The 57,671-nt window shown below is 43.1% G+C and carries 47 protein-coding genes and 5 tRNA genes (2 of these 52 running past the window's edge); 35 read left to right on the top strand and 17 right to left on the bottom strand.

What is annotated here, in order from left to right:
- The 3 genes from BVC89_RS21990 to BVC89_RS21980 all read right to left on the bottom strand — a co-directional run.
- Positions 1–2,753: the 5' portion of a Calx-beta domain-containing protein gene (locus BVC89_RS21990; RefSeq protein WP_086933263.1), read on the bottom strand. The gene continues 802 nt to the left of window position 1, outside the view; 2,753 of the gene's 3,555 nt are visible here — the first part of the coding sequence; the start codon lies at positions 2,751–2,753; its stop codon lies beyond the left edge, outside the window.
- Complete coding sequence (locus BVC89_RS21985) at positions 2,743–4,347, bottom strand: autotransporter outer membrane beta-barrel domain-containing protein (RefSeq protein WP_086933262.1); 1,605 nt, start codon at positions 4,345–4,347, stop codon at positions 2,743–2,745. The genes BVC89_RS21990 and BVC89_RS21985 overlap by 11 nt, the downstream gene beginning before the upstream one ends.
- An 820-nt stretch (positions 4,348–5,167) precedes the next feature.
- The gene (locus tag BVC89_RS21980) at positions 5,168–6,886 is read right to left on the bottom strand and encodes a bifunctional protein-serine/threonine kinase/phosphatase (protein ID WP_086933261.1); all 1,719 of its coding nucleotides are present in this window, start codon (positions 6,884–6,886) and stop codon (positions 5,168–5,170) included.
- Between the two features lie 62 nt (positions 6,887–6,948).
- Between BVC89_RS21980 and BVC89_RS21975 the strand changes: the two genes are divergently transcribed.
- Positions 6,949–7,284: a hypothetical protein gene (locus BVC89_RS21975; RefSeq protein WP_086933260.1), complete on the top strand. Its 336-nt coding sequence runs from the start codon at positions 6,949–6,951 to the stop codon at positions 7,282–7,284.
- 13 nt (positions 7,285–7,297) lie between these two features.
- Here BVC89_RS21975 and BVC89_RS21970 read toward each other — a convergent pair whose 3' ends face one another.
- A complete protein-coding gene (locus tag BVC89_RS21970) occupies positions 7,298–8,773 on the bottom strand; it encodes a NarK family nitrate/nitrite MFS transporter (protein ID WP_086933259.1) in 1,476 nt (491 codons plus the stop codon).
- 427 nt (positions 8,774–9,200) lie between these two features.
- Here BVC89_RS21970 and BVC89_RS21965 point away from each other — a divergent pair, with 427 nt between their 5' ends.
- Positions 9,201–9,947: a lipoprotein intramolecular transacylase Lit gene (locus BVC89_RS21965; protein WP_086933258.1), complete on the top strand. Its 747-nt coding sequence runs from the start codon at positions 9,201–9,203 to the stop codon at positions 9,945–9,947.
- A 105-nt stretch (positions 9,948–10,052) separates the two neighbouring features.
- Here BVC89_RS21965 and BVC89_RS21960 read toward each other — a convergent pair whose 3' ends face one another.
- The 5 genes from BVC89_RS21960 to purM all read right to left on the bottom strand — a co-directional run bounded on the left by BVC89_RS21960 (position 10,053) and on the right by purM (position 16,653).
- Positions 10,053–10,793 (bottom strand): glutathione peroxidase, encoded by a 741-nt coding sequence (locus BVC89_RS21960; RefSeq protein ID WP_086933257.1) that lies wholly within the window; start codon positions 10,791–10,793, stop codon positions 10,053–10,055.
- Between the two features lie 95 nt (positions 10,794–10,888).
- Positions 10,889–12,196, bottom strand: a complete 1,308-nt coding sequence (locus tag BVC89_RS21955) for an HD-GYP domain-containing protein (protein ID WP_086933256.1) — start codon at positions 12,194–12,196, stop codon at positions 10,889–10,891.
- 364 nt (positions 12,197–12,560) lie between these two features.
- Complete coding sequence (locus tag BVC89_RS21950) at positions 12,561–14,291, bottom strand: pentapeptide repeat-containing protein (protein WP_086933255.1); 1,731 nt, start codon at positions 14,289–14,291, stop codon at positions 12,561–12,563.
- A 609-nt stretch (positions 14,292–14,900) separates the two neighbouring features.
- Positions 14,901–15,572, bottom strand: a complete 672-nt coding sequence (gene purN, locus BVC89_RS21945) for a phosphoribosylglycinamide formyltransferase (protein ID WP_086933254.1) — start codon at positions 15,570–15,572, stop codon at positions 14,901–14,903.
- A gap of 13 nt (positions 15,573–15,585) precedes the next feature.
- Positions 15,586–16,653: a phosphoribosylformylglycinamidine cyclo-ligase gene (gene purM / locus BVC89_RS21940; protein WP_086933253.1), complete on the bottom strand. Its 1,068-nt coding sequence runs from the start codon at positions 16,651–16,653 to the stop codon at positions 15,586–15,588.
- 40 nt (positions 16,654–16,693) lie between these two features.
- On the opposite strand from purM, the gene BVC89_RS21935 reads away from it, so the two are divergent.
- The 3 genes from BVC89_RS21935 (at position 16,694) to hda (ending at position 18,883) form a co-directional block, all read left to right on the top strand.
- A complete protein-coding gene (locus tag BVC89_RS21935) occupies positions 16,694–16,870 on the top strand; it encodes a hypothetical protein (protein WP_158658067.1) in 177 nt (58 codons plus the stop codon).
- Between the two features lie 136 nt (positions 16,871–17,006).
- Positions 17,007–18,131 carry a DUF2066 domain-containing protein gene (locus BVC89_RS21930; RefSeq protein WP_086933251.1) on the top strand — a complete coding sequence of 375 codons (1,125 nt, stop codon included), beginning with the start codon at positions 17,007–17,009 and terminating at the stop codon, positions 18,129–18,131.
- 17 nt (positions 18,132–18,148) lie between these two features.
- A complete protein-coding gene (hda, locus tag BVC89_RS21925) occupies positions 18,149–18,883 on the top strand; it encodes a DnaA regulatory inactivator Hda (protein WP_086933250.1) in 735 nt (244 codons plus the stop codon).
- A gap of 122 nt (positions 18,884–19,005) precedes the next feature.
- Here hda and sppA read toward each other — a convergent pair whose 3' ends face one another.
- Genes sppA through arsC form a run of 4 tightly spaced genes read right to left on the bottom strand, consistent with a single transcriptional unit; the run spans position 19,006 to position 22,251 of the window.
- Positions 19,006–20,835, bottom strand: a complete 1,830-nt coding sequence (gene sppA, locus BVC89_RS21920) for a signal peptide peptidase SppA (protein WP_086933249.1) — start codon at positions 20,833–20,835, stop codon at positions 19,006–19,008.
- Positions 20,836–20,877: 42 nt separating this feature from the next.
- On the bottom strand, positions 20,878–21,273 hold the full coding sequence (locus tag BVC89_RS21915) for a DUF2069 domain-containing protein (protein ID WP_245929191.1): 396 nt from the start codon (positions 21,271–21,273) through the stop codon (positions 20,878–20,880).
- Positions 21,274–21,885 (bottom strand): NAD(P)H:quinone oxidoreductase, encoded by a 612-nt coding sequence (wrbA, locus tag BVC89_RS21910; protein WP_086933248.1) that lies wholly within the window; start codon positions 21,883–21,885, stop codon positions 21,274–21,276.
- A gap of 9 nt (positions 21,886–21,894) precedes the next feature.
- Positions 21,895–22,251, bottom strand: coding sequence for an arsenate reductase (glutaredoxin) (gene arsC / locus BVC89_RS21905; protein ID WP_086933247.1), 357 nt, complete (start codon positions 22,249–22,251; stop codon positions 21,895–21,897).
- A gap of 318 nt (positions 22,252–22,569) precedes the next feature.
- Between arsC and BVC89_RS21900 the strand changes: the two genes are divergently transcribed.
- The 6 genes from BVC89_RS21900 to BVC89_RS21875 all read left to right on the top strand — a co-directional run bounded on the left by BVC89_RS21900 (position 22,570) and on the right by BVC89_RS21875 (position 29,636).
- Complete coding sequence (locus BVC89_RS21900) at positions 22,570–23,253, top strand: PspA/IM30 family protein (RefSeq protein ID WP_086933246.1); 684 nt, start codon at positions 22,570–22,572, stop codon at positions 23,251–23,253.
- Entirely contained in the window at positions 23,240–24,553 is a 1,314-nt protein-coding gene (locus BVC89_RS21895; RefSeq protein ID WP_086933245.1) for a hypothetical protein, read from the top strand. Before BVC89_RS21900 ends, BVC89_RS21895 begins: the two co-directional genes overlap by 14 nt.
- An 88-nt stretch (positions 24,554–24,641) precedes the next feature.
- Positions 24,642–26,363 (top strand): DUF4153 domain-containing protein, encoded by a 1,722-nt coding sequence (locus BVC89_RS21890; protein WP_086933244.1) that lies wholly within the window; start codon positions 24,642–24,644, stop codon positions 26,361–26,363.
- A gap of 147 nt (positions 26,364–26,510) precedes the next feature.
- Positions 26,511–27,737 carry a YihY family inner membrane protein gene (locus tag BVC89_RS21885; RefSeq protein WP_086933243.1) on the top strand — a complete coding sequence of 409 codons (1,227 nt, stop codon included), beginning with the start codon at positions 26,511–26,513 and terminating at the stop codon, positions 27,735–27,737.
- Between the two features lie 168 nt (positions 27,738–27,905).
- On the top strand, positions 27,906–28,271 hold the full coding sequence (locus BVC89_RS21880; RefSeq protein WP_086933242.1) for a response regulator: 366 nt from the start codon (positions 27,906–27,908) through the stop codon (positions 28,269–28,271).
- Between the two features lie 117 nt (positions 28,272–28,388).
- Positions 28,389–29,636, top strand: a complete 1,248-nt coding sequence (locus BVC89_RS21875) for a valine--pyruvate transaminase (RefSeq protein ID WP_086933241.1) — start codon at positions 28,389–28,391, stop codon at positions 29,634–29,636.
- Positions 29,637–29,664: 28 nt separating this feature from the next.
- On the opposite strand, the gene BVC89_RS21870 is transcribed toward BVC89_RS21875, so the two are convergent.
- Together BVC89_RS21870 and BVC89_RS21865 are read right to left on the bottom strand one after the other, a co-directional pair.
- Complete coding sequence (locus tag BVC89_RS21870) at positions 29,665–30,279, bottom strand: lytic transglycosylase domain-containing protein (protein WP_245929189.1); 615 nt, start codon at positions 30,277–30,279, stop codon at positions 29,665–29,667.
- A gap of 3 nt (positions 30,280–30,282) precedes the next feature.
- Positions 30,283–31,998, bottom strand: a complete 1,716-nt coding sequence (locus BVC89_RS21865; RefSeq protein ID WP_086933240.1) for a proline--tRNA ligase — start codon at positions 31,996–31,998, stop codon at positions 30,283–30,285.
- A gap of 206 nt (positions 31,999–32,204) precedes the next feature.
- Here BVC89_RS21865 and BVC89_RS21860 point away from each other — a divergent pair, with 206 nt between their 5' ends.
- A complete protein-coding gene (locus tag BVC89_RS21860) occupies positions 32,205–32,675 on the top strand; it encodes an HIT domain-containing protein (protein WP_086933239.1) in 471 nt (156 codons plus the stop codon).
- Positions 32,676–32,800: 125 nt separating this feature from the next.
- Here BVC89_RS21860 and BVC89_RS21855 read toward each other — a convergent pair whose 3' ends face one another.
- Both BVC89_RS21855 and BVC89_RS21850 read right to left on the bottom strand, forming a co-directional pair.
- On the bottom strand, positions 32,801–33,688 hold the full coding sequence (locus BVC89_RS21855; protein ID WP_086933238.1) for a hypothetical protein: 888 nt from the start codon (positions 33,686–33,688) through the stop codon (positions 32,801–32,803).
- A 252-nt stretch (positions 33,689–33,940) separates the two neighbouring features.
- Positions 33,941–34,372 (bottom strand): HU family DNA-binding protein, encoded by a 432-nt coding sequence (locus tag BVC89_RS21850; protein WP_086933237.1) that lies wholly within the window; start codon positions 34,370–34,372, stop codon positions 33,941–33,943.
- A gap of 883 nt (positions 34,373–35,255) precedes the next feature.
- Between BVC89_RS21850 and BVC89_RS21845 the strand changes: the two genes are divergently transcribed.
- The 23 genes from BVC89_RS21845 to rpsG form a co-directional block, all read left to right on the top strand.
- Positions 35,256–35,573 carry an FmdB family zinc ribbon protein gene (locus BVC89_RS21845; protein ID WP_086933236.1) on the top strand — a complete coding sequence of 106 codons (318 nt, stop codon included), beginning with the start codon at positions 35,256–35,258 and terminating at the stop codon, positions 35,571–35,573.
- Positions 35,574–35,597: 24 nt separating this feature from the next.
- A complete protein-coding gene (gene aspS, locus BVC89_RS21840) occupies positions 35,598–37,388 on the top strand; it encodes an aspartate--tRNA ligase (protein WP_086933235.1) in 1,791 nt (596 codons plus the stop codon).
- 100 nt (positions 37,389–37,488) lie between these two features.
- Positions 37,489–38,235 carry a YebC/PmpR family DNA-binding transcriptional regulator gene (locus BVC89_RS21835; RefSeq protein ID WP_086933234.1) on the top strand — a complete coding sequence of 249 codons (747 nt, stop codon included), beginning with the start codon at positions 37,489–37,491 and terminating at the stop codon, positions 38,233–38,235.
- A gap of 277 nt (positions 38,236–38,512) precedes the next feature.
- Positions 38,513–39,628 carry an alanine racemase gene (gene alr, locus BVC89_RS21830; RefSeq protein WP_086933233.1) on the top strand — a complete coding sequence of 372 codons (1,116 nt, stop codon included), beginning with the start codon at positions 38,513–38,515 and terminating at the stop codon, positions 39,626–39,628.
- 7 nt (positions 39,629–39,635) lie between these two features.
- Positions 39,636–40,634, top strand: a complete 999-nt coding sequence (birA, locus tag BVC89_RS21825) for a bifunctional biotin--[acetyl-CoA-carboxylase] ligase/biotin operon repressor BirA (protein ID WP_245929187.1) — start codon at positions 39,636–39,638, stop codon at positions 40,632–40,634.
- A complete protein-coding gene (locus tag BVC89_RS21820) occupies positions 40,631–41,353 on the top strand; it encodes a type III pantothenate kinase (RefSeq protein ID WP_086933232.1) in 723 nt (240 codons plus the stop codon). Before birA ends, BVC89_RS21820 begins: the two co-directional genes overlap by 4 nt.
- Before the next feature lie 74 nt (positions 41,354–41,427).
- Positions 41,428–42,159: an SPOR domain-containing protein gene (locus BVC89_RS21815; RefSeq protein WP_086933231.1), complete on the top strand. Its 732-nt coding sequence runs from the start codon at positions 41,428–41,430 to the stop codon at positions 42,157–42,159.
- A gap of 59 nt (positions 42,160–42,218) precedes the next feature.
- A tRNA-Thr gene (locus tag BVC89_RS21810) sits at positions 42,219–42,294 on the top strand.
- A 126-nt stretch (positions 42,295–42,420) separates the two neighbouring features.
- Positions 42,421–42,504 (top strand) — tRNA-Tyr (locus BVC89_RS21805).
- Positions 42,505–42,729: 225 nt separating this feature from the next.
- Positions 42,730–42,803, top strand: a tRNA-Gly gene (locus tag BVC89_RS21800).
- Between the two features lie 13 nt (positions 42,804–42,816).
- A tRNA-Thr gene (locus tag BVC89_RS21795) sits at positions 42,817–42,892 on the top strand.
- A gap of 54 nt (positions 42,893–42,946) precedes the next feature.
- Entirely contained in the window at positions 42,947–44,170 is a 1,224-nt protein-coding gene (tuf, locus tag BVC89_RS21790; RefSeq protein WP_086933207.1) for an elongation factor Tu, read from the top strand.
- A 72-nt stretch (positions 44,171–44,242) separates the two neighbouring features.
- Positions 44,243–44,318, top strand: a tRNA-Trp gene (locus BVC89_RS21785).
- A gap of 38 nt (positions 44,319–44,356) precedes the next feature.
- Positions 44,357–44,728, top strand: a complete 372-nt coding sequence (gene secE / locus BVC89_RS21780) for a preprotein translocase subunit SecE (protein WP_086933230.1) — start codon at positions 44,357–44,359, stop codon at positions 44,726–44,728.
- 75 nt (positions 44,729–44,803) lie between these two features.
- Complete coding sequence (gene nusG / locus BVC89_RS21775; protein ID WP_086933229.1) at positions 44,804–45,337, top strand: transcription termination/antitermination protein NusG; 534 nt, start codon at positions 44,804–44,806, stop codon at positions 45,335–45,337.
- 164 nt (positions 45,338–45,501) lie between these two features.
- A complete protein-coding gene (gene rplK / locus BVC89_RS21770) occupies positions 45,502–45,933 on the top strand; it encodes a 50S ribosomal protein L11 (RefSeq protein ID WP_086933228.1) in 432 nt (143 codons plus the stop codon).
- Entirely contained in the window at positions 45,934–46,629 is a 696-nt protein-coding gene (gene rplA, locus BVC89_RS21765) for a 50S ribosomal protein L1 (protein WP_086933227.1), read from the top strand.
- Positions 46,630–46,928: 299 nt separating this feature from the next.
- Positions 46,929–47,459 (top strand): 50S ribosomal protein L10, encoded by a 531-nt coding sequence (gene rplJ, locus BVC89_RS21760; RefSeq protein WP_086933226.1) that lies wholly within the window; start codon positions 46,929–46,931, stop codon positions 47,457–47,459.
- A gap of 137 nt (positions 47,460–47,596) precedes the next feature.
- Positions 47,597–47,974 carry a 50S ribosomal protein L7/L12 gene (gene rplL / locus BVC89_RS21755; protein WP_086933225.1) on the top strand — a complete coding sequence of 126 codons (378 nt, stop codon included), beginning with the start codon at positions 47,597–47,599 and terminating at the stop codon, positions 47,972–47,974.
- Between the two features lie 246 nt (positions 47,975–48,220).
- Positions 48,221–52,306: a DNA-directed RNA polymerase subunit beta gene (gene rpoB / locus BVC89_RS21750; RefSeq protein ID WP_086933224.1), complete on the top strand. Its 4,086-nt coding sequence runs from the start codon at positions 48,221–48,223 to the stop codon at positions 52,304–52,306.
- 81 nt (positions 52,307–52,387) lie between these two features.
- Positions 52,388–56,605, top strand: coding sequence for a DNA-directed RNA polymerase subunit beta' (gene rpoC, locus BVC89_RS21745; RefSeq protein WP_086933223.1), 4,218 nt, complete (start codon positions 52,388–52,390; stop codon positions 56,603–56,605).
- 270 nt (positions 56,606–56,875) lie between these two features.
- Positions 56,876–57,247, top strand: coding sequence for a 30S ribosomal protein S12 (rpsL, locus tag BVC89_RS21740; protein ID WP_086933222.1), 372 nt, complete (start codon positions 56,876–56,878; stop codon positions 57,245–57,247).
- Positions 57,248–57,647: 400 nt separating this feature from the next.
- Positions 57,648–57,671: the 5' end (the start) of a 30S ribosomal protein S7 gene (gene rpsG, locus BVC89_RS21735; protein WP_086933221.1), read on the top strand. Its footprint extends 447 nt past the window's final position; the window shows 24 of its 471 coding nt (coding positions 1–24); it begins with the start codon at positions 57,648–57,650; its stop codon lies beyond the right edge, outside the window.

The raw sequence follows: 57,671 nt of genomic DNA, 5'->3' as shown, positions 1-57,671 counted from the left end.
ATACTGATACTATTCACATCTGGATGAAGATCCTCAATATTACCAGCCATAATATTGACTCCATTCAAGTTCATTTGTGTAAGTGTTGCAGGTATTTCACTCACATTACCGCTGATTTCGTTTTGTCCTGAAATAGACATTGACCTTAACGACGTTGGTATCGCGCTGATGTTGCCATTAATTGTGTTATTGCTCTGTAGATTGACAAGCTCGACTGCCGGTGGAAAATCTGCGGTTGTGCCGCTAATATCACCCGGTGTATTAAATATGTTAAGCGTTATTAGGTTGCGGGGCATATCTGCTAGGGCACCCGTCAAATTGCCGCTTATATTCAGGTTTAATGAAGTTAGATTACGCGGTAAGTCAAGCACATCACCCGTTAGCGTTGCGCCTCGGGAAAGGGCTAGTACTTCAAGATTTGGATGGTGTGATGTTAAGGTCGAAAAGCTCCCACGCACCTGATTGAGTGAACTATTGAAATTCAACTCACGTAAGTTGTTTGCTTGCGCGAGGGGGCCGCTATCAAATATATCTAGTACGAAAGGCATGGAAGAACCAAAGATACCTATTAACGAGCTTATCCCATCTGAAAAGCTAATGGTGATGTTGCCTGCGGCAGTGCTGGTGTAAGTGTGCCTTATAAAACCTGCAGCTCTGAGCTGGGCTAAATCCTGGTTAGTCGCATCTACTGTAGGGCTGCCATCGTTCCAGTCGATTCTGGCAATACCCGAGGACAGAGCAAGACCAATACCCACTGAAGGATTTGAAAGTGCGTTATATGGCAGGTCGATCGAGTCTGTAAAAACAATATCTTGTACCGTGATATCCAGATCAACAGAACTACTGCCGGCGACTCCCTGAGCTGTAATGGTGTAGGCTGCACTGGCTTGTATTTCCGTGGGGGTGCCACTGATAACACACGAAGCATCGTTGGCCGCAAAAGATATCGTCAAGCCTCTAGGTAGGCCCGAAGCGCGGCAATCTGTCAAGCTGCCACCACCTGTATTATTTAGTGTTAAAGGTGTGATAGGGGTATTAATGGTATACACCAGTGGCGCTGTTGGAGCTTCGAGTATTGGTGGAGCTTCGGCGACGGTGATAGTGACAGTACCTGTACTGTTGGCTAGGCTATTGGCGGCGTTGATTTGATATACCTCTGCAACTCCTGTTGCCAATGTGGGGGTTCCACTAATTTCACAGCTAAATGTATCTGTAGTTATAGCAACGGAGAGACCGGCGGGAAGGCCATTGGCCAATGCTGTGCAATTAGCGGGTGGACCGCCGTTGTTATCGAAGCGTAGAACAGGTATTGCCCTATTCACGACATAAGTAAAACTGCTCGTTGGGCTTACTAGGCGTGGTGCTATTTGCGGTATTTCTATGGTAATTGTTGCATCGACGCTGCCAGCAGCATTGGTGGCAGTAACGGTATGTTGAGTGGGGCTTTGTGGCACGGTTGGGGTGCCGCTGACTTCACAGGCGGAGCCGTCTGCTAAGGCGGTAACACTTAGCCCAGTAGGTAAACCAGAAGATGAACAACTATCAATGGGATCGCCATTATTCATTAGGGAAAGGGGAGTAATGGCGGTATTAAATTGATAAACAATGGCCGTGCTTATGCTGTCAATAGCCGGTGGACGTAGGCTCGAATTGACCCTTACTTCATAACTGGCGACACTGAGAGGGAAAATAGGATCTGCAGCCTTGGTTGCGGTAATTGTCGCTGTGCCTTCTCCTACCGCTGTGACGCTACCAGATTGGTCAACAGTGGCAATACTATCATCACTTGAGCTATAGCTTAAATCGCCCGTGCCTGGGGTGGTTTGTGGGTCGATAGGGTTACTAGAAGATTCACCTTCAGTTAACACCAATGGGCCTACATTTGTGAAAGCTATATTCTGTGTCATTGCCACAGAATCTGGGTTGTTAGTAATTAATACATTACCACTATTAGCAGAGGGACTTTGCTCTGATAGCACTGAAATATTGAGGCTGAAAAACTCATTGCCTTCCTCAACATTGGTATCATAAATTGTCACGTTTACCGTTTGCTCTACTTCCCCAGGAGCAAAAACTAACACGCCTTCAGTGGCCTGGTAGTCACTGCCCGCTTCTGCTGTGCCATCTCTTGTGGTGTAGTTAATTGAAGTTTCCATTGCCTGAGGCGCGTTTAAACGAACAGTAAATACTGCCTGCTGCGTAACTTCGTTAATCACGCCGCCGCTGACCCTGGCGAAGGCTGGAAAAGGGCTTACAAATACGGTTACCGTGGAGGCGTTAGTTCTACCCGCACTGTCTTGCACTGTTAATTGGAAGGTGAGCTGAGATTCGGTCTGAAAGTCAGGGACTATAATCGCACTTTCTAATTGATCTGGAGTTGGTATTTCTACCGCAGGTCCAGATAACTGTCGCCAATTACTGGCGACTATGGTGGCGCCCGCTTTAGCTGAGGCAGACCCCCTAAGCGCTACCACAACATTGGGGTCGGCAAATTGGCGGCCGCCGGCGGATACATCCGGTAGTTGCTGCAGTTCTTCTTCTGTTGCGGCATCTGAACCGGGCGCAGAAGGTGTAATATCGCCACCAGAGGTTATTCCGTCAACCACTGGTGAGGGAATATTGTCATCGCTGAAGCGAGATACATCATCACCGCCACCGCAGCCTGAAAGCAAAATACTACTGCAAAAAAGTGTGTAAATGAGCTTGGTTTTTACTCTTCCATAAGCAAGCTTAGTCATATGTTTATAGTTCATAGCGAATCCCTAACTGCAGTGAGGAGGCAGATAACTGGCTGTAACCAAGTGTTTCGGTATATTCAGCAAAACCAGAAAAGCCATGCTTAAATACGGCGGAAGCGCCCAGTGAAACTTGGAAAAACTCGGTATCGCCGCCATCGTTATTCAGAGTAAAGCCTCGGCTAACACTAGGGTCTGCTGCGAAGCGTGAGAAGACAGGGTCACGATCAGACTCCGCTTCGCTTAAAAATGTCACGTTAAGTGTAGGTACCCATACTCCCCAGCTTTGGTTGAGGGTGTAAGCGGCTTGTAGACCGGTTGACAATGTCAACTGGCTGATGTTTTGGTCGCCAATCTCCATTGCTAGTCCTCCGTTACCTTGCTCTCCAAAACCTTTGATCTCACTGTCCAAATAGTCGGCTCGTATAAAAGGTGTAAGTCTTAGGGCTTTTCGATTCCACTCCCAATCTGCACGGGTATTGAGAATTTTTTGGCGGCCATTGGTGTTGCTCGTGACAGCCTGGTCAACCATTAAATTGGAGGTGCCATAACGTATTAGGCGTCTAGAGTCGAAATCCATCCAGCTGTAACCCGCTTGCACATAGAAACTAAAACGTTGGTAGAAAAATGCACTAAAGGCAGTAAATGTGGTGAGGTCTGACTCTAATTTACCGCCGTCATTGCTGTAGTCTAATTCGCTGTCAGCGACACTTATAGTTGAGCCAACGAGTAAGGATTGATTAATAAAATAGTCTGCACCGAGTGTGGCACTGGTGGTGTCACTTTCGTAACCATTTTCAAGGTCGCTTCTCTCTCGTTCAGATTCTTCTGCTTGGAAGTTAGCGAAGATTCCTAGCTTTGACCAAATTGACGAAGTATCGGAACTGGCGCCAGCACCTCTAGGGTTTTGCTGAGCCCAAGCCCGACCGTTGAATACAATATGCGGTGTTTGACCACTTGATCGGTTGGCTGATTTAAATTGTTGTACCCGTTGAGCCACTGTACGTACTTGCGTACGGTTTGAATCCACAGCAGCACGCATTTGCGATAACGCTTCTTCCGGTGCAAGTTGGTTGAGTGCTTCAGCCAGCAATTCTGGGTTGTTGACTCTTAGAGTTTCTAGGATATTACATTGGTCTAACAACTGACGCTGGGAGGCACCCAGTGCAGCATCATTGAGCCCGCGTAATTGATCACAAATACCATTTAATGTGCCGGCTAAATTAGCGTCGTTGCCCCCCATATTTGTGGTTGGGAAGTTACTGTCTAACACGGTAATTGTTACTGTGCCGGTGCTGGTAAGTCCTTCAGTAGAATTGTCTCCTAATGTATAGGTAAAGGTGTCGTCACCGGAGAATCCTGCTGGTGCAGTGTAAAAAACACTGCCGTCACCGTTTAATACAACCGTACCATTGGCTGGTTGTGTCACCCCTTCTACATTGATGGCATCGCCATCGGCATCGAAATCGTTGGCAAGTATGTTGAGAGTAATACTGCTGTTGACTGGTATTCGTCGAGTATCGTCTACTGCGGTCGGTGCAACTGCAAACACCTGCGTGGATAGCAGAGCTAAAGCGAATCCTGAAATACGTTTAATATGAGAGAAAGTCATGTCCTAATGTACCTAAAATATAATAAGTCAACGTGCCAAAAGCACTCCTAAAACACAGAGGGGTAGATAATCTAAAATTGGGTATCAACGTTTGTGGGAGCAGGCCAACCTCATTTTTCCTTTAAATCATACGTTTTGCCGTGTTACGGGGGAATATGCTTCGCTCGCTTGCGGCAGTTTTCGTATGAATATATTTAAGAGGTTAAGACGTAATAAGACTGTGGCGTATTCCCTCACACGGTTTTTATTTTCGATATAATGTATCTACCCCAAGGCCAGCTGAGAAGATAACATACTGGCGTAGGGAATTGTACATTATGGAGAAAAAATGAATTTAGCAAATAGCTTACAACAAAGAGATTTGTGACCTGTCGCAGAGTTTTTTGTAAAAAACTGTAATCAACATAAATAGCCACTCACCTAATGATGGTATTTAAAAATTTTCTTGTATAGAGTAAATAGATAAACTGTTCATACATCTTAGCTGCAATATCTCAAGCATTAATCTTGTTTATCTGCAAACAGATATTTGGTTACTAAATAAAGTAACTTGTCATTACATATTCGTATATATACTGCACTTCAAGTGTTCTAATTAGTCATACAAAATAAGAAAAAAGTGCTAATTATCTAAGACTATTTTGTATTAGTAACTGATGAGATCGTATACGTTATTCTTTGTTGGTATGTTCTAGCCTCTAGTTTTTCAGACACCGTCTCTAGTTAGTAGTAAAAACCTAAGAACTTACAAAAATTAGCCATTGACATTTTTACAGGATCTTAATTAAAAGTTTTTGTATCCAATATATCGTATTGAATATTAAACGCCACTCACAAGTAAATAAATTGCAAGACCCCAGCCGAGGAGGGCAAAAATTTGCCATACTTTAAGTGGGTCTTTTTCAAGTAAAGGTGTTTCTTTAGCGGTAAGCCAATTTGGGTTGGGGCGTTTTAGATCTAATAGCCATTCTGACAATGAGCCATAACGAGAGGATGGTTGAATAGTTAACGCTTTTTCCATTGCCATATCTAACCAAACAGGAACGAGGGGGTTATAACGGCGTGCAGGAATATATTCTAGTCGCTGAAATGCTTTAATATCCATGGCCTTTTCATATTTTGATCCGTAAGGTAATTGTGTTGTCAGCATCTCGTAAAGAATTGCTGCCAATGAAAATTGATCTGATTTTTCATTAACTTTGCCACCGTAACGATATTCTGGAGCGGAATAGTCGAGTGTGCCTAATACCTTATCTCGCTGAAAGGGAGGCGCCATTTCCTGTAAACCGGCAACAAAGCAGGAGCCAAAGTCAATAATTACTGGACCATTAGTAGCTAGTACAATATTGTCAGGCTTGAGATCTTGATGGAGGGTATCTTTACGATGAAAAGAACGTACACCTTTTATCACCCCCTCAAGTAATTCGACAGCATCTTTAATATCAAGCGGTGCTCGCTCTTTTATGATTTGTGCCAAAGTAGGGCCGGCAATGTATTCGGTTAAATAATAGAGAAAGCGTCGTTCTTGTTTTGCCGGTACGACTTTAACGACGTGTGCGTTTTGTATTCGTGAACCAATCCAGGATTCCATAACAAATCTTTCAATATATGCTGGGTCATCTTCATAATTGATTGACGGTGTTTTCATAATGTAACGACGCTTGCTATCTACGTCTGTTACTAAATAGACTTGGCTTCGTTCTGACTCGTGAATAATTCTTTCGACACAATAACCATCGATTATTTGTTTTGGCTCAAGTATTGGGGCGAAAGGTAGTTTTGATAGAACATGCACAGTGTCACCTTTGGTGGGAGTGCCTAGTTGATTGATCGTGACAACTTGAATACTTATATTATCTTCTGATTTTAAATTCAGTGATTCATCAATCAGTGTTTGTGCAATATCTTGTGGTACTTTGTTTTCATTTATAATTTCTATTATGCGGTGACTACTAATGTAATCATGTATGCCATCGCTGGATAAAAGATATTGATCGCCGGGCTGAATTTCTTGGCTCAACATATCAATTTCTAACACAGGATCTGCACCTAAAGCACGGCTTAAATAGGTAGTTTTTTTGTCTATTTTTTGCGAGTGATCCCGAGTCAGTTGTTCTAAAACATTATCACGGTAGCGATATACTCGCGTATCACCTACGTGAAAAATAAAACACTTATCACCTTTAAATATGATGCAGGAGAAGGTTGTGAGGTAGCCTTCATCACGTACATTATTTTGACTTTGCGCCCATAAATAACGATTAAGGGATTGGATAACTTGAACTGCCGATTGCTGGGTACGCCAAGTATCCGGTGTTGCGTAATAGTCGGTGAGAAAACCAGTGACTGCTGATTGGCTTGCCTGACGTGCTGATGCGCTGCTGCTCACGCCATCAGCGATCGCGATAGCAATGCCTTTGGTTGTCAGAGCGGAACCTTCAGGGATTCTTGCCCCTATAGTATCCTGATTTTCTGGCTTAATACCTTTATCACTAATTTGCGCAAGAGAGATATCTAGTGTCGAGTGAATATGATCCATAAGCTTATATTCTATATTGATACAATATAATTTAGCCTGATACAAAAAAGGCGAGCATTATTATGCTCGCCTTTTTTGTATTAGTTAAGCTAGGGCCTGTTAACACTAATTTAATTGCTCCTGTCACACCTACAGCACACCAGTTTAGGCGAGAGAAGCGCAGTTTGACGAGTCAAAGAAGCGACGAACAACGACAAATGGTGTGCTTTAGGTGCGACCCAGAGGGCTGGGCGTATTTTTCCCGTATTCTGCGTTGCTGCTCGATCTTTTGGAATAACCCAATATCACCCACAGCGCCTAAAATACGAAAAAAATACACACCAGCAGGTGCTATTGCAATAGTGTTAACAGGCCCCAAGAAAAAATCATTAGCTCAGTGTCTACACCTTAGCTTTTAAATTAGCTATGTACTTACGACACTTCGATTTGTTGTACAAGCCCGTCTTCTGTTACTTCAACCATGTGGCCTTCAGGCTCTTCTAAAAATTGCGCAATACCAAGCACTACCGCAGCACAGGCGCCGATAATCATAAAAAATGTGCTGGCATCGACAAAGCTGTAAGCGGTTAAGAATGTCACCGCGCCGACGTTACCATAAGCGCCTGTCATGCCAGCTATTTGTCCAGTTAAGCGGCGTTTTACTAATGGGACTATCGCAAACACAGCACCTTCACCTGCTTGGACGAAGAAGGAGCAGAACATAATCGCAATAACCGCCAGAGGTACGGGCCAGGAGCCGCCTACTTGAGACATAATAAAATAGCCAATTGTCAGCCCTCCGATAAAGATGGAAAGTGATCGTCTGCGACCAAACTTATCGCTGATATAACCACCACCAGGGCGCGCCAGTAAATTCATAAAGGCGAAGGCTGCGCCTAGCATACCTGCTTGCGCCAGTGTTAATTCATCAAAGGTTTCGAGAAAGAATGCTGGCAACATAGACACAACTGCTAATTCAGAGCCAAAGGTAACGAAATATGCCCAACCTAAAACGGCTACTTGTTTGAATTTATATTTTTGATTTTCTTCAACACCATTTGCAAGCATGTCTTTATTGACTTTGTATATCTGAGTAAATTGAATTCCAAATAAAGCTACCAACACACTGTAACAAGCATAAGTTGCAGTTTGACTCATCAGCTTAACGCCAGCCGGGGAAAGTTTCCAAGCAAGTACAGCAAGAATAACGTACATTGGAATATTCATTGCCAGATAAAGATAAAAATCTTTTTTGCTGGTAACTTCTAAACCACCTGACTTTTTAGGTTTAAAATAAGTAGAGCCTTTGGGAGTGTTGCGTGCGCGTAAGTAGAAAAATATTCCATAGGCGATGGATATGACGCCTGTAGAAGCAATGGCATAACGCCAACCGTTGTCACCGCCAAATATTGCCAAAGCTACAGTAGGTAATATAAAAGCGGCAGCAGCAGAACCGAAGTTACCCCAGCCTCCGTAGATGCCTTCAGCTAAACCTACTTGCCGTGCGGGAAACCATTCGCCAACCATTCGGATTCCAATAACAAAGCCCGCTCCTACAAAGCCCATTAAAAAGCGCAACAAAGCAAGCTGTTCATAGGTTTTTGCTAAAGAAAATGTGATACACAAAAGCCCGGAAATAATTAATAAATTGCTAAACACCAATCGTGGTCCAAATTTATCAACTAAAATACCGATGACTATTCGCGCAGGAATTGTTAATGCGACATTTAATATTAATAAAGCTTTCCATTGAGCGTTAGTCATATTAAATGCTTCTACCATAAGTGGCTTTAATGGAGCATGTGCAAACCAAACGACGAAAGTAAGAAAGAAAGCAAACCAGGTTAAATGTAGGGTGCGGATATTGGCTTGGGAAAAATCAAGCACATTTAATTTTGATGAACTCATACTCCTATCCTTAATAATTATTGCAAGCGTAATTGGGGAGAGCTTGGCTTGTATGAAAACTATTGATATAGCGGTATCTAAAGCAGCAAAGTATGTATGCGATACCTGTGTATTTTCATGCTTCCTCGTATCACCTTGACACTACCTAGTGCCTATTAACAGGCACTAAGACAACGAATATTAGAGCGCATGTACTTTTGAACTTAGCAATTAGTATGCCTGCCTTAAAATGTAAGCTTTTGTCACTAATTTGGTGCATTTTTGGTGCATTTATGAGGTTTTTCAAAAAGTGTCACTCATACTCTGTGACCAATATTGAGCGTGTTTGGATAAAAATGCACCCAAATAGGAATTTTCATTGAATAATATTGATAGGTATACTGCACAGCTTAAGTTGGACCCGATAACAGACTAAGCGAACAGTTTTATGAAATACCGCTCTCAAAATTTATATTCACGTTTCTATTCTGGACTCTATGGTATTGTTGGTTTTCTGTTTTCTTTATCTGTCGCTTGGGGTTTGATGGCCAACTATGATTTTTTTTATGGTGTTTGGCATGATGTAGGCGGGATAAAAGAAGGCATCAAAAAATATGGCCCAGCTAACCGTTATAAACCTGGCTTTGCTGACACCACTAGGCAACAGCGCCTAGAACTTTTCCATAAAATCACCGTTGCTATTCATCGTAGCGGTGATGGTTTACGAGAAATTTATTATCAATCGCCTACAAGTTCTGGAAAACAGCAGCTACTGCGTGAGCCTGAAGTTATTCATCTTCAAGATGTGGCCAACTTATTAAACCTATTGTTATGGCCAGTATTATTTGTGTCTCTGTTATGGCCTTTCATGGGATATTCTTATTACCGCAAGTCAAAAACTTTGCCGAAAATAAGTGGCCAATTATATGGCTTGTGCGCTTTGCTTGTTTTGGTTGGGCTGATTTTATTGGTTTTTGGCCCGGAGACAGTGTTTAACACACTGCACATATGGATATTTCCTAGCGATCACCCTTGGTTTTTTTATTATCAAGACTCCCTGATGTCGACCATGATGTTGGCTCCAGTGCTCTTTGCCTGGATTGCTGCCGCTTGGGTTGCGCTCGCCATTGTGATTTTTATTTTACTTAATATTGTTGTAGCTCGGGCCTGTACGCACTATTTGAATAGGATCTAAAATATTCCCGAACAAAAAAATTGAACTTACATACATGGTATTACAGGTTTGGGTGAATCGGAAAACGTAATCCCGCATTCACCCGAATCCTTAACTCCGCAGCACTTATACGTTAGCGCTAATCCATTTTTCTAGATCGTCAGCCGTACCAATGCGTTCTCCATCGACGTAAATCTGGGGCGTAGTACCTTGTCCTGTTACAGCTGTAAGTGAACTGTAGCTCAAGCCTTTCTGACCAAGGTTGATTTCTTCATAAGCAAGATTGTTATTTTGCAGTGCTTTCTTTGCTCTTGCACAATGAGGACAGCCTGGCTTTGAAAATACTGTAATACGCTTTGGTTGTTCAGCATTTGGATTTATGTAGTTGAGCATCGTGTCGGCGTCACTCACTTCAAAGGGATCGCCAGGTTTTTCGGGTTCGATAAACATTTTGTCGATAGTGCCATCTTTGACAAGCATAGAGTAGCGCCAAGAACGTTTGCCAAAGCCTATATCAGATTTGTCCACAAGCATTCCCATGCCTTCACTGAACTCACCGTTACCATCTGGAATAAATACAATGTTGTCAGCATTTTGGTCGCCAGCCCACGAGTTCATGACGAAGGTGTCGTTAACAGATAGACACACAATGCTATCGACACCTTCTTTTTTAAAGGTTGCCGCAAGTTCGTTATAGCGAGGTAAATGGGTAGATGAGCAAGTGGGTGTAAAAGCACCTGGTAGTGCAAACAACACGACCGTTTTGTTTGCAAATATATCTGCACTGGTAACGTCTACCCAATCGTCTCCCTGACGTGTTTTGAAAGTTACATCTGGGACTCTTTGACCTTCTTTATTAGCAAGCATTGTCTTCTCCTCTATTTAAAACAGTGTTCATTTAAAGAATATATTAAAAGAAATCTTTTGATTGTTAAAATAAATTAACTGAATTGACTTGTTAGTTATTTGCTATCTTTCTTTAGTTGCTCTATTTGATTATATGATTTGATGGAGCTTTCGATGAGTGATTCTTCCTCTTTCGGAATTTTTTTTATGGTTTTCCACATAATAAGCTTGAAACGCTCCAGCTGAGATTCAATCTCATCTTGTATGATCATACTCTTAAGTAAATTGAGATGTTCGTCTGTATTATCTTCACAAGAGAGGGCGTGCAGCCATTCGTGGTATTCGGCTTGGGTTAAACCAGCACTTATGATGGATGTGGCCAGTCGACCAAGCATTGAGGCGATAGACTTGGTCAGTCGTGAACGTGTATTTTTCATCAATACAAAGCCCAGCTTTTTCGCTGCATCGAAGGTCTTGGTAATCCTATCGTGCTGTACCATCATTTCTTTTGCAACAGGATGAAAGGGCGGTGGTGCGTCCGGTGACGGCCCCAGTTTAATTAGTTTCACTGTCGCCTTATACACTGACTCAAAGTGCACAGCGCTATTGAGTTGCAGTATTGTCATGGTCAGTTGATGCGAATAACTGTCATAGCGTTCACAACGTTTGTAAGCGTTTGCAAGCACGTCGGTGTAGGCCAGTACTTGACTGGCTACGGTAAGTGAAGAACCAAATTTATGTTTGGGGTAACCTGTACCATCGGTTCTCTCATGGTGATCTTCAACAATTGTGCCGATATGCTTAGGTAAGTTCGGCACCTGATGTAAGAATTCTTTGGCAATAATCGGGTGTACTTGGGTTTGTAATGATTCGTCTCGTTCAAGCTCGCTGTCATTGTTTGCGAGATCTGGTTGAAGATGTAGAAAGCCAGTATCGTGCATGAGCCCGCCAATAAATATGGCTTGCTGATCCTCACTCGATAGTTCTAGCTCGATTGCTAATAATAAGCCTACAGCAGCACTATAGAGACTGTCGTAATAAATCTCTTCCAATTGATCGGCAAGTACAGTCAACTTTTGGCGCAGCAGAGGAAACTGTTCGTAGAATAGGCACTGTTGCATCAATACTGCTCTAACTTCCTCATTGTCGATGATGGGAGTAAGGCAGGGTAGTTGAGAGGTACATTGTTCTAAGATTTGAAATAACTCTTGTGCGCCTAAACTATCGGATACGTTGACACTGTGCTCAAGAGGTTTAACAAGCTTGTGTTTGGCGATTAGTTCTGCCCTAGAGTCCGATAGTCTTGTACCTTTGGAAACTAATAGAGCGCCTTGCTCATTGTAGATATTTTCGCTGGCTGTTACCGGATTATCAGCGTTTACTGCTGCTAACCGATGTCCGTAATAGTCAACATCATGGGTCATATAACTGGCGAAGGTGGGCTAATATTTACGTTTGTTTAAAAACAGGAGCAGTTAGATGAGTGCTAACAGATCCTGACAATACACCAAGTGTAGACCTCAACCTATTAGGCTGCCAGTAGCTAAGATTTATTCTCATCAAAAATATTTCAATGGATAGGCGAAATAATGTCACTTCAATAAGTAGGGCTAAAGAGAGCTATTGCTGGTCAATAGCCCGTCTCTTTTTCTCTTTCCTAATTTTTTGTATATCGCTTGTTAGGTGTATTAACTGCGAATAACGGCTGGTATAAAAGTTTGCTAACGATACTCACGTTAACTTTACGGCAATGTTGTAGTGCAATAAATTAAAAGCCGTATGGGACTATTAACTTAAATTTTGTAGCGCTTTGGTTGCCACAACAGAAAAACAATCGATAGCATCGCCACGTTTTTTATCGCCGATACTTTTCGTTAATTTTACCTTTTTAGGAATGAATGAAAACAAATCTTTATGATCGGCATAATGGCGAACCTTATGGCTTACAAGTACCTCACCTGCTTGTGCTGCAGCTTCGAGCCGAGCTGCCATACTGACGGCCACACCTTCTAGGTCTGATATTTCAGTCACTTCATTATGGACGACAGCGACTTCACCCAGTTCCACGCCAATGCGTAGCTCAAAGCCTGCGGCAGTTAATACATTGAGCATCATACACGCACACGAGAGACCCGCTGTTACATTCTTAAAGGTTACCCTTAGAGAATCTCCTTCCATATTGGGATAACCGGCTGTCCATTTTTTCAAAATAGGTTTAATTAAACCTCGAAACAGCGACAGTTTTTCCGAGAGTTCATCATCTCCCCATTGTGAAAATCCTTTCAGATCCATAAATACTACAGTGAGGTTACGAACTTGATCTTTTTCGTGATCCGCTGCGAGCTCAAGTAGACGAGGCCAGAATTCTTCACGGATAGCGGCGACTTTTTCTTTTAGTTGAAGGTGTAGTTGGGTATTAGTACGCAGAGCAAGTTGAGCTACTTGTATACGAGAAGCCTCATTTTGTAGAGAAGTTTTTAGTTGCGATGGATTGTGGATACCCACCTCTTCAACAACAAATTTTACCAAGGCTCCGCCAGCCACGTCGCTGATGGATTTGAGGCGTAAAATAATACCCCAATGCACGGCTTCGAGGTGCTCAACAAAAATAGGTAATGTCGCCAGCTCATTGGCGGTCAAGCGATAAGGATAGCTCAGCTCAATACTGATTGGTTCTGCAAAAATACGCTCAAACTCGTGATTGCGATAGGCCGTTTTTTCTTTGCCTGGTTTATCCCAAAAAGCATATTTACATACAATATTTGAAATTACCCAGCCATGCGTATTTATTTTCCATAGCTTAGCGCCTGTTAAGTTTGCTTTGGTTAGAATAGCGTTAGACAGGGTAGCTTCCCGCAGATCGCAGTAGGATAGGTCTGCAGAGCTAAAATCTGCCGAGCGCATATCGGTATTATACAAATCTACCCCATTAAGATTTGCCGATCGAAATGTTGCCCCTTGTAGCTTGGCTCCTTGCAAATTAGCGTTTGTTAAATTGGCGTGAGATAAAATCGCATTAGACAAATCGGCGTCTTTAAAATTAACGTTCTCAAGGTCTGTGTGAGATAAATCGATATGACTGAGCTTCTGACCTTCTAAATTACTGCCTGCCAGAGATGTATTACGCAGGTTCAGGCCACTGATATCGTGCCCCTTAAAATCGATGTTTTCAAACTTCGCATTGAGCGTCGACGCTGTAAGCAGGTTAGCTTTATAAAGAATCGAGCCACTGAGATCAGCGTTGTTTAGCCTAGCAGCGATAAGTTTAGCGTTGGTGAAATCATTATCTCGCAAGACAGCATTCTCTAGCTCACAAGAAATAAAATCTGCGAATTTAAGGCTGCAATTTTTGATCACTGCATTATTTAAAGACAGTTTTGAGAAGTCTATGTTGTCTAGGTCTAAACCTACCAGCTCTACTCCGTCTAGGTTTAAATCTCCTATAATGTGTCTTTTGCGCCATTCATTCCATGAGTCCGCGCCTTTCTTTAATTCCTTAATAATGCTGTTCTTGTCCATACTTATAACGAGTTTAACTTTAGTGTGATTGTAAAATAACAGTTTGTGTCAAATGTTATATAGAAGAGTCTACAATTTTAGCCCATTCGGCTTTAGGATATTTCACATTATAAAGACATTTAGCTTTTGAGTATGCCGCCAACAGGTGAATCGACAGACTAAATAGCTTAGTGCTAATATCAATCGGTTTTCGAAAACGCTACTAACGATATATAAATGTGCAAGTAACTGTATAGAATGTAAGGTATTTTACCAGTGTGCATCAACTCCTGTTAACACTGAGCGATTATTCAGTAGAGCTTTTTAATACATCGAAAACATGTTTGCTAACAGCGGCCACCCAGTTAGCGCCAGCCGAACCCACAAACTCGATACCATTGAGCGTCAGGAATTTATATTAGCGCCTAGCCTTAAATGTATAATAATACAATCAAAAGGCAATTCATTTAGGCGCCTTGTACCTAACTACTCAATATATATTTAACATGTTTACTAGAGTGTAAAACTCGTTGTCGTAGAAACGATACCTTATCAGTAATAAATGAGCAGCTATATGTTAGAGCCTATACGTTGCTATATATGTAAGCGTAAATATATAAATATTAGAAATTATATTTCATTTTTATCAAACTGAACTCCTCCAACAGCCAACTCTTCGCCGTCTAGGAAAGCTTTCTCCTCTCTCATAACAACACGTTTTTCTGCAAGCCAACGAATTGCCAGTGGGAATATTTTGTGTTCTTGTCGCAGTACTTTTTCTTTTAAGCTTTCTTCGCTGTCACTCTTTTCGACTTCAATGGATGACTGAATTATAGCCGGCCCACCATCCAGTTGAGCTGTAACAAAATGTACCGTGGCGCCATGTTTTAAATCACCCGCTTCAAGCACACGGCGGTGCGTATGTAAGCCTTGATAATGTGGTAACAGAGAGGGGTGTATGTTGATCATTTTCCCTTCATAATGACGGGTGAAATCAGGAGTCAAAATTCTCATGAAGCCGGCAAGCACCACAATATCTGGATTTTGCGAATCGATAATATCTTGCAATCTCCCATCAAAAGATTCTCGTGATGGAAACTGATTGTGTTCTAAAACGATAACGGGAATATTGTGTTTTTGTGCGCGTTGAATACCTTGTACATCGTCTCGGTTTGAAATGACAGCACAAATAGTAATAGGCAGTTTGCCCGCTTCTTGTTGATCGATAATGGTTTGAAGGTTTGTGCCTCCGCCCGATATGAGAATGACTACTCGGGCAGGTTTCAACTCATGTTTTTCCATTGGCAATAACTCGTTATACTAAATTTAATACTTCGACTTGTTCTTCGTCTTGTACAGCATGAGCAATATGACCGAGGACAAAAGTACTTTCACCCATCTGTTCTAATAGTTGTATGGTTCGCTCGACATCTTCCTTGGCGACACATACCACCATGCCGACACCGCAGTTAAATGTGCGGATCATTTCTGTTGGGATAACGTTGCCTTGTTTTTGTAACCAGTTGAATATTTCAGGTTGTTGCCAGGCATTCCGGTCGATCACCGCTTTGGTTTCAGCGGGTAATACACGTGGAATATTTTCACTTAAGCCACCGCCTGTAATATGGGAAATCGCATGTACATCAACGGTTTTGAGCAACTCCAGAATGGACTTCACATAAATACGTGTGGGCTCCAGTAAGGTTTCCCCCAATGTCTTATTGCCAAAAGGTTCGTCGATATCTGCTTGGCTTCGCTCAAGAATTTTCCTTATCAAAGAATATCCATTGGAATGGGGGCCACTACTAGCAAGACCGATAATACTATCACCGACCTTGACTTTGCTGCCGTCTAAGATTTTGCTTTTTTCCACAATACCGACGCAAAAGCCTGCTAGGTCATAATCTTCTCCTTCGTACATCCCTGGCATTTCCGCTGTTTCGCCCCCTACCAGAGAACACCCTGAGAGTTCGCAGCCTTCGCCTATGCCTTCTACAACTTTAGAGGCGATATCCACCGATAATTTGCCCGTTGCGTAGTAATCGAGGAAAAACAAAGGCTCTGCTCCGCCGACAATAAGATCGTTAACACACATAGCCACCAGATCAATGCCTATAGTGTCATGCTTATTAGCATCCATTGCTAACTTCAGCTTTGTACCCACACCGTCAGTTCCAGAAACCAAAACAGGCTCTTGGTAACCTTTAGGGAGTTCAAATAATGCCCCGAAGCCACCAAGGCCTGCCAACACCTCTGGCCGCTTAGTGCGCAGTGCAACAGATTTTATGCGGTCGACCAAGGCATTGCCTGCATCAATGTCGACACCGGCATCTTTATAAGATAGGTGAGGTGTGTTTGAGCTATCGTGATTTGAATTTGACATGTTTATTTGTGGTCTATTGATTCAGTGGCGAGTAAACTCAGTGAGTTTCCCCGAGGCCGATAAATTTGCCGCGCATTCTACCAGTTTCGTAAAGCTTTGGTTAGCAGTAGAACACTTCAATGATCATCCCATGATGAATAAGTACTGGGTACTCGATAATCTAGGGATTAGTCAGCCTTTATGTCATGCTGAGCTTTTTTTGAACGCTTTAACTTAAGATTGCTGTATGTGAGATTTGGTTATCGCTGTTATCGTCAAAATCTTGAGTTACAATAACGCCTCTTGTATACATTCTATGCTCTAATAGCCAATGTATATGAAATACGACGTAAATTTAAGGTGATACGAATAGCATGCGTGTTGTAACTCAGCTGTTGTTGTTAATCTGTTTGGTGATGTCACTTTTTGTCAGAGCCTATGCTCAGACAAAAATGGACTATTTTAGCGCTAAAGTTCCAGTTAAGACTCAAACTGCTCAAGAAAGACGCAGTGCCGCTCGCAATGCTTTGTTACAAGTATTGCTAAGAATGTCTGGCTCCGAGCAGACGGTAGAAGATATACGCATACGCGAACAGGCGAGGAAAGCCTTGAGCTATGTTGAACAGTTCCAATATCAACCATTAAAAGACGAGTCTTTGCTAGAGCTTGGCTATCGCGAGCTGGTTTCACTAACATTCTCTGGTGAAGTTGTGAAGAAAATCCTCGCCGATGCTCAACAACCATTTTGGTCTGCTAGTCGTCCTTCCACTTTGGTATGGTTGGTAGAAGATAGTCCAGAATACGGTAAGCAGCTAATTAACCAACAAAGCGATGTTGAAATCTTGCAAGCGCTAGATAAAGCCGCCGAGCAGCGAGGCTTACCCCTTTCTTTTCCCTTATTAGATTTGGATGATCAGCTGGCTCTTTCAGCAGAGGATGTTTGGGATATTAACGAAGAAGCGATTAGAGAAGCCTCCAAACGTTACAGTGCGGATACTATTCTAGTGGGGCGTTATTCAAAAACTTCTCGCGGTCGAGTGCTCGCCAGTTGGCAATTCTTCCATGGGGATACGGCTCGCAGCTACGATAGTCGGGTGGCGCTCGATGAAAATGGCCACTTAGACCCAGTGATTGGTGTGGAAGCGCTTTATCCTTTGGCGGATTTTTTGGCCAAGCGTTATGCCAACCAACCTCAACTAGAAGCCGGTGGGCGCTTAGTTGTGCAAGTTTCAGACATTGATAACTTTGCACAGTACCGTCGCTCTTTATCTTATCTTGGCGGCTTGGCTGCAGTGTCTAAAGTGCAAATCGTTGCGGTAAGGCAAGATACCCTATTATTGTTTCTCGAATCTCAAGCGGGTGTTGAGCGTTTTGTGAGTATTCTTAATCTCGACAACAAACTGCGCATAAAGCCTGATAACAATGACTTGTTACCAGCTTGGCAACGAGCGCCGCAAGGAACATTGGAAAACCCCTTAAAGTTCAGCTGGTCCAGTTAAGCGGCTTGGCATATATCATGGTAGCTGAAGTATCCTTATCACCGTCACCGATGCAACTTAGTTTAGGGGTTTCACTGAGAGATGAAGCGACCTTCGCTAATTTTTACAGCGAGGATAACGGGCTCGCTTTAAGTGTTATGCGAGCTATCGCTAGCGGAGATGAGCGCAGTCATCACGTGATATGGGGGGCTTCAGGCTGCGGCCTAACCCATTTAATGCAAGCAGTATGTCTTCAAGCTCATGAAGTAGGGCGTTCGGTAAAGTATTTTCCAATGGCCGATATTGTCGATAAGACCGCAAAAGATATTTTGGCCGGGCTTGATACAACCGAGCTTATTTGTTTGGATAACATCGAAGTAATATCAGGTCAGCGTTCCTGGGAAGTTGAGATCTTTCATTTATTCAATCGACTGAGAGACGCCGGACACACTTTACTAATGGGTATGCATACTAGTCCTGCTGAACTAGGTATTGAATTACCGGATTTGAAGTCGCGGATACTGGGCTGTCCAATATATAGAATTGAGAGTCTCAATGATGAGCAAAAGCAGAAAGTGCTCATAATGCGAGCTGATGCCCGAGGCTTAAAAATGCCGATTGATGTGGCTAAATATATTCTTAATCATGCATCGCGAGATATGAATGATCTATTCAAACTGCTTAATCAATTAGATGATGCTTCCATGCAGCAGCAACGTAAGCTTACGATTCCCTTTGTTAAACAAGCTTTTGAAAATAATGGTACCTGTTAACATTAATGTAATTAGTGTTAACAGGTACTGATTGAGTCTAGGTTTACTTAGATTTGCCCAAAATAAAAAAGCCTCCACTAGAAATAGTGGAGGCTTTTTGTTTGGGTGGTGCTAGATTGCATTTAGGGAATCATGCAGGCCAAACATTCCGCATAAATACGCTGTAACGGCGATGCGTCGATAGGTAAAGCACTTTGTATTTTATCTAAAGGTAGGGTGTCCACCAGCTCTGATATATGCTCACCGACAATACCTTTGCGTACTGATTGCCCAAAGGTGTTAGCTTCTTCCATTACTGCGCGCAGAAACTCCTGAGAAGGCGATAAGGTACGTCTTATTACTTTCACATGGTAGTTCGAAAGCTGTTGTTTTTCTGCTACTGAAGCGACGAGATCATCTAGCGTGCCTAGTTGATCTACTAAACCAAATTCCAGTGCTTTTTGGCCTGTCCATACACGCCCTTGAGCAACTTTGTGAATGGCTTCCGGTGTTTGTTCTCTCGCCTCGGCCACAAGGTTAATAAATTGACGATAGACATTGTCGACTCCAGTCTGAAACACCTGTTTTGCTTCTGGAGACAATGGCCGGGATATCTGGTAAAGGTCTGATAGTGAAGTAGTGCCAAAGCCATCATTATGAATTCCCACACGCTTCATAGACTCAGATATATTGGGCAGTAGTCCCCACACACCAATCGATCCTGTGATAGTGCTTGGTAGGGCCCAAATTTCTTCAGCGGCAGTAGCCAGCCAATACCCGCCAGAAGCGGCTACCGAACTCATAGAAATATATATAGGCAGTCCTTGTTGCTTGGCATTAATTAGCTCATCGCGAATGACTTCTGATGCAAAGGCGCTGCCACCGCCACTGTCAACACGAATAATAAGAGCTTCTAAGGAATCGTCATTTTGTGCTTTGCGGATAAGCTTTGCTAAGCTGGCGCCGCCGATGCGACCTTCCGGTGCTTTACCATCTACAATGGTTCCGCTGGCCACAATAAGACCGATATTGTTGCTGTTATGAGGGAATGGGGACTTAACTTCTTGCAAATAACGCTTGTAAGTAATGGCTTTAAAAAAATCTGCGTCTTTTTCCTTGCCAAACCGTTCTATAAGTTTGTTGTTAAGGGACACGCGAGAAACAACGTCGTCAACAAATCCAGTCTTCTTTGCTAAGTTCGCAAAGCTGTCTTTATTATCGGCAAGGGTATCTTTAAGGTTATTAACAAATGTTTCGATAGTGCCGCTATCAAGCTGTCGATGGGCTTCCACTTTATCTGTATAACGTTGCCAAAGTTCGGTAATCCAGCCTGAATTGTGCTCTCGCGATGCTTCGGACATACTGTTCCGTACAAATGGCTCGGCGGCATCTTTGTAGTTGCCTACTTTAAATAAATGAAACTTAATTGAGAGTTTGTCTGCCGCTTCTTTAAAATACGAACCGTAGTAGCCAAATCCTGTAATAGTGATGTTGCCCATAGGATTGATGTAGATCTCATCGGCGTAACTGGCGAGAAAGTACTGTTGCTGAGAATAGCTATCGGCGTAAGCAATAACGGGTTTCTTACTTTCTTTAAACAGCTCAATTGCCTGTCCGATTTCTTCAAGCTTACTGAAATTACTTGCGTTCAAGCCATTCATGTTTAGAAGCAAGCCATTGATACGGTTATCTTTAGCGGCATGTTTAATGGCTGTTGTGACATCGCGAAGTAGAGTTTCGGTATCTTCCTTTTCTTCTTCGAATAGGTCGAATATGGTAGGCTCATAAGTGACTTGGTCAACGAGTTTGCCGGAAATACGCACCAATAAAGGGGCTTTATCTGGTAGTGGTTGCTTATCACTATTAGCCACCGATACTACGATAAACACAATCAATAAGATGAAAATCAGGTTTGCCAAGCCTGTGCGGACATGGGTAATAAATTTCCAAATTTTACCTAGGTACTTCAACATGTTTTTTATTAAACCTCGTAAACTGAGATGTAGTCCTTTAGATTACGCCGCACCCTTTTGCCAGCGTTGCAACCAACGGCTTGTCATCATGGATGAAACGAACAAGAATATAATGAGAATAAGAAAAATATAATCACTTGTCTGTCTAATGGAAGAGAAAACAAGCTGAACTGCGAAAATAAAATAGAATAACAGCAGAAAACATAGCCAGGAGTAGCTGCGATAAGCTTTTTGTAGCATGCCAGGTAGCAGAGCCAGCAGCGGTAATGTTTGAAAGACCATGATACCGATTTTAAAGCCGCTTTCCCGTGTAATATTCCAGTAGAGAATTAAGGCTACTAGTGCAGCAAAGAGCCCATAAGTGATATTCGCTGCATATTCCATCTTACGTTCTAATGGCGCTCGATTTGATGTTGTCGATGAGGTTTGCTGAGTCATTTAATCTGCTTTACATGTATTGGTGGATAGCTGTGTTGCCAAGGTCGCGATGCGACGCCCGAAACTCAGTGCTAACTGGTGTTCATCGTCACTTAGTTGCGTCGAATCCCCTTGCGCAAAATGACTCGCCCCATAAGGGGTGCCACCTGAAGTAGTTGTATGTAAGCTCTCCTGCGAATATGGAATGCCAGCGATAACCATACCATGGTGTAGTAGGGGAATCATCATAGACAAAAGGGTCGACTCCTGGCCACCGTGAATGGAGTTTGTCGAGGTAAAGACACCTGCGGGCTTACCGATTAAATCACCTGATAACCACTGACTAGCAGTATTATCGATAAAATACTTTAAAGGCGCGGCCATATTGCCAAAGCGTGTCGGACTGCCCAAGACTAACCCAGAGCATGTTTTTAAATCTTCTTCGCTACAGTAGATGTCACCACTTTCGGGAATATCCGGGGCTACTGCTTCTGTGGTTGTGCTGACGCTCGGCACGGTTCTTAGGCGTGATTCCACACCTTCTACCTGTTCAATACCGCGCGCTATGACTTGAGCTAAGTTACGTGTGGAGCCGTTGCGTGAATAATATAAAACTAAAATATTAACCGACATGTGGCTACCTTATTTTAAAAGTGCGAGCACATTTTCCGGAGGGCGGCCCACTATGGCTTGTTTTTCGTTGGTCACAATTGGACGCTCGATTAACTTGGGGTTAGCGACCATGGTTTCAATGAGCTGTTGTTCAGAAAGATTTTTATTCGCTAAGCCGAGACTTTTATACACATCCTCTTTCACCCGCACAATCTCATGTGCTGATTTACCCAATTGTTGCAGTAGCTCGCTTAATTCTTTCTCGGACGGAGGAGTCTCGAGATATAAAACAATCTCAGGACTGACGCCATGCTCCTCTATTAACGCTAAAGTCTGACGAGATTTTGAACAGCGGGGGTTGTGATATATACGCAAAGTGTCGCTCATACGGATGACGGCCTTAATGTGTGTCTTTGTAAAATTGGCTAATTGTACCGTCACCTGGGCTTGGGGAGAACCTCTAATAGCTAGTGAAACTATTAAGTGACAAATGAGTAGTTTTGTTATCTTCTAGACTTGCCCTTAGGTCGGAAAAGTTGATATGAGGAGTACTGTAACATCTTACTTAGGCGTAAAAAGTGTTACCCCTTATCACTTAAAGCATTGTTATATGCAACTTTTTTAACACTCCTTATTTCTCGTTGCACCCGAACCAAGGTCTATCTAGTTTTAGCCACAACTTTGTTAAAAATAGAGGGTGCAGTAATGAGAGTTAGGCGATTAGTGGCGTCTATTGGGGCGTCTTTCGACGAGTTTGTTACCAAGATGGAAAATCATGAAGCTTTAGCTACCAGTATGATTAATGATATGCATAAGCACGCGGCTCAAGCGCATACAGAAAAGCGGCGAGTAGAGCAGCGTTGTCAAAAGCTAGTTGATGAAAGAGACTCAATTGACCAGGAGATTGCCCGTTGGAGACTGCGAGCTAAGTCCTGTATGGAAACAAATGAATACAAGGCTTTGGAATGTTTAAAGCAGGCAAAGGTATATGAGAAACGCAGACAAAGTATTGAGCTTCAATATCAAAAAGCTGAGCAATTACGAGATAAACTGGTAGCTAATCTGCAAGAAATAGAAAGCAAAATGGAACACCTGGAAACACGGCGTGCAATGTTATCTTCGCGAGAGGCTAAAGCACATGCTGTTAATACGTTTAATACTGTTAGTGCTGTTGAAAGTGAGGAGATCTTCGATCGCTGGGAGCGAGAAATTATGAGTAGTGAATATAAACAACCTAATATTTACTCTCAAAACGATATGGACGGTTTAGATAAAGATCTTTCTAAAGAATTTCAAACCCAGGAGCAAGAGGAAGATCTCAAACGAGAACTTGCTCTACTTAAAGAAGAGCATAAAAACGATGGGGGTGAATGTCATGGCGATAAGTAATCATATTGGCTCGAAGTTAAACCTACATCAACTTGAAAATGATACCCAGCCGCAGGTGGAGGATATCGCCCCACAAACCCGTGTAGCGACTCTCTTTCGTCAAGTAGGCATTATTGCTGTTGTGCTTTCTGCTGTTATTTATATGTTGCAGGGCTTTGATAATGTCAGTTTAGACTTCCGCCAATGGACATGGCCTCTTTTGATGATTGTAATGGGTATTGGTGGTGTAGTATGTCGCAGTTTTTTCGACGATGTGAAAAGTGCACGGATATTTTTTATTTTATCTGCGGCCTTGGTCAGTGTGCAATTTTCCCAGTTGGGAGGGATGTTACATGAGATATTTCACAAGGATATTTTATTATTGTCTCAATCGTGGTTGTCCGCTTTATCTGGCAACATCATATTGATGACGAATATCGCTATAAGTTTTGCCTTGTCGATGTTCTTGGCCTATACCTGTTTTTCGATCTTAGTGCGTAAATCTTCGCTGGTGTTAACTAATGCTTTTATGCTGCTCAATATACTCATGCTGTTACCTATGAGAGCTTCCTTTGCCGCCATTGCTGTTGTGCTGGTAATGGTGCTAATAATGGCTTGGTTGCAGAGTAAAATTTTTAACAATAATTCCGCTTTTAAAACACGCGAAGGTATTATCTTACGACTATTAGTTTTACTTCCTTTAATTGTTTCTATGGCTCGTAACAGCTTTCATCTTGATTCAATTACGGGGGTAGGGGTTGCAGGTGTAGCCTTGTCATTTTTTATTATGTACTGTTTGCCTGCATGGTTCTCAGGCCCACTTTTTAAAGAAGTGTGTTTGCGTTTTAGTGCATTGTTAGCTGCATTGAGTTGGTTTTTTGTGGTAGTGAACATATCAAATTCAATAGCTTTAATGTACTTTCTTCCTTTAATAGGGCTGAGCTTTGAATTAAGTCGGCGCTCTACAAAAGATAAGCCGCGGTATCGTGCTATAGGTTCTATATTGTTTACTGGGCTGGCTATATTTACTTGTCTACCAGGTGAAGACCTTTTAGCTGTGACTATTATTTTGATGGCCTCACTTACTTTGCTTAGTGTGGGCGTTATGCTGAATTTTAGGGCGCCTATCTATGCTGGTGTTGTGTGCTCGGTGATAGCTCTTATTACGCTACTGACTTTGTCCCTATCGAGTGTCTCAATTAACATCTGGTTGGCCCTTGCTGTCGGGGGTGGCATATTGGTTTTACTCTCTTCCATTGTGGAAAAATATGGGCGTATAGGGTTTCAGTATTTTAAGCGTGTGAAAGGGTTTGAGTATTGAGTAATATAACCTGCTCATGAAGCCTCCTGTTTAGGCCGCCATAGAAGGTTTAGAGTCAACACAAGACATATGTTAAGGAACTTAGCTAGTGGACAATAACAATCAAGTACCTCATAAATTAATGGCGTTGATTGCCTTAGTGCAGGGGTTTTGCCTTCTGTATCTCCATCAGGCTATAGAACTCGATTTTTGGCCAAATAATAATCCCCAGTGGTTATTTGCTTTCTATAGTATCGCGTTAATTTGGCCGGTGATGTTATTGCTTAGCGTGAGGCCTGATAACATAGCGACGATTGTGAAATACTCGTTACCATTTGCTGTGTTAGCTGGCCTACTTGGCTACTACGTAGGTTCACAAGCTATACCTGTTGACTATATCCGCTATGATTCTCTGCTGTTTAGCTATGCTTTGACCATGGGGTTGGCGACGTTTAAAGCGCTCATGTACATACAGCAAATCGCTGCGGGAGAGCGTATCCATTATGCTGGTTTATTTCTATGGTCGTGGCGAAACTTTCTTACACTAGCGCTTTCGCTACTGTTTGCGGGATGCTTTTGGTTGATATTGCTACTTTGGGGGGCACTATTTAGTGCCATTAATATCGACTTTTTTACGGATTTATTTAGAGAACCTTGGTTCTATTATCCCGCCATTGCTTTGGCACATGGCTTTGGTGTCATTATCTTTCGCAGTCTAAGCCATATCATTGATACCATCACACGTCTGCAACAAGCCTTGATGAAATTTCTACTCATCTTGTTGGTGCTAGTTTCCATATTGTTTCTTTGCGCTTTGCCTTTTTCTGGGCTAGACCCCTTATGGAAAAGCGGTGGCAGTGGGCTGATACTGTGGATGCAGGCATTGATGCTGTTTTTCTTAAATGCTGTGTATCAGGATGATCCGGAACAACGCCCATATACACTTTGGCTACACCGATTTGTTTATCTTGGTGTCGCTCTGTTACCTATATACAGTGCCATAGCGTTTTATGGCTTGAGCTTGCGCGTTGAACAATACGGTTGGAGCCTTGATCGCTGTTACGCCTTTTTGATCTGGCTCTTATTGGCAATTTTCCCACTAGGATACTGGTGGGGGATAGCAAAAGAACGTGACAACTGGGTGCGACAGCTTAGCCGCGTCAATGTTGCTGTTGGGCTTATTGTGCTAGGCGCAATGATATTTATTAATTCCCCTCTGCTAGATTTTCGCAAAATTACGGTTAATGACCAACTCACACGGCTTGAGGATAATTTAATAAGTATCGATGATGTTGATATCCATTATTTTAGACGGCAGCTCGCTAGGCCCGGTTATGAGGCCATACAGGAAATAAAACAGCAATACGCTGCTACTCATCCGGCCCTGGTGTTGCGCATCGACAACATATATCGAGATCAAGATAGTGATCAGCCTGCTGTTAGCGAAGAAGAGTTTATTTCTGCGATAAACTTGCTGGTAGAACAGGCGCCACCTCAACTGTTAAGTAAAATTTATAAAGAAGAAACCCAACATCTGTGGCAGTTGCAACATACCAAAAAATATTATCTGCAGTCCCTCGACTTAGACCAAGACTCACAGCTCGATTATTTACTTGTGTCCGAAAGAGAATACAACTTTGATCTAAAGCTCTACTACATTGAACAACAAGAGTGGAAAAGTATTAATCTTAATTCGATGGGAGGAATTGATAAAGAACACCAATTAGCTTTTATCAACGCACTGAAAGCCGGTGAATTTAAAATCACTCGGCCTAAATGGAATCACCTTGAGATCGATGGTCGAGCGTTTCAGGTTCAGACAAGCCCATAAAGCGTAGCTATAGCTTTTGTTGTACTATTGTGACTAAGATCTGTTAACCCGCTAGGTTAGCAGTAAGCCTTCGACGCTGAGGAACACTTAGATGTGTTGGAGGAATGTTAAAGAGATGCGTTGACTAATAAAAGCTGTGGAACATTTATGAGCTTGCTCAAATCCCAATTACATCATCCATTCTTGTTATCTTTATGGCATTTTATACGTAATCTTGCGTCCGAATTTGCCGATAAAAAGTGTCAGCGTAGTGCTGCGGCTTTAACCTATATGACATTGTTTGCCCTGGTTCCTATGATGACAGTGACCTACTCAATGTTTTCTGTAATTCCCGCTTTTGATGGCGTAGCTGATAGTTTGCAAACCCTTATCTTTCAAAATTTCTTGCCAGAAACAGGCTCTGAAGTGCAAAAGTATCTTGCTGATTTTTCAGCACAGGCACGCAGTCTTACTTTGCCTGGTATTGGCATGTTGGTGGTGACCGCCTATCTGATGCTAACGAATATTGAAAAAACATTTAATACTATCTGGGGGGTTGAGGAAGCACGCAGAGGTCTTTCAAGTTTTTTGCTTTATTGGGCAGTATTAAGTATTGGGCCAATATTTTTGGGCGCGGGCCTGGTGATGAGTACATATCTGCTTTCTTTAAAGTTTGTGGTAGGTGATGTTGATTTGTTACTGGCGGTTGCGCCTATTTTTAGGGTCGTGCCTTTGTTTATGGCCAGTATCGCTTTCACGTTACTATTTGCTGCAGTGCCTAACTGTCGGGTACCTCTTAGATATGCTGTTATAGGTGGTATTGCAACTGCAATTTGTTTTGAACTGGCAAAATTTGGCTTTGCTACTTTTGTTGCCAACTCCACTTTTCAGCTAATTTATGGTGCTTTTGCAGTGGTGCCCTTATTTTTATTATGGATCAACTTTTTATGGATGATAATTTTGCTAGGTGCTGTATTTGTAAGAACCTTGGCCGAGAAAAAATATTATGTGGGAGGTTATCAACAAGCAGATATTGTTGCGGTACTGCTTTGTTTGGGAATATTCAAAGAAAAGGCAAAAACAGGTGACTCGGTTGATGATAAGGATTGTATTGCAGCAGGAATAGGCCTCGTACACTGGCAAAGTTTGCGGTCGTTAATGGTAAAAAATAAGTGGATTACAGTGACAGATACGGGGAGCTATGCCTTGGTAAGAGACCTGAGACAAATTACTGTATGGGATATTGCTAAGGTGACACAAACACCTTCTGGTCTCACTCTAAAGCAAGATGATCTGCAATATTCCTGGTTTAATAAGCTTTATAATGTCCAGCACAGCATTAATACTCATGCGCAAGAAGCCATGAATATTTCGGTCGATGACATACTTAAGTGAGCTAAGTGGTTAGATCAATTAGTAGTAAGAGTGCTTCTTCTTTGTTCTTAGTTCCCAGTTGCATGTAAAAACCTTATTAAGATAATAATCTTTTTATGGTCAAAACAGGCAGGTTCACCGAGTCTGGCTATAATCATAAAAGAAGATGACAAGAGCAACATTGAATTCATGGCCACACCACTACTGATTTGTGATGATTCCAATATGGCACGTAAACAAGTCGCACGTGCCTTACCTGATTCTTGGGATGTCGATATTACGTTCGCGACCAACGGTCTTGAAGGTATTGATGCCATCCGACAAGGGAAGGGTGAAATGGTATTCCTGGATCTAACCATGCCTGGAATGGATGGCTATGGCGTTCTTGAACACGTAAAGAGTGAAAACTTGAAATGCATCGTTATCGTCATCTCCGGTGATATACAGCCAGAAGCCCGCGATAGGGTTAAGTCCTTAGGTGCTTTAGATTTTATTAAGAAGCCCGTCAATAAAGAAAAACTGCAAGATGTTTTAGCAAGTTATGGCCTGTTATAAGTAAGAGACCGTAACACACAGCAAAATAGCCGATTTTATTAGGTCAATTTATATTTAATTAGCTCTATAGCCTGTATCATGCCTGCAGCATTGTTAATAGCGAGGTGAATACGGGTTATGAAGCTGTCTCAATTTGGTCAAAAACTCACAAGTCAATCGGGCATCGTTAGTTTGATGGAAGATCTTGGCCATGCTTTAAATGTGAATCCAGAACTGTTGTTTTTAGGTGGCGGTAATCCTGCCCGTATCCCTGAATTTGAGGCAGAAGTAGCAAAACACCTAGCGGGAATTATTGATAAGCCTGACGGTATTAATAAACTGGTAGGGGTTTATCAATCGCCTAAGGGATCAGAAGTTTTTATTGAAGCTTTAGTATCCTATATTCGCAAACAGCTAGGTTGGAATATTTCTGCGGCAAATGTTGCCACCACCAATGGTAGTCAATCGGCTTTTTTTATTTTGCTCAATATTCTCGCAGGTAGGCAAGAAGGCGATAGTGTTGCTAAAAAAATCGTCTTCCCGATGATGCCTGAATATTTAGGGTACTCGGATCAGACTAGTGAGCATGAGTTGTTTCGGAGTTTTCTCCCTCATATCGAACATATCGATGCGACTCGCTTTAAATATAAGGTGGATTTTAATGCGCTAGCCCTTAATGAACAGGATGCGGCTTTGTGTGTCTCGCGACCGACCAACCCTACGGGTAATGTTTTAACCAATGAGGAACTGCTACGCCTGAGTAGTATTGCAAAACAACAGGGCGTTCCTTTTATTATTGATTGTGCCTATGGCGACCCTTTTCCCGGTATGGTGTATAACCGTGAACATATTCATTTTGATTCAGATAATCTTTACGTGATTAGCTGCTCAAAACTCGGTATGCCGGGAGTGAGAGCTGGAATTATTATTGGCCCAGAACAGATTATTGAGAAAGTTGTCAATGTTAATACAGTCATGAGTTTGGCTAATGGTAATCTTGGTCCTTGCCTGATGACATCGCTTATTAATAATGGTGATCTTGTAGGGTTATGCCAAAACACTTTGCAGCCGTTTTATCGCTCTCGACGCGACTTTGCCGTTTCTTGTGTCGACAAGTACTTTGCCGGTTTGCCTTACTTATTGCACCAGCCGGAGGGCGCTTTTTTTCTTTGGCTATGGTTTCCTAAATTGTCTATATCATCTACTGAACTTTATGAGAGGATGAAGAAGAAGGGGGTGCTGATTATGGATGGTTCTCACTTTTTCTTTGGTATAGACGAGGGCTGGAATCATGCTCAGCAATGTATTCGGCTCACATATTGCCAAAGTGAACAAGTTATCGATGAAGGTATACGTTTAATTGCTGAGGAGTTAAAAAACCTTTAGGCCTTATTTAAAGTACTGAATGCATGACCTAGCGCCAGTATTTTTGCCAGGCCACTAGAACTTTTTCAGGATACCAGTACTTGCCATAGCTACCATTATAGCGGGCCAGAGCTTCTTTCCAGTCGCCTTTGGCTCGATCTAGATAGTGTTTAAGTATGGTACAGCCATATTTAAGATTAGTTTTTAGGTCCATTAAATTATCACTTTCTCGGCCTATCTCTTTCTTCCAAAAGGGCATGACTTGCATCATACCTTGCGCACCGACCGATGATACTGCGTAGCGATCGAAGCGGCTTTCTATTTGAATAACAGCCAAAATAAATTCCGGTGGTATATCTACCATTTTGGCTGCTCGATGTATTTCCTTGAGCATGTTCAGCCGCTCATCGTGATCTTTAACAAACCTTTGTAACACCTGAGATTTTTGCACTAGCCAAACTTCAGCATCAAAGCGATCTTCAAAACTATCTGCTTGAGCCACAATGGATTTAAGTTTTTTACGCAACTCATCATCTACATGTGGCTTAATGTTACGCGACGGCGTTTGTGCATAAACCTGAGCTGAGAAAAACACCCAGCTCAGCAGCAGTGCCATCGCGAGCTGACATGTCATCACAATCCGATAGGATGTCAAAATAATCATGACCTAGGTGTGTTGCTCACTGATAAAACTGACAATGTCTGCCACGGCTATATCTTGGCTATCTTTGTCTCTGCGGCCTTTATATTCTACTCTGTTATCTTTCAAGCCCCGGTCTCCTACGACTACGCGATGGGGAATTCCCATAAGTTCAACATCCGCTAGCATAGCACCTAGACGTGCTTTATGTTCATCCATCAATAAAACATCGAAGCCTTGTGCAGTAAGTTCTGAGTAAATTCGTTCACATTCATCTTTTACCGCATCAGACTTGTGTAAGTTGATGGGGACAATGGCGATATTAAATGGCGTAATACTATCGGGCCAGATAATACCGTTGTCATCACTGTTCTGTTCGATAGCAGAAGCGACAATGCGGGTAATACCAATACCGTAACAGCCCATTGTCATAATTCTTTCTTTGCCATTCTCATCCAGAATAGTGGCGTTCATTGCTTCTGAATACTTACTTCCCAACTGGAATATATGACCAACTTCTATACCTCGCTTTATTTCTAAAGTGCCCTTACCGCACGGGCTTGGGTCGCCAATTACGACGTTTCTAATATCCTCTACTCGAATACTATCGGAGTTCCAGTTGGCATTTATAAAGTGGAAGCCGGTTTTGTTAGCGCCACACGTAAAATTCACCAAGGCAGCAGCAGATCTGTCGACTATTGTGGTAATGTTTAAATCAATAGGCCCTAAAGATCCTACTTCTGCACCAAGTTCATTTTTAATACGCTCTTCATCAGCAAACACCATCGGCTCTGCAATGACATCCAATTTGCTAGCTTTGATATCATTGAGAGTGTGGTCACCACGCAATACTAAAGCCACCAAAGGTGGGGTTTCTCCCTCTTCAGCACAGCCCAAGACAATGAGTGTTTTGACACTTTGTTGTGCGGGAATATCAAGAAAATTACTGATATCTTCAATGGTTTTTTGATTAGGCGTTGCCACTTCTTCAAGGCACTTCTTCTCATCTGCCTGAGACTCTGGCGCAATAGCTTCAGCTAATTCAATATTTGCCGCATATTCACTTTCTGTACTAAAGGCGATGTCATCCTCTCCGCTTTCAGCCAGTACGTGAAATTCGTGTGACGCAGAACCGCCGATAGAACCTGTGTCTGCTAATACCGGCCGAAAATCTAATCCGATACGTTTAAAGATATTGCAGTAAGTTTGATGCATGACATCGTAGGTTTCCTGCAAAGACTCTTGGCTGGCGTGAAAGGAATAGGCATCTTTCATAATGAATTCACGCGAGCGCATTACGCCAAAACGAGGTCTTACCTCATCGCGAAACTTAGTCTGTATTTGGTAAAAATTTACGGGTAATTGCTTATAGCTGCTAATTTCATTTCTTATTAAGTCGGTAATCACTTCTTCATGTGTTGGGCCAAGACAAAAATCTCGTTGATGCCTATCGGCTATACGCAATAATTCGGGCCCATATTGCGCCCAACGACCAGATTCTTGCCAAAGCTCAGCCGGCTGCACCACTGGCATCAGTAGCTCCATAGCGCCGGACTTATTCATCTCTTCTCGTACAATATTTTCTACTTTGCGCAGTATTCTCAAGCCCAGTGGCAGCCAGTTATAGAGGCCTGAAGCCATCTTCCTTATTAATCCTGCTCGCAGCATTAGTTGATGGCTGATCACCTCAGCGTCTGAAGGTGTTTCTTTTTGTGTGGCAATGAGAAATTGACTTGCGCGCATGGGAACCCTTTGAGTATGCAGAAATCTATTAATATATTAAAAAACTTATAATATTGACCAGCTTGCTTGTAGTTTCTCAGTGGCCCCAATATATTGTATGAGGCCAGCTTGATAATATACGTCTAACTGGTAACCCGAAAGCAACGCTGAGCATTGTCTCGGTAAAGCGCCTATTCTACGGGTGAAGAATCAATTGAGGAATACTTATGTTCGAACTTCATGAACAACTGAAAAAAGAGACCGTCGTAGTTGGTCAATTTAGGTTAAGTCTTGTGCTCCTCCATAAAGATGCGAATTATCCCTGGCTCATATTGGTGCCAAAAAGACCCAATATCCGAGAGATTCACCATCTTGCGCAACAAGATCAAGCTCAATTAATTCGCGAATCCTCCCATTTATCTGAAGTTATGACGTCTATATTTGCGCCAACAACGATGAACATTGCAGCACTGGGTAATCTTGTACCACAACTACATGTGCATCACGTTGCTCGTTTTGAAGATGATGTAGCATGGCCAAAAGCTATTTGGGGTTATTCTGGCGAATCAAAATCTTATAGCGATGAGTTGCTTAGCGAACGCTTGAATCGATTGCATTCTTCCCTTGTTGGGGAAGATTTCCAAGCAGATTGTCAGCTAGATAAAAATGACTCGTCGGCGGCGAGTTTTTCACCTTAAGGTTTATCATTTTAGGCAAAAAGCCTTTGCCACGAGCGTATGATATTAATATTGCCACACCGAATTAGTTTTAAACGATAACCTTACTAACCCGGCATTTCATTAAGCCGGGTTAACAACACGACTTACTTATTTTTAAACCAATTACTTAATCCTTTAAATTGGTTAACAATAGTCTCTGCTGTTTCTTTGGCGAGATCTTGATATTCCTGAAGGGGATCGGCATTATCATTTACTGAATTAAAGTTTTCAGGCACGAATGCGAAAAAGTGTCCTGAAGAACTTTCTACCCCGTTGGAGATAATAATAGCTTTTCGCTCCGGGTTATTTACTGAGAATTTAGCTACGACATTAATATCAATGGGAGTTTCTCGATTTTCATCGGGAATCATTTGTGCACCAGCGTTGAGTGAGCCAACTATAATATCCATATTTAAGTGTTTGGAGATAACTTCACATATCTTAGATACGGGAATATGAGTACCGTTTTTAGCTAACTGATTAAAGTAATCCTGTAAGGTGAACGAGCTGTCATTTTGTTTGTTAAAATACCTTGTTCGTTGGTCCGGGATATCGACATTTTCTATCCAGTCCTTTTGATCCATTGTTAAATTATCTCTTGCATACTCCCAGTCGATAGCTTGGCGCTTGATTGGCGCTTTATCGATGGTATTGTCCTCGCTAGAGCATGCTTCCCAGCTATTAGCTTTCCATGTGAGAGCGCTTTGCTGCAGCGCATTGAAGAAACAATTCCCGTCTAGTCTAACATTGGCCAACTTTCCGACTAAAAATATAGGGTTGTCGACCGTCCCGATATTGATTCTGACTTTTGCAGACAGAGGTTTATCTAATTGGGGCCGCTGGACTAGGCTGCTGCTGGCTGAGGGGAAAGCCGGTGTGCGGGTTGTGGTTGATCTCTGCCAATTTGTTGCCGCTACAGGCGTGTAGGCAATATTATTTGTTCTAGCCGATTCTTGTCTGGCTTTCCAGGCCGCAAGCCTACCTGCACCCATATGACATACCTATTTAACATAATTTTTAAAGTGTATTTTTTAGTGAGTATGTATCGAATAGGTAGAGGTTCGTTTTTTTACACCAGTAGTGAATTAGATTATTCGAACATTAGAAAAGAGTGTGATCGTTTGCTTTTTGGTTACTGACAAAACTACTTTATTATTGAAGCTTCGACACTGGTTTGTGTCAAGGAGAGTGAGGTTAGGATAAAAACGGCCCGAACAGGCCGTTTTGGACAGACTTTTAGGAGATTACTCAGCCATTTCTTTGAGCTTTTTCAATGGACGAATTTTAACAGCAATGCTAGCTGGTTTGGCAGCAAATGTTGTTTCTTCACCAGTGAATGGGTTGATACCTTTACGTGCTTTACGCGCTGGTTTTTTCACAGTAACAATCTTAAATAGACCTGGCATTACGAATTCGCCACAACCTCTTTTCATAACGTGGGCTTCGATAATGTCAGTTAGCTCGTCTAAAACCGACGATACTTGCTTACGCGACAACTCGGTAGATTCGGAAATCTGGTTTAACATCTGAGTCTTAGAAAAACGTTCTTTTACTGCCTTAACCTTTTTAGCTGGAGCCGCTTTAGCAGCAGCCTTTGCAGCAGTTTTTCGAACAGGAGCTTTTTTTGCTACTTTTTTTGCAGCAGCTTTCTTTGCAGTTGTTTTACGTGCAGCCATGTATATGCCTCTATTACCTTATTTTACTTTGTTTTTTAACTTGTTTTAATCCGTGTCAACAAGTAATACTGTAGAAGTGACGGCGGTTAATTGTGTGACTCTCGTGGTTACTTTCACGGGTGACCATGAGTGACTTTCGGTTTTTTACTTCAGTCGAGCGTATATATAGTGTATTCCGGGTTTATAGGCAACTAAAAAACACTATAAATACAGAGTTTTTTGTTTATTTGATTAAAAATAGCGCATAAACTTCGAGAATTGTGAATAAATTACCGTTGAGAGTCATAAATATCCCTTAAATATAGTGTATTTGATTCCCCGATATTTTCCCATTTTCGGACAAAAAAAAATGCCAACAGTGAAGTTTTTGTAAGGGGATTTTGTCACATATACGAAAATAAGGATGAATAATTCATGCATATCGATTAAAGATTGTTGCTTGAGCTTGCCCACACTTAATTTACCTCTTTATAGATACCATCATTGGAATAAGAGGGGAGCGGAAAATGATGAAAGTGGAACAAGCTTTGAACATGAGGATATGTTAGTTGGGACTTTGTGAGGTTCTTTGACTAGAAGCAACTAACTAGGAATTGTCTTAATTGAAAAAGTGCATGAAAGACGATGTGGAGCAGTTGGACTGGACGTAAGCTAGTAAGTCATGCATGAATTCTATCGAATATTGGACTTTGAGAGGGTTAACGCATATTAATCGGGATTTGTTTTGGTTCAGTGCCTTCATGATCGCATATTGCTAGGGTATAATGCCGCGCTTTTTTCAATCAGGAGTTTGACAGCCTGGCTTTTTGATTGAGCTAAAGGCTCTTTTTTATTGGGCTAAAGGCTCTTTGACCAGGCTAAGTAGTTGTTTTTGAGGTGTGCTATGCCAATTTACGAGTATAAATGTGAACATTGTGGGCACGAGTTTGAAGCTCTCCAAAAGATGAGCGATGAACCGCTACTGCAATGCCCAAAGTGCAAAAATGAGGCATTGAAAAAGAAAGTATCTGCGGCAGCCTTTCGCCTTAAAGGTGGCGGTTGGTATGAGACTGATTTTAAGTCAGGTAATAAGAAAAACTTAGTGTCTGGTGATAAACCCGCAGAGACAAGTGCAAAAAAAGAAGGCACATCAAGTACTGATAGTAATGCTACAAAAGCAACCAGTGCAGGTGCAACAAGTAAAAAAACTGAATCATCCTAATTAATATACCGAAGGAATTTTGATATGCGCAGCGTCTATTGTGGTGCTTTAAACGCTTCCAACATCGATCAAGAAGTCAGTTTATGCGGTTGGGTAGATCGCCGTCGTGACCATGGTGGCGTAATTTTTATCGATCTGCGCGATCGCGACGGGATAGTGCAGGTCGTATTTGATCCTGATGGGGAAGAAAACTTTGCTCTAGCAGACAAGGTTCGTACAGAATATGTGTTGTCGGTTAAAGGGCGAGTGCGTGCTAGATCAGAAGCCACCGTTAATCCTAATATGGCTACCGGTGAAGTAGAGGTTTATGGTACTGAACTGGAAATTCTAAATGTTTCTGAGACCCCCCCGTTTCAGCTGGACTCTCACACTAACGTAGGCGAAGACGTCCGCTTAACATATCGATATCTCGATTTAAGAAGAGAAAAAATGCAAGAAAACTTGCGTTTTCGCTCAAAAGTTACCTCTGCCGTAAGAAATTTTCTCGATGACAATGATTTTCTTGATATCGAGACGCCAATCCTCACCCGAGCCACACCAGAAGGAGCGCGTGATTATTTAGTGCCTTCACGCACACATGAAAATTGTTTTTTTGCGCTTCCTCAATCGCCGCAATTGTTTAAACAACTATTAATGGTTTCGGGTTTTGACCGTTATTACCAAATTGCCAAATGTTTTCGCGACGAAGATTTGCGAGCCGATCGTCAGCCTGAATTTACTCAAATAGATATCGAGACATCTTTTCTTAACGAAGATGAGATTATGTCTATCACTGAGGGGATGGTGCGTAAAATCTTCCTGGATTTAAAAGGCGTGGATTTAGGCGATTTTCCTCGTATGCCATACTCTGAGGCTATGGAGAAATATGGATCTGATAAACCGGATCTAAGAATTCCTTTGCAACTGACTGAAATTAAAGATTTGATGCAAGATGTGGAATTCAAAGTATTTGCAGGTCCCGCAAAAGATCCGAAAGGGCGTGTAACAGCTTTGCGAGTACCTAAAGGGGCAGAAATTCCTCGTAAAAAAGTGGATGCCTATGGCAAGTTTGTCAGTATTTATGGTGCTAGAGGCTTGGCCTATATTAAGGTCAATGATAAATCGGATATAGAGAATGGCTTGCAGTCCCCCATTATTAAGCATTTGCCAGCAGAAGTCGTTCAAGCAGTGTTAGATCGGGTCGAAGCAGAGAATGGAGATTTAATTTTCTTTGGTGCCGATAGTGCCAAAGTGGTTTCTGAGGCACTCGGTGCTTTGCGTTGTAAATTAGGAGAAGATCTTAATTTGTATACCTGTGAGTGGGCACCACTTTGGGTAGTTGATTTTCCAATGTTTGAAGAAGCAGGCTCTGGTTTGACAGCTTTGCATCACCCTTTTACTGCGCCTTCTTGTAGTGCTCAAGAACTCAAAGATAATCCTGAGACTGCGTTATCTCGCGCGTATGATATGGTGCTTAACGGTACTGAACTTGGCGGAGGTTCAATTCGTATTCATCGCCAGGAAATGCAGCAAACTGTGTTCGATGTTTTGGGAATTGGCGAACAAGAACAGCGTGAGAAATTTGGTTTCTTGCTCGATGCTTTAAAATACGGTGCCCCTCCACATGGTGGGCTTGCTTTCGGTCTGGATCGTCTTATTATGTTGATGACCGACTCAGAGTCGATTCGTGATGTTATTGCATTCCCGAAAACGCAAACGGCGGCATGTGTTATGACCGATGCCCCAGGAGCTGTTGATAAGCAGCAGCTTGACGAGCTGCACATCCGTTTAAAGTCCAAAGTATCCGAAGTAAAGCCATCTGCTGATTCTGAGTAATAGTAGGCTTAATTTAATATACATTTTGACGATCTTTGGGAAAGGCCGGAAGCCTTTTCCAAACAAGACATAACTCAATAATACGACAAGGTGGTGAATGATGGCTGGCCATAGTAAATGGGCAAACACCAAGCATCGTAAAGCCGCGCAGGACTCAAAGCGCGCTAAAATTTTTACTAAGATTATTCGTGAGCTTACTGTGGCTGCAAAAGCTGGTGGTAATCCTGATGATAATCCTAAATTGCGTGCAGTGATTGATAAGGCCCTGGGCGCAAATATGAAACGCGACACCATTGATAAAGCCATAGCTCGCGGTGCTGGCGATACCGATGGCGATAACTACGATGAGATCGTGTATGAAGGTTACGGTGTAGGTGGTGTTGCTATATTGGTTGAATGTTTAACTGATAATCGTAATCGTACGGTTTCTGAGGTGCGACATGCTTTTAGTAAGCGCGGTGGTAATTTAGGAACGGATGGTTCTGTTGCGTATTTATTTGAGAAAAAAGGACAAATATTTTTTGCTCCTGGCGCAGATGAAGAGCAAATAATGGAAGCTGCTTTAGAGTGCGGTGCTGAGGATGTGGAAGGTAAGGAAGACGGATCAGTGGAAGTTATCACCGCGTTTGAAGACTATCTAAATGTAAAAGATGCTCTGATAACAAGTGGCTTGGAACCTTCGAACTCGGAAATAAGTATGATTGCATCAACAATGATACCTATTACCACAGTAAGTGATGCAGAAAAAACGATTGCTTTAGTGGATATGCTTGAAGATTTAGATGATGTACAAGCTGTACATACTAATGCAGATATTTCTGAAGATATTTTGTCGCAGCTTAGCTAGAACGATCTTTTAGCACGAGTTGCTTCTGTGTTAGCCCATCTCATTCGATTTGTGTAGACAAGTTTTGTAATAATAAAAAGGCGCCCCAAAAGGGGCGTTTTTTTATGATCTGAATATGAGTCTTATCTATATTTATTACGAACGACAAGACGATGTTAACGAAGTTTAGAGTTAACAGCTTCGCTTATTGTGTTTAAACTTATGGAAAATTAAGCGACAGGTAGCCTAGTTGTCTTAAAATGTACTATAGCAATCGAAATATTCTCGGTAACAATTTATGGCTTATCCAACAGGTGAACTGTCTGTAGACCTAAGAGCTATTGCAGACAATTGGCGTTATATTGCCGGCAAACTCCATACAGATACTCATTGCGGTGCAGTAGTAAAAGCGAATGCCTATGGTCTTGGTGTCGACCGTATTGCTCCTAAAATATATGAAGCAGGCTGCCGCAATTTTTTTGTCGCTAATTTGAAAGAGGCAATACAACTACAATCCTTGTTGGGGCCAGATGCGCTTATATTTGTGCTTTCAGGATGCATTGCCGGTGCTGAAGAAACGTTTGTCGAACGTAATATCATTCCTGTTATTGTTTCCTACAGCATGTTAACGCGCTGGGTTACTGCCCTTAGAAAACTCGGTGACAATAGCGCCAATGCTCAGGCAGTACTCAAGGTGGATACAGGTATGGGACGCCTGGGCTTGGAAGCAACAGATTTTAATCGTTTACTAGAAGATGACGTTTTATTTCGCGAGGCAAAAATTACCTACTTGATGAGTCATCTCGCTTGCGCTGACGATACTGATCACAATCTGAATGCTCTGCAAATTGCTCGTTTCAATGATATGTACACCGCATTAAAAGCTAAGGGTTTTGATGTCAAAACTAGCTTAGCAAACTCTGCTGGTATATTTTTAGGTGAACATACCCACGGAGATATTGTAAGGCCCGGCATAGCTTTATACGGTGGTAATCCCGGGCTTAAAATTAATCCCATGCAGCCTGTGGTTGGATTGAGCTTGCCCATTCTTCAAATTCGTCACCTCGTCGCAGGTGAAGCTATTGGCTACGGGGCGACAAGAAGGTTTGATGAGAATCGTGTGATTGCCATCGCAAGTGGTGGCTATGCTGATGGTATTATGCGTAGTTTAGGAAATAAGGGCTGGGGATTTTTAGCTGGCCACAAAGTACCCATTGTTGGCAGAATTTCTATGGACTCAACAATGTTTGATATTACCGATGTGCCAAGTGCTAGTGATATACATGAAGGAGCAGCAATAGAAATTCTTGGTGAAAACGTATCGATTGACGATCTTGCTAGAGCAGCGGGTACTATTAGCTACGAGATTTTGACTTCCTTTGGCGCACGATATCAACGCTGTTATCTTGATTGAGAGTATCATGATTAATGAATCGACCTTATCTTTGTTAAGGCTTATGTCTGATGGTAGTTTCCATTCTGGGGAGAGCCTAGGGGCATTATTGGGGATCAGTAGGGCAGCAGTTTGGAAAAATCTTCAGCAGCTTGCCGATATAGGTATTCAAGTTGAGAGTTCGCGAGGACTTGGATATTGTATTGCCGGTGGTCTTAGCCTTATCGATAAAAAAACATTGGCAAATTGTTTGCCGGATAATTTATTGCAACAACTGGATATGATTTCGGTATTGCCTGTGATCGACTCTACCAATAAATATCTTTTTGACCAGGTGAATGCAGATCAGAATACGGCGATTAAAAGTATTTGCTTAGCCGAAATGCAAACGGGTGGGCGCGGTCGGCGAGGGCGGGTATGGCAAAGCCCCTTTGCACGCAATCTATATCTGTCTATCGCGTGGCCGTTTGATAATGGTATCGCCGTTATGGAAGGCTTAAGTCTTGCTGTAGGGGTGGCTATCGCAGAAGCTTTAGAAGAACTAGGCTTGCCTGATACTTCCCTTAAATGGCCAAATGATATTCTATACAGTGGGGCCAAGCTTGGAGGAGTGCTCATAGAAATCGTCGGTGATATGAGTGGTCAGTGTCACGTGGTTGTCGGTGTTGGACTCAACGTTGCGATGCCAGAGCAGTTTATGTTGGACGTTGATCAAGCATGGACTGATATTAAGTCCTTACTGCCAGAAAACAATGAATTGCCTTCGCGCAGTGAAATTGCCGGGATAGTCTTAAAACACTTGTTAACTCTGTTGAGCGATTATCAAGACAAAGGTTTTGCGTTTTACCGCCAGCGCTGGCAGCGCAAAGGGGCATATTGTAACCAAGAAGTCTCTTTGGTAACGCCGTCAAAAGTTGTGACAGGAAAAATGCTAGGTGTATCTGAAACTGGGGCTGTTATATTGATGGTTGATAACACAGAAATGCATTTTGTCGGTGGTGAAATTAGTTTACGGGTAAACCAATGAGACTCTTATTAGATGCCGGTAACACACGTTGGAAATGGGCTATAGAAGAAAACTCCTCTCTTATTGATTGCGGTGTAATCAATTCTGCCAATATGCTCTCCCTCGAGCAAAAAATTGAAAATCTACCAACCAAAACCATTACATCGTTTGCCGTCTCTTCAGTTGTTGCAGAAAAAAATATAAGCATATCCCGATGGGGAGAAACGTATTTAGGTTTATCGCCATCCTTCGCTAAAGTGAAAAAGCATTACGGCGGTGTTACCGCTTCTTACGCGAATATCGATAACCTGGGTGTGGATCGATGGTTAGCAATGCTAGCTGCTTGGCAAAAGGTGCAAAGCGCCTGCCTTGTAGTGGATGCAGGTAGTGCTCTGACCGTGGATTGTATTGATCATTCTGGGCTGCATCAGGGAGGACTTATTGTGCCTGGTATAGCTATGATGAGACGAGCACTGTTCGAGAAAACCTCAGCTGTTAAGGTGGATGCTATTAATATTCACCATGACTGGAAATTGGGCTGCGATACCATTCCTTGCGTGGCTAACGGCTTGAGTGCGATGATAAAAGGGTTTATGGCAGAGCTGACGGCCAAAATGGAACCCGATACAAAAATCTTTGTGACCGGCGGTGACGCCTTTTCGGTCAAATCATTTTTGCCAGAGCACGCACAAATAAGTGAATATTTGGTTTTGGAGGGTTTAATGCAGACGGAATCTTAACTGGAATTGTAACCAGTTCTCATGTATTTCAGTTATTATTAACTACATCGTATTGATGTTTTGAGCTTAACTCTATGCGCTGGATATTTTTCTCTCTTAGTTTTCTTAATCTTCTAGCTTTTGCTTGGGGAATGCTTGTTACTCCTTCATCGTCTCGTCAACCTGCTACCAGTAGTAGCACTCCCAACCCCTACGCTAGTTTTCCTGAGCTTATTCTTTTGTCTGAGCTTAATAGTGACTCAAAAGGTGCTTCTTCGAGACTACCTAAAGCTTCTAGCTTGTCCGTACTTAGCAATAAAGCCCGTCGGGCAGAACAAAATAGTGGTAAGCCTTTTTGTGAGCTTGTCGGACCATTTAAATCCACTGAGGAAGCCAATAATTTTGTTGAACGTTTAAATGCGATCGAAATATCTAGTTCGGTAAGAGATATTGAGTTGCCTGCTGGGCCAGGTTATTGGGTATATCTTGAGCCACAATCAAGTCGACAGGAAGCACTCCGGTTACTCGGTGAGCTGCAGGCGAAGAGAATTGATAGTTATGTCATCCCTAAAGGAGAATTAGCCAATGGTATTTCTTTAGGCATGTTTAGCAAAAAATCATCATCTGACGTTCGAATAAAGCAAATTAGAGCACTCGGACTTGAACCAAAAATTGATGAGATCGAAAGGTCTTATCACGAGACCTGGGTCATGCTTGCACCCGGTGAAGGCGCAAAAATGAGCAGTTTGAGCTGGGAGCGAGCTATGGAAGGAATAAATATGCTCGAAAGAAGACAAAATTATTGTTTAGATGTTGCTTCCCAGTAAAACTTTCACTAGAATCCCGCCTCCACTTTGAGAGACACAACTAAAAAGTGGTTTGTAGAGCTGGTGTAGCTCAGTTGGTAGAGCAGCTGACTTGTAATCAGCCGGTCGGGGGTTCGACTCCTCTCACCAGCTCCATTTTTCTGCCGGGTCGCCAAAAGGCGACTTGTTCAGAAACTTACTCAGAAGGCCGATTGTTCTGAGTGGCTCGCAAAATTATGTGAGCATATGCAAGCAAGAGTTATTTAGTAAGTTAAAGTGCATGCAGGGGTTCCCGAGTGGCCAAAGGGATCAGACTGTAAATCTGACGCGCAAGCTTCGGTGGTTCGAATCCACCCCCCTGCACCATTAACTTTCAAGAATTGTTTTGTTAGCGCTTTAAGGCGCTAACCTAGAGTAGATCAAGTGTAAGTTCATAATACTGCATTATTTACTGTATCAGTAGCTAGTTGAATTAGTTGTCTACTTAGAAAATCTTTTATCAAGTGTGAAAGGCCTGTTAACTCTTATATGCTAGCAAGGCTTTTAGCGCTGGACTGAGCAATTGATCGTTGGTGTCTTGCTAGGCGTCTCGCGGGCATAGTTTAATGGTAGAACCTCAGCCTTCCAAGCTGATGATGCGGGTTCGATTCCCGCTGCCCGCTCCAATTGAAGATTTTTGCTCATATAGCTCAGTCGGTAGAGCACTTCCTTGGTAAGGAAGAGGTCACCGGTTCAAGTCCGGTTATGAGCTCCATTTTTAATGATCTTTTTTAGAATGTGAATAGTCCCAGTTGAGGAAACCATCGCAATGGCAAAGGAAAAATTTGAAAGAAACAAACCGCATGTAAACGTAGGCACGATAGGTCACGTTGACCACGGTAAAACAACATTAACAGCAGCCTTAACGCGCGTGTGTGCGGAAGTATGGGGCGGTGACGCCGTTGCCTTTGATGGTATCGATAATGCACCGGAAGAGCGTGAGCGCGGTATCACCATCGCGACGTCTCACGTTGAGTATGACTCGCCTACGCGTCACTACGCCCACGTTGACTGTCCAGGACACGCGGACTACGTGAAAAACATGATCACTGGTGCTGCTCAAATGGACGGTGCGATCTTAGTGTGTGGTTCTACGGATGGCCCTATGCCACAAACACGTGAGCACATCTTGTTGTCTCGTCAGGTAGGTGTACCTTACATTGTGGTGTTCTTGAACAAAGCAGACCTTCTAGCAGAAGACTGTGGCGGTGTAGACTCAGAAGAATACGCAGAGATGTTGGAATTGGTTGAAATGGAATTACGTGATCTTCTTTCTGAGTATGAATTCCCAGGAGACGACACGCCCATTATTGCGGGTTCTGCTTTGATGGCGTTGAACGGTCAAGACGACAACGAATTGGGTACATCAGCGGTTAAGAAGTTGGTTGAGACGTTGGATGAATACATTCCTGAGCCAGAGCGTGCGATCGACGGTGCTTTCATTATGCCTATCGAAGACGTGTTCTCGATCCAAGGTCGTGGAACGGTTGTGACAGGTCGTGTTGAGCGCGGTATTGTTAAAGTAGGTGAAGAAGTTGAAATTGTCGGTGTTAAAGAGACGACAAAGACGACTGTCACCGGTGTTGAAATGTTCCGTAAGTTACTTGACGAAGGCCGTGCAGGTGAGAACGTGGGTGTTCTGTTGCGTGGTACTAAGCGTGAAGAAGTAGAGCGTGGTCAAGTATTGGCGCATGTAGGTTCTATTACGCCTCACACGACTTTCGAAGGTGAAGTATACGTCTTGTCCAAAGATGAAGGTGGTCGTCATACGCCTTTCTTTAAAGGCTACCGTCCCCAGTTTTACTTCCGTACCACGGACGTAACCGGTGCTTGTGAATTACCAGAAGGCGTTGAGATGGTGATGCCAGGTGATAACATTCAAATGACAGTGACGTTGATCTGCCCAATTGCGATGGACGAAGGTTTGCGTTTTGCGATTCGTGAAGGTGGTCGTACTGTAGGTGCAGGTGTTGTAGCAAAAATTATTGCATAATAATTAGGTTTACTTCTACAAAGGTTGGCTGTATCCTCCGCCAACCTTTTTGTTTATTTAGAAGTTTGTTATAGGCCAGTAGTTCAATTGGTAGAGCGTCGGTCTCCAAAACCGAAAGTTGGGGGTTCGAGTCCCTCCTGGCCTGCCATATTTATAGATGTAAGTGTTAATACCTAGAGATTGCACATGAATGCAAAAACAGAAGCAGTAGAATTTCGTTTAGACGGGCTTAAATGGCTTGTCATTATTGCGCTTATAATAGGCGGTGCGGTAGCGAATTCTTATTATTCAGCAGAGTTTCCGGTATTATACCGTGTTTTAGCTCTGGTGGCTGTTGGTGGCGTTGCTTGTTTTATTGCGATCAATACAGCTAAAGGCTACTCATTTTGGGAGTTGCTCAAAGCTGCTCAAATAGAAATTCGCAAAGTTGTTTGGCCAACACGTCAAGAAACTATCCAGACTACATTAATAGTTGTTGCCGTTGTTTTTGTTGCAGCCCTTATATTATGGGGACTGGATGCATTCTTTGGCTATCTCGCATCTATGATAATCGGTTAACTGTAATAAATTGGTTAACTGGGATAATTGGCTAAACAAGATAATTGGTTAAGCGATTTTAAGGAGGCGTAATCGATGGCAAAACGTTGGTATGTGGTTCACGCCTATTCTGGCTACGAAAAAAAAGTTGCCTCAGCGCTTAAAGAGCGTATAGAACTTCATGGAATGCAAGATAGTTTTGGCGAAGTCTTGGTTCCCACAGAAGAAGTTGTAGAGATAAAAGGCGGCCAAAAGCGTAAGTCTGAAAGAAAGTTCTTTCCCGGCTATGTTCTTGTAGAAATGGACTTAACCGACGATAGCTGGCATTTAGTAAAAGAAACTCCGCGAGTGATGGGTTTTATAGGTGGTAAAGCAGATAAACCTGCACCTATTACTAAGAAAGAAGCCGATTTAATTTTACAAAGAGTCGATGATTCGGCTGAGAAGCCCACGCCTAAAACCTTGTTTGAACCTGGTGAGATGGTGCGAGTTACCGATGGGCCATTTAACGACTTCAACGGTGTTGTTGAAGAAGTAAATTATGAAAAGAGCCGCCTACAAGTTGCAGTTCTTATTTTTGGGCGTTCAACGCCTGTTGAGCTAGAATTTAGTCAGGTAGAGAAGACTTAAGAAATTTTCAGCTAAAATAAATTTTACCTTCTTCTGATTTTCGGAAGAGGGTTTTTCGCGTCTTATCAAAAGCCTGTCGCTTTTATAAGACATTAAGGGGAGCCTAAGACAAGCAACTGCCATTGCTTAGAGGCGCTAATTACCCATTATATAGAGGAAACAAAATGGCTAAAAAGATAGAAGCTTATATCAAGCTGCAAGTTGCAGCTGGTCAAGCAAACCCAAGCCCACCTGTTGGTCCAGCACTTGGTCAACATGGTGTTAACATCATGGAATTCTGTAAAGCGTTTAACGCTCAGACTCAAAGCCTTGAGCCTGGCGCACCCGTACCAGTTGTTATATCAGTTTATAGTGACAGAAGCTTTACATTTGAGACAAAAACTCCACCTGCTGCATTTTTATTGCGCAAGGCAGCAAAAATTAAGAGTGGTAGCGGTCGTCCTAATACTGAAAAAGTTGGCAAAGTTACTCGTGAGCAATTAGAAGAAATTGCACAGGTGAAAATGCCTGATTTAACTGCTTCCGATATGGATGCAGCGGTTCGTACTATTGCTGGATCTGCTCGCAGTGCCGGTATCGAAGTGGAGGGCGTGTAAATGGCTAAGTTAAGCAAACGCCAGAAGGCGATCCGTGAAAAAGTTGACGCAACTAAGCAATATGCCATTAGTGATGCTGTCGCTTTATTGAAAGAACTGTCAAAAGTTAAGTTTTCCGAAACTGTTGATGCCGCTATTAACTTAGGTATCGACCCTCGAAAATCAGATCAAAATGTTCGTGGCGCAACAAGCTTACCTCACGGTACAGGTAAGGAAGTTCGCGTTGCTGTTTTCAGTTCTGGTGCTAATGCCGACGCCGCTAAAGAAGCTGGTGCAGAATTTGTTGGTATGGACGAGCTGGCTGCCGAAGTTAAAGGTGGCATGATGGACTTTGACGTTGTTATTGCCGACCCAGCTGCCATGCGTGTTGTTGGTCAACTAGGTCAGGTTCTTGGTCCTCGTGGACTTATGCCAAACCCTAAAACTGGCACTGTAACACCTAATGTCGCTGAAGCTGTTAAAAATGCGAAAGCAGGTCAGGTGCGTTTCCGTGCCGATAAAGGCGGTATTGTTCATGGCGGCATTGGCAAAATATCCTTCGAAGCTTCTGCAATCAAAGAAAACTTGGAAGCATTAATTGTCGATTTGAAAAAAGCTAAGCCAGCATCTTCTAAGGGTGTTTACTTGAAGAAAGTTTCTTTAAGCACAACCATGGGGCCTGGTTTAACAATTGATTTATCATCTCTTGAAGCATAAAGCTTTATAGAGAATACAGACTTTGTGGTCTGTGTGTTTATCGGTAGTAGTATTTATTCAGATAAACCCATAGGTCGTCAAAGACCGTAGGTGCGATGGAGGTTGTTGTTTGCCAACGTTGCTTAATCAGAATATTTCAGCCTACGCAGACGGTGAGACCCGATTAGATTTTTAATTGGATTGCTGCACGGAAGCAGATTATCCCGAAGTTGCAGGAGCTCCTTTCGAGATCACCGAATTAAATGGTGAGTTTGTATTAACAAACTGACCGAAACTTAGAATCCAGGAGATAGAAATATATGGCTATTGGACTCGAGGACAAAAAAGCGATTGTCGCTGACGTTAACGAGACTGCAGCTAACGCGTTATCTCTGGTGATTGCCGACGCTCGTGGTGTGACAGTTGGCGCTATGGATGCATTGCGTAAGCAAGCCCGTGAAAACGGTGTAAGTTTGCGTGTCATTCGTAATACGCTTGCAAAGCGTGCTGTTCAGGGGACTGAATTTGAGTGTGTTACTGATGCACTTGTTGGCCCCAGCATTTTTGGATTTTCTATGGAAGATCCAGGTGCCGCAGCTCGTTTGTTCAAAGACTTTGCTAAAGAGCAAGAGAACTTTGAAGTTAAAGCTCTATCTGTTGGTGGAAAGCTACTTGAGTCATCGCAAATCGATGCCTTGGCGAAGCTTCCAACAAGAGAACAAGCGCTTGGTATGCTCGCTAGCGTCATGATCGCACCAGTCACCAAATTGGCTCGTACTCTTAACGAAGTACCTGCCAGCGTTACACGCGTTGTCGCGGCTGTTCGTGACCAAAAACAAGACGCAGCATAGTGATTGCTCACTAGTTGTTAGTCGCACGACTTCTGTGCCACTGCTTGGGATACCCCTTGAGTGGATTATAACAGAGTCGTAATACGCCATAGTTTGATGTGGTTAAACTTATTTTATATTTATTGGGAGATTGAGTAATGGCTCTATCTAAAGAAGAAATTTTAGATGCAATCGCTGAAATGTCTGTAATGGACGTTGTTGAACTTGTTTCAGCTATGGAAGAAAAATTCGGTGTTTCTGCCGCTGCTGCTGTTGCAGTTGCAGGCCCAGCTGCTGCTGCTGACGCTCCAGCTGCTGAAGAGAAAACTGATTTTGACGTAACTCTTACTGCTGTTGGCGATAAGAAAGTTAACGTTATTAAAGCTGTACGTAGCATCACAGGTCTTGGTCTTAAAGAAGCGAAAGCTCTTGTTGACGGTGCACCAAGTGTTGTTAAAGAAGCTCTTCCTAAAGACGACGCCGAAGCTGCTAAGAAAGAACTTGAAGAAGCTGGCGCATCTGTTGAGCTTAAGTAAGTTCAGACGAAATCCAAATAACTTATTTGGTAGTGGGCTGACGGTCTAGAGACCGTCGGCCTTTCTCCGTTTTTGGCAGTCTCATAGCAAAAACGGCTAGGTAAAGTTGTAAATAACTAGATATTAGATAATAGCTTTACCCAAAGATGTGTTGAGTAAATTAGGAAATTTATTACGACACAAATGCAGAAATTAGATAAATCTGTAAATTACTCATCCGTGAACAAGCTGAGGAATACAACACTAATGGCTTACTCATATACTGAGAAAAAACGCATCCGTAAGGATTTTGGCAAATTATCAGACGTAATGGATGTGCCATACTTACTGGCGATTCAATTAGATTCCTACAGAAAATTTACCCAAACTGGCACCGCTCTTGATGCGCGCGGTGATATTGGTTTGCATGCTGCATTCAAATCCGTATTTCCAATCAGTAGCTATTCTGGAAATGCAGCACTTGAATATGTAAGTTATACACTAGGTAAGCCTGTCTTTGATGTTAGCGAGTGTACTTTGCGCGGCACTACTTACGCAGCTCCCCTTAGAGTTCGCGTACGTTTAATTATCTACGATAAAGAATCGTCAACCAAAGCAATTAAAGATATTAAAGAGCAAGAAGTCTATATGGGTGAAATCCCATTGATGACTGAAAACGGAACATTTGTTATTAACGGTACTGAACGTGTTATCGTTTCCCAGTTGCACCGTTCTCCAGGCGTATTCTTTGAGCACGACAAAGGTAAGACTCATTCATCTGGTAAATTGCTCTACTCCGCACGTGTTATTCCTTACCGTGGTTCATGGCTAGACTTTGAATTCGATCCAAAAGATCTGGTATTTGTGCGTATCGATCGCAGACGTAAACTGCCTGCGACAATCTTGTTGCGCGCCTTAGGATATACCAATGAAGAAATTCTTAGCATGTTCTTCGATACCAGCAGCTTCGTATTCTCGCCTGACGGTGAAACTAAGCTGGAGCTTGTACCATCCCGCCTAAGAGGGGATGTGACTACTTTTGACGTTGTCGATAACGATGGTAATCTGATTGTCGAGCAAGGCCGTCGTATTACAGCGCGTCATATCAAGCAAATTGAAAAGCTAGGACTCACTCAGCTAAAAGTCCCTGGAGAATATCTCCATGGCCGTGCATTGGCTAAAGATGTAGTGGACGTTAATACTGGTGAGTTGCTGTTTGAATGTAACACTGAAATTACCGAAGAGACTGTCGAAGCATTACAAAATGCAGGTGTTTCGAGTATCGAAACTCTCTATACCAATGACTTAGACTGTGGCCCATTTGTTTCTGATACTTTGCGCAGCGACCCAACTAAAACTCAATTGGAAGCTTTAGTTGAAATTTATCGTATGATGCGTCCAGGTGAACCGCCTACTAAAGAATCTGCAGAAGGTCTGTTCCAAAATCTTTTCTTCTCTCAAGAGCGTTACGATCTCTCTGGCGTTGGTCGTATGAAATTCAACCGCCGCCTTGGCCGCGAAGAAGAGAAAGGCGAGGGTACTCTCTCTAACGAAGATATTGTTGATGTATTGCGCACTCTTATCGATATTCGTAACGGTAAAGGTGTTGTCGATGACATCGATCACTTAGGAAACCGTCGCGTACGTTCTGTTGGTGAGATGGCTGAAAACCAATTCCGCGTTGGTTTGGTTCGAGTTGAGCGCGCTGTTAAAGAACGTCTTTCTATGGCAGAGAGCGAAGGCTTGATGCCGCAAGACTTGATCAATGCTAAACCTGTTGCTGCCGCAGTAAAAGAATTTTTCGGCTCCAGTCAGCTGTCACAGTTTATGGATCAAAACAATCCACTGTCAGAAATCACCCATAAGCGTCGTGTTTCTGCATTGGGGCCAGGTGGTCTTACTCGTGAACGTGCAGGCTTTGAGGTACGTGACGTACATACAACTCACTACGGTCGTGTTTGTCCTATTGAAACACCTGAAGGGCCAAACATTGGTTTGATCAACTCATTGGCGACTTATGCCCGTACTAACAATTACGGCTTTATTGAAAGTCCTCATCGTAAGGTTGTCGATGGCAAAATTACTGATGAAATCGAATATTTGTCTGCTATCAATGAATCTCAATATGTGATTGCGCAGGCAACAGCAGCTACAGATGAGGAAGGCGCTCTAACAGAAGAGCTTGTTTCGGTTCGTTTCCAAAATGAGTTTACTTTAAAGCCAGCTGCTGATGTTCAGTATATGGACGTCTCTCCACGTCAGGTTGTATCTGTAGCGGCGTCATTAATTCCCTTCTTAGAGCACGATGATGCGAACCGTGCTTTGATGGGATCGAACATGCAACGTCAGGCAGTGCCTACCCTTAAGGCTCAAAAGCCCCTAGTTGGTACCGGTATTGAGCGCTATGTGGCCGCTGACTCAGGTGTTTGTGTGGTGGCTAAGCGTGGTGGCACTGTTGAGCGTGTTGACGCAGGCCGAATTGTTATTCGTGTTGCTGATGATGAAGTAGACGCAGGTGATGCAGGTGTTGATATTTACAACCTGACCAAATACACCCGTTCAAATCAGAATACATGTATCAATCAACGTCCTATCGTAAGAATGGGAGATGCTATTAAGCGCGGTGATATCCTCGCCGATGGCCCATCAGTTGATATGGGTGAGCTGGCTTTGGGTCAAAATATGCGTATCGCATTTATGACCTGGAACGGCTACAACTTTGAGGACTCGATCCTCGTTTCTGAAAGAGTTGTGCAAGAAGATCGCTTTACTACTATTCATATCCAGGAACTTACTTGTATTGCCCGTGATACCAAGCTTGGCAGTGAGGAAGTGACGGCGGATATTCCCAATGTGGGCGAAGGTGCACTTTCTAAACTGGATGAGTCAGGCATTGTTTATGTTGGTGCTGAAGTTGGTGCTGGCGATATCCTTGTGGGTAAAGTGACGCCTAAAGGCGAAACTCAGCTCACACCAGAAGAAAAACTTTTGCGTGCGATTTTTGGTGAAAAGGCGTCTGATGTAAAAGATACATCTTTGCGAGTTCCTTCCAGTGTTAAAGGTACCGTGATCGATGTGCAAGTATTTACTCGCGACGGTCTAGAAAAAGATGCTCGCTCACGTGAGATCGAAAAAGCCCAGCTCGATACCGTACGTAAAGATTTAAATGAAGAATATCGTATCGTTGAAGGTGCCACCTTTGAACGTTTGCGTGCAGCTTTGGTTGGCCAAGTGGCTGCCAGTGGCCGTGGCGTTGTTAAGGGTGAAGCTGTTACCGATGAAATGCTAGATGCTATCAGCTCTGATGATTGGTTCAAAATCCGCATGATGGATGATGGCCTTAATGATCAGTTGGATAGAGCTGAAGAGCAGCTTATCGAACGTCGTAAAGAGCTTGATGATCGCTTCGAAGATAAGAAGAGCAAGCTTGAAAGTGGCGATGATTTGGCGCCGGGTGTTCTTAAAATTGTTAAGGTCTACCTGGCTATTAAGCGTCGCATTCAGCCTGGTGATAAAATGGCTGGACGTCATGGTAACAAAGGGGTTATCTCGGTCATTATGCCGATTGAAGATATGCCTCACGATGAAAATGGCGAGCCAATCGATATCGTACTAAACCCGCTGGGTGTGCCTTCGCGGATGAACGTTGGTCAGATTTTGGAGACCCATCTCGGTTTAGCGGCGAAAGGTTTAGGTCGCAAGATTGATGAGATGGTGAAACAGCAGCGTGAAATTGCTGATGTTCGCGTTCTGCTAGATAAGATTTACAACCAAATTGGTGGTGCTCATCGCGTTGAGAAGCTCGATACTTTTAGTGATCAAGAGATTATCGAGCTGTGCAACAACCTCAGAGACGGCGTGCCTATGGCTACTCGTGTATTTGATGGTGCGAAGGAGAAAGACATCAAGCAGCTGTTAACGCTTGCTGACTTGCCCGATTCTGGTCAAATGAAATTATTCGATGGACGTACAGGTGACGAGTTCTCTCGCCCTGTGACTGTAGGCTATATGTACATGCTCAAACTCAACCACTTAGTGGATGACAAGATGCATGCCCGTTCTACAGGTTCATACAGCTTGGTAACCCAACAACCATTGGGTGGTAAAGCTCAGTTCGGTGGACAGCGTTTCGGAGAGATGGAGGTATGGGCACTAGAAGCTTATGGTGCTGCATATACGCTACAAGAAATGCTGACTGTTAAATCGGATGATGTTGGTGGACGTACTAAGATGTATAAAAACATCGTCGACGGCGACCACCGTATGGAGCCGGGAATGCCAGAATCCTTTAACGTATTAATTAAAGAGATTCGCTCACTCGGTATTAACATCGAATTTGATCAAGAAAAGTAAACACTTTTTAAAATCGGTGGTGGGCTAATAGTGACAATATCACGGCCCACTGTGCGATAAGCACCCACTGGAGGAAATACCTTGAAAGACCTGCTGAACTTATTAAAAAACCAAGGTAACACAGAAGAGTTTGACGGGATTCGCATTGGCTTAGCGTCTCCTGAAGTGATTCGATCTTGGTCTTATGGCGAAGTGAAAAAGCCAGAGACCATTAACTATCGAACCTTCAAACCTGAACGTGATGGTTTATTTTGTGCCAAGATTTTTGGCCCAATAAAAGATTACGAGTGCTTGTGCGGAAAGTACAAGCGTATGAAGCACCGCGGTATTGTGTGTGAGAAGTGTGGCGTAGAAGTCACCCTAGCCAAGGTTCGTCGTGAGCGTATGGGGCATATTGAACTTGCCTGTCCTGTTGCTCATATCTGGTTCTTGAAATCACTGCCAAGCCGTATTGGTTTGCTGCTTGATATGACTCTGCGTAGCATCGAACGTATTTTGTATTTCGAGTCATTTGTTGTTACTGATCCCGGTATGACAACCCTTGAGCGTGGTCAGTTGTTAACTGATGAGCAATACTTCGAGGCGATGGAAGAGTTTGGTGATGAGTTTGAAGCTAAGATGGGTGCAGAAGCTATCCAGGCTTTGGTGCAAGACATCGACTTAAACCGTGATGCTCAGGAAATTCGTGAAGAAATTCCTAATACTAATTCTGAAACTAAAATCAAGAAGCTTTCTAAGCGTCTTAAGTTATTAGAAGCGTTTATTCAATCGGGTAACCAACCTGAGTGGATGATCTTGGAAGCGCTGCCAGTGCTACCACCAGATTTACGACCTCTAGTACCTCTGGATGGCGGACGTTTTGCAACTTCAGACTTGAACGATCTTTACCGTCGAGTGATCAACCGTAACAACCGTTTGAAGCGTCTTCTCGATCTCAACGCACCTGACATCATCGTGCGCAACGAAAAGCGTATGTTGCAAGAAGCGGTGGATGCTCTGCTAGATAACGGTCGTCGCGGTCGTGCTATTACTGGTTCTAACAAACGTCCATTGAAATCTCTTGCTGACATGATCAAAGGTAAGCAAGGCCGTTTCCGTCAGAACCTTCTCGGTAAGCGTGTTGACTACTCCGGTCGTTCGGTAATTGTGACCGGGCCGACTTTGCGCCTACACCAGTGCGGTCTGCCCAAGAAAATGGCCCTTGAATTGTTCAAGCCGTTTATCTTTAGCAAATTAGAATTGCGTGGTTTAGCGACTACAATTAAAGCCGCTAAGAAGATGGTTGAGCGCGAAGAACCTGTAGTATGGGATATTCTCGACGAAGTGATTCGTGAGCATCCTGTATTACTCAACCGTGCTCCGACGCTTCACCGTCTGGGTATTCAGGCATTCGAGCCTGTGCTTATTGAAGGTAAGGCGATTCAACTTCATCCACTCGTATGTGCAGCTTATAACGCTGACTTCGATGGTGATCAGATGGCGGTGCACGTGCCTTTGACTATCGAGGCGCAGTTAGAAGCGCGTGCCTTGATGATGTCTACCAACAATATTCTCTCGCCCGCCAGTGGTGAACCTATTATCGTGCCTTCACAGGACGTTGTTCTCGGTCTTTACTGGTTAACACGTGAACGTGTTAACGATAAAGGTGAGGGCATGGTGTTCTCTGATGAGAACGAAGTTTCACGTGCCTATTATGCTAAGCAGGTAGGCTTGCAAGCGCGTATTAAAGTGCGCTTGCGTGAAAGTTCTATCCGCGAAGATGGGGAAACTGTTGATACTCGTAGCTTGGTAGAAACCACCGTTGGCCGTGTTTTATTGTACGGCATTGTGCCTAAAGGCATTCCCTTTAGCATGGTCGACCGACCAATGGTTAAGAAAGCCATCAATAACTGTATTAACTACTGTTACCGTATCGTAGGTTTGAAAGCGACGGTTATCTTCGCTGACCAACTTATGTATATGGGCTATGACTTTAGTACCCGTTCAGGTTCCTCTATCGGTGTTAACGACTTTGAGATTCCTGAGAGCAAAGCCGGCATTATCAATAGTGCTGAGACTGAAGTGAAAGAAATTGAGTCACAATACTCATCTGGTCTTGTGACCCAGGGCGAAAAGTACAACAAAGTTATCGATATCTGGTCCCGTGCTAACGAGCTGGTGGCTAAATCGATGATGGATGGAATTTCTAAAGAGAGCGTGATCAATAAAAACGGGGAAGAAGACGAACAGGAGTCCTTCAACTCTGTATTTATGTATGCTGACTCAGGTGCTCGTGGTTCGCCTGCACAGATTCGTCAGCTAGCGGGAATGCGTGGTCTGATGGCTCGTCCAGATGGCTCCATTATCGAGACACCCATCGTGGCGAATTTCCGTGAAGGTCTAAACGTACTTCAGTACTTTATTTCTACTCACGGTGCTCGTAAAGGTTTGGCGGATACGGCACTTAAAACGGCTAACTCCGGTTACCTGACTCGTCGTCTTGTGGACGTTGCACAAGATGTTGTTATCACAGAAATTGACTGTGGTACCGACGATGGCCTGAGCATGACACCTGTAATTGAAGGTGGTGACATTATCGAGTCTCTGGGTGATCGTATCTTGGGTCGTGTAGTTGCGCGAGATGTTATGAAAGCCAACAGCGATGAGATCGTTGTTCCTGCCGGTACCATCATCGACGAGAAATGGGTGGAAAGAATCGAAGCCTTGGGTATTGATGAGGTTATCGCTCGTTCACCTATTCACTGTCAGACTCGCTTCGGTATTTGTGCTCAGTGTTACGGACGTGATTTGGCCCGAGGCCATCGTGCTAACGTGGGTGAATCTGTCGGTGTTATCGCGGCGCAGTCAATTGGTGAGCCAGGTACACAGCTGACTATGCGTACTTTCCACATCGGTGGTGCGGCGAGTAGAGCGTCGGCGGCCGATAGTGTTGAAGTGAAGCAAGACGGTACTATTCGACTTCATAACATTAAAACGGTCGAGCGTGCTCAAGGTGGCCTTGTGGCTGTGTCTCGATCGGGTGAAATCGCAGTTGCTGATCCTGCCGGTCGTGAACGTGAGCGTTATAAGATTCCTTACGGTGCCGTTATTAGTGTTAAAGACGGCGATGAAGTGAGTGGCGGCAGTATTGTTGCTAAGTGGGATCCACATACTCACCCAATCGTAGCGGAAGTTGCTGGTAAAGCAGCCTTCACAGGAATGGAAGAAGGTCTGTCAATCCGTAAGAAAACTGATGAGCTCACGGGTTTGAGTTCTATCGAGATAATTGACCCTGCTGAACGTCCATTAGCCGGTAAAGATTTAAAACCTGCAGTGACTCTATTGGATGAGCAAGGTAATGAGCTGATTTTGGCTAACTCCAAGCAGCCAGCGCATTACTTATTACCTTCTAAGGCAATTTTGAGCTTGCGTGATGGTGATCAGGTTGCAGTGGGTGATATCGTGGCACGTATTCCTCAAGAGGGATCGAAAACAAGAGATATCACCGGTGGTCTGCCACGTGTTGCTGACCTGTTTGAAGCGCGTAAACCAAAAGAACCTTCTATTCTTGCAGAGATCTCAGGAACAGTATCTTTTGGTAAAGAGACAAAAGGTAAGCGTCGTCTGGTAATTACACCTACTAACGGTGAATTAATGCCTGATGGTTCTACACACTACGAAGTGCTAATTCCTAAGCATCGTCAATTGACCGTGTTTGAAGGGGAAGTGGTTGCCAAGGGTGAAGTTGTTTCTGATGGCCCAAGTAATCCTCATGATATTCTGCGCTTGAAAGGTGTTGAGGCGTTAGCTCGTTACATCATCAATGAAATTCAAGACGTGTACCGCTTACAAGGTGTGAAGATTAACGATAAGCATATTGAAGTTATCGTTCGTCAAATGCTGCGTAAAGCTGATATTACAGCCATGGGTGACTCTGAATTTATTAAGGGTGAACAGGTTGAATACAACAGTGTTCTAGAGTCGAACGAGAAGTTGCGTGCAGAAGGCAAGCAGCCTGCGCAGTTTGAGCGTCAGTTGCTTGGTATTACTAAAGCATCTTTGGTGACAGAGTCCTTTATCTCTGCCGCGTCTTTCCAGGAAACTACGCGAGTGCTTACTGAAGCTGCTGTTACCGGTAAGGTTGATAAGCTACGTGGTTTGAAGGAAAACGTGGTAGTAGGTCGATTGATTCCTGCTGGTACCGGCTTGGCTTATCACAGTGAGCGTCTACGTAAACGCGGTGATAATGATGCTGCTAAAGATGGTGTTAGTGCGGCAGAAGTTGAAGCAGCACTTACTGAAGCACTGAAATCTAGCTAATGAAAAAGGTGCCATCCGCTCGGGGTGGCACTTAAATGAAAGGTCGCTTTTTATAAGCTTCCTCTCATCAGAACTTTAAACCAATGGCAAAAAACCTTGCTATTGGCTTAAAAGTTGACGGCGGCGGACGGTATCTTTACAATGCGCCCCCCGCAGTTAGTCGGAACGGAAGGGTTTGTGTTCAATAAGCCTATTCCTCATATGTGAACCGGTCTACTTCCTTATTCATAAGGAGGCAGGCTTTTTTAGTATTTTTTGGAGTGAATTTTCATGGCAACGATCAACCAGTTGGTTCGTAAGCCGAGAAAACGCAAGATTCAAGCGAGCGATGTTCGTGCTCTAGAAGCTTGCCCTCAGCGACGCGGTGTTTGTACTCGCGTTTACACCACTACACCTAAGAAGCCAAACTCTGCTCTGCGTAAAGTTTGTCGTGTTCGTTTAACGAACGGCTTCGAAGTATCATCTTACATTGGTGGTGAAGGGCATAACTTGCAAGAGCATAGTGTTGTATTGATTCGTGGCGGTCGTGTAAAAGACTTGCCAGGTGTTCGATACCACACTGTTCGTGGTGCACTTGATACATCAGGTGTTAGCGATCGTAAGCAAGGTCGTTCGAAGTATGGTACTAAGCGTCCTAAGTAAGACGCTCAGTACTAACGCGTTTTTTTGCCTACAAATGTTGTAGATATTAGATAGAGATAATAGTTGGGCCAAATAGAGATGCGGTCAAGCTATTAAAAGTAAGGCTGGGTAAGAAGTTTCAGAGAAAGTAGTCTAGATTTGCTGAGGGTTGTTAATAAAAGCTTTGGTGAATTAGGCAGTCAAAGTCTTCGGAGTTTTAAAAGAGATTGAGGCGTGTTAAGCAGCCAAAATTTTGGTGGTTTTAAATTGAGATCTTGGCGACTTAGAAAGCCAAAATCTGCTAGTTTTTAACTGAGATCTTGGCGAGTCAAACAGCCAAAATCTGCTCCTGCGATTTTGGCATACAGCACATCCCTGTGCTTATCCCAGATAACCCTGAATTTGAGAGAGATTATTCAGTATGCCTAGAAGAAGAGTCGTCGCT

The organism is Agarilytica rhodophyticola, from assembly GCF_002157225.2.
GTDB lineage: Bacteria > Pseudomonadota > Gammaproteobacteria > Pseudomonadales > Cellvibrionaceae > Agarilytica > Agarilytica rhodophyticola.
This window is presented reverse-complemented; position numbering and strand designations above follow the sequence as displayed.

Bases quoted from the DNA above. Each gene is read 5' to 3' on its own strand.
- BVC89_RS21985 (WP_086933262.1), bottom strand. From the start codon at position 4,347: ATGACTTTCTCTCATATTAAACGTATTTCAGGATTCGCTTTAGCTCTG.
- BVC89_RS21980 (WP_086933261.1), bottom strand. From the start codon at position 6,886: ATGGATCATATTCACTCGACACTAGATATCTCTCTTGCGCAAATTAGT.
- BVC89_RS21975 (WP_086933260.1), top strand. From the start codon at position 6,949: ATGCTCGCCTTTTTTGTATTAGTTAAGCTAGGGCCTGTTAACACTAAT.
- BVC89_RS21970 (WP_086933259.1), bottom strand. From the start codon at position 8,773: ATGAGTTCATCAAAATTAAATGTGCTTGATTTTTCCCAAGCCAATATC.
- BVC89_RS21965 (WP_086933258.1), top strand. From the start codon at position 9,201: ATGAAATACCGCTCTCAAAATTTATATTCACGTTTCTATTCTGGACTC.
- BVC89_RS21960 (WP_086933257.1), bottom strand. From the start codon at position 10,793: ATGCTTGCTAATAAAGAAGGTCAAAGAGTCCCAGATGTAACTTTCAAA.
- BVC89_RS21955 (WP_086933256.1), bottom strand. From the start codon at position 12,196: ATGACCCATGATGTTGACTATTACGGACATCGGTTAGCAGCAGTAAAC.
- BVC89_RS21950 (WP_086933255.1), bottom strand. From the start codon at position 14,291: ATGGACAAGAACAGCATTATTAAGGAATTAAAGAAAGGCGCGGACTCA.
- purN (WP_086933254.1), bottom strand. From the start codon at position 15,572: ATGGAAAAACATGAGTTGAAACCTGCCCGAGTAGTCATTCTCATATCG.
- purM (WP_086933253.1), bottom strand. From the start codon at position 16,653: ATGTCAAATTCAAATCACGATAGCTCAAACACACCTCACCTATCTTAT.
- BVC89_RS21930 (WP_086933251.1), top strand. From the start codon at position 17,007: ATGCGTGTTGTAACTCAGCTGTTGTTGTTAATCTGTTTGGTGATGTCA.
- hda (WP_086933250.1), top strand. From the start codon at position 18,149: ATGGTAGCTGAAGTATCCTTATCACCGTCACCGATGCAACTTAGTTTA.
- sppA (WP_086933249.1), bottom strand. From the start codon at position 20,835: ATGTTGAAGTACCTAGGTAAAATTTGGAAATTTATTACCCATGTCCGC.
- BVC89_RS21915 (WP_245929191.1), bottom strand. From the start codon at position 21,273: ATGACTCAGCAAACCTCATCGACAACATCAAATCGAGCGCCATTAGAA.
- wrbA (WP_086933248.1), bottom strand. From the start codon at position 21,885: ATGTCGGTTAATATTTTAGTTTTATATTATTCACGCAACGGCTCCACA.
- arsC (WP_086933247.1), bottom strand. From the start codon at position 22,251: ATGAGCGACACTTTGCGTATATATCACAACCCCCGCTGTTCAAAATCT.
- BVC89_RS21900 (WP_086933246.1), top strand. From the start codon at position 22,570: ATGAGAGTTAGGCGATTAGTGGCGTCTATTGGGGCGTCTTTCGACGAG.
- BVC89_RS21895 (WP_086933245.1), top strand. From the start codon at position 23,240: ATGGCGATAAGTAATCATATTGGCTCGAAGTTAAACCTACATCAACTT.
- BVC89_RS21885 (WP_086933243.1), top strand. From the start codon at position 26,511: ATGAGCTTGCTCAAATCCCAATTACATCATCCATTCTTGTTATCTTTA.
- BVC89_RS21880 (WP_086933242.1), top strand. From the start codon at position 27,906: ATGGCCACACCACTACTGATTTGTGATGATTCCAATATGGCACGTAAA.
- BVC89_RS21875 (WP_086933241.1), top strand. From the start codon at position 28,389: ATGAAGCTGTCTCAATTTGGTCAAAAACTCACAAGTCAATCGGGCATC.
- BVC89_RS21870 (WP_245929189.1), bottom strand. From the start codon at position 30,279: ATGATTATTTTGACATCCTATCGGATTGTGATGACATGTCAGCTCGCG.
- BVC89_RS21865 (WP_086933240.1), bottom strand. From the start codon at position 31,998: ATGCGCGCAAGTCAATTTCTCATTGCCACACAAAAAGAAACACCTTCA.
- BVC89_RS21860 (WP_086933239.1), top strand. From the start codon at position 32,205: ATGTTCGAACTTCATGAACAACTGAAAAAAGAGACCGTCGTAGTTGGT.
- BVC89_RS21855 (WP_086933238.1), bottom strand. From the start codon at position 33,688: ATGGGTGCAGGTAGGCTTGCGGCCTGGAAAGCCAGACAAGAATCGGCT.
- BVC89_RS21850 (WP_086933237.1), bottom strand. From the start codon at position 34,372: ATGGCTGCACGTAAAACAACTGCAAAGAAAGCTGCTGCAAAAAAAGTA.
- BVC89_RS21845 (WP_086933236.1), top strand. From the start codon at position 35,256: ATGCCAATTTACGAGTATAAATGTGAACATTGTGGGCACGAGTTTGAA.
- aspS (WP_086933235.1), top strand. From the start codon at position 35,598: ATGCGCAGCGTCTATTGTGGTGCTTTAAACGCTTCCAACATCGATCAA.
- BVC89_RS21835 (WP_086933234.1), top strand. From the start codon at position 37,489: ATGGCTGGCCATAGTAAATGGGCAAACACCAAGCATCGTAAAGCCGCG.
- alr (WP_086933233.1), top strand. From the start codon at position 38,513: ATGGCTTATCCAACAGGTGAACTGTCTGTAGACCTAAGAGCTATTGCA.
- birA (WP_245929187.1), top strand. From the start codon at position 39,636: ATGATTAATGAATCGACCTTATCTTTGTTAAGGCTTATGTCTGATGGT.
- BVC89_RS21820 (WP_086933232.1), top strand. From the start codon at position 40,631: ATGAGACTCTTATTAGATGCCGGTAACACACGTTGGAAATGGGCTATA.
- BVC89_RS21815 (WP_086933231.1), top strand. From the start codon at position 41,428: ATGCGCTGGATATTTTTCTCTCTTAGTTTTCTTAATCTTCTAGCTTTT.
- tuf (WP_086933207.1), top strand. From the start codon at position 42,947: ATGGCAAAGGAAAAATTTGAAAGAAACAAACCGCATGTAAACGTAGGC.
- secE (WP_086933230.1), top strand. From the start codon at position 44,357: ATGAATGCAAAAACAGAAGCAGTAGAATTTCGTTTAGACGGGCTTAAA.
- nusG (WP_086933229.1), top strand. From the start codon at position 44,804: ATGGCAAAACGTTGGTATGTGGTTCACGCCTATTCTGGCTACGAAAAA.
- rplK (WP_086933228.1), top strand. From the start codon at position 45,502: ATGGCTAAAAAGATAGAAGCTTATATCAAGCTGCAAGTTGCAGCTGGT.
- rplA (WP_086933227.1), top strand. From the start codon at position 45,934: ATGGCTAAGTTAAGCAAACGCCAGAAGGCGATCCGTGAAAAAGTTGAC.
- rplJ (WP_086933226.1), top strand. From the start codon at position 46,929: ATGGCTATTGGACTCGAGGACAAAAAAGCGATTGTCGCTGACGTTAAC.
- rplL (WP_086933225.1), top strand. From the start codon at position 47,597: ATGGCTCTATCTAAAGAAGAAATTTTAGATGCAATCGCTGAAATGTCT.
- rpoB (WP_086933224.1), top strand. From the start codon at position 48,221: ATGGCTTACTCATATACTGAGAAAAAACGCATCCGTAAGGATTTTGGC.
- rpsL (WP_086933222.1), top strand. From the start codon at position 56,876: ATGGCAACGATCAACCAGTTGGTTCGTAAGCCGAGAAAACGCAAGATT.